This window comes from Plantactinospora endophytica, from assembly GCF_016862915.1.
Lineage (GTDB): Bacteria > Actinomycetota > Actinomycetes > Mycobacteriales > Micromonosporaceae > Plantactinospora > Plantactinospora endophytica.
Map to the genome: position 1 here is coordinate 57672 of NZ_BONW01000016.1, position 57671 is coordinate 115342.

At 71.3% G+C, this 57671-nt stretch carries 45 protein-coding genes (2 of these 45 cut by a window edge); 27 read left to right on the forward strand and 18 right to left on the reverse strand.

Features of this window, described 5'->3' with window-relative positions; translation table 11 throughout:
- Positions 1-418, forward strand: the 3' end of a protein-coding gene (locus Pen02_RS16335) for a thiamine pyrophosphate-dependent enzyme (protein WP_203866908.1). Its footprint begins 1349 nt before the window's first position; 418 of the gene's 1767 nt are visible here — the last part of the coding sequence; the start codon falls outside the window, past its left edge; its stop codon occupies positions 416-418.
- Positions 419-796: 378 nt separating this feature from the next.
- Here the strand turns inward: Pen02_RS16335 and Pen02_RS16340 are convergent, their stop codons facing one another.
- Together Pen02_RS16340 and Pen02_RS16345 are read right to left on the reverse strand one after the other, a co-directional pair.
- On the reverse strand, positions 797-3178 hold the full coding sequence (locus Pen02_RS16340) for an ATP-binding protein (protein ID WP_203866909.1): 2382 nt from the start codon (positions 3176-3178) through the stop codon (positions 797-799).
- A gap of 127 nt (positions 3179-3305) precedes the next feature.
- Positions 3306-3428: a ribosomal protein bL36 gene (locus Pen02_RS16345; protein ID WP_074317072.1), complete on the reverse strand. Its 123-nt coding sequence runs from the start codon at positions 3426-3428 to the stop codon at positions 3306-3308.
- 304 nt (positions 3429-3732) lie between these two features.
- Here Pen02_RS16345 and nhaA point away from each other — a divergent pair, with 304 nt between their 5' ends.
- Together nhaA and Pen02_RS16355 are read left to right on the forward strand one after the other, a co-directional pair.
- Positions 3733-5640, forward strand: coding sequence for a Na+/H+ antiporter NhaA (gene nhaA / locus Pen02_RS16350; RefSeq protein WP_203866910.1), 1908 nt, complete (start codon positions 3733-3735; stop codon positions 5638-5640).
- A gap of 222 nt (positions 5641-5862) precedes the next feature.
- Positions 5863-8253, forward strand: a complete 2391-nt coding sequence (locus tag Pen02_RS16355) for a discoidin domain-containing protein (RefSeq protein WP_203866911.1) — start codon at positions 5863-5865, stop codon at positions 8251-8253.
- Between the two features lie 26 nt (positions 8254-8279).
- Here the strand turns inward: Pen02_RS16355 and Pen02_RS16360 are convergent, their stop codons facing one another.
- Entirely contained in the window at positions 8280-8855 is a 576-nt protein-coding gene (locus Pen02_RS16360; RefSeq protein ID WP_203866912.1) for a Dps family protein, read from the reverse strand.
- A 180-nt stretch (positions 8856-9035) separates the two neighbouring features.
- Between Pen02_RS16360 and Pen02_RS16365 the strand changes: the two genes are divergently transcribed.
- From Pen02_RS16365 to Pen02_RS16420, 12 genes are all read left to right on the forward strand, one after another.
- Positions 9036-9866: an MEDS domain-containing protein gene (locus tag Pen02_RS16365; RefSeq protein ID WP_203866913.1), complete on the forward strand. Its 831-nt coding sequence runs from the start codon at positions 9036-9038 to the stop codon at positions 9864-9866.
- Complete coding sequence (locus Pen02_RS16370; RefSeq protein ID WP_203866914.1) at positions 9863-10822, forward strand: anti-sigma factor RsbA family regulatory protein; 960 nt, start codon at positions 9863-9865, stop codon at positions 10820-10822. Before Pen02_RS16365 ends, Pen02_RS16370 begins: the two co-directional genes overlap by 4 nt.
- 11 nt (positions 10823-10833) lie before the next feature.
- Positions 10834-12138, forward strand: coding sequence for an MFS transporter (locus Pen02_RS16375; protein ID WP_203866915.1), 1305 nt, complete (start codon positions 10834-10836; stop codon positions 12136-12138).
- Between the two features lie 162 nt (positions 12139-12300).
- Complete coding sequence (locus Pen02_RS16380; protein ID WP_203866916.1) at positions 12301-12756, forward strand: formate dehydrogenase subunit gamma; 456 nt, start codon at positions 12301-12303, stop codon at positions 12754-12756.
- Positions 12753-14336 (forward strand): formate dehydrogenase beta subunit, encoded by a 1584-nt coding sequence (locus Pen02_RS16385; RefSeq protein ID WP_203866917.1) that lies wholly within the window; start codon positions 12753-12755, stop codon positions 14334-14336. The genes Pen02_RS16380 and Pen02_RS16385 overlap by 4 nt, the downstream gene beginning before the upstream one ends.
- 76 nt (positions 14337-14412) lie before the next feature.
- Positions 14413-17226, forward strand: a complete 2814-nt coding sequence (gene fdhF / locus Pen02_RS16390; protein ID WP_203866918.1) for a formate dehydrogenase subunit alpha — start codon at positions 14413-14415, stop codon at positions 17224-17226.
- Between the two features lies 1 nt (position 17227).
- Positions 17228-17449 (forward strand): formate dehydrogenase subunit delta, encoded by a 222-nt coding sequence (locus tag Pen02_RS16395; RefSeq protein ID WP_203866919.1) that lies wholly within the window; start codon positions 17228-17230, stop codon positions 17447-17449.
- Between the two features lie 264 nt (positions 17450-17713).
- On the forward strand, positions 17714-18499 hold the full coding sequence (locus Pen02_RS16400) for a helix-turn-helix domain-containing protein (RefSeq protein WP_203866920.1): 786 nt from the start codon (positions 17714-17716) through the stop codon (positions 18497-18499).
- Positions 18490-18687: a DUF397 domain-containing protein gene (locus Pen02_RS16405; RefSeq protein WP_203866921.1), complete on the forward strand. Its 198-nt coding sequence runs from the start codon at positions 18490-18492 to the stop codon at positions 18685-18687. The genes Pen02_RS16400 and Pen02_RS16405 overlap by 10 nt, the downstream gene beginning before the upstream one ends.
- Before the next feature lie 491 nt (positions 18688-19178).
- Entirely contained in the window at positions 19179-20054 is an 876-nt protein-coding gene (locus tag Pen02_RS16410; protein ID WP_203866922.1) for a hydroxypyruvate isomerase family protein, read from the forward strand.
- A 1-nt stretch (position 20055) separates the two neighbouring features.
- Entirely contained in the window at positions 20056-20940 is an 885-nt protein-coding gene (locus tag Pen02_RS16415; protein WP_203866923.1) for a 2-hydroxy-3-oxopropionate reductase, read from the forward strand.
- A 29-nt stretch (positions 20941-20969) separates the two neighbouring features.
- Positions 20970-22142, forward strand: a complete 1173-nt coding sequence (locus Pen02_RS16420; protein ID WP_203866924.1) for a glycerate kinase — start codon at positions 20970-20972, stop codon at positions 22140-22142.
- Between the two features lie 75 nt (positions 22143-22217).
- On the opposite strand, the gene Pen02_RS16425 is transcribed toward Pen02_RS16420, so the two are convergent.
- From Pen02_RS16425 to Pen02_RS16435, 3 genes are all read right to left on the reverse strand, one after another.
- Complete coding sequence (locus Pen02_RS16425) at positions 22218-23354, reverse strand: hypothetical protein (protein ID WP_203866925.1); 1137 nt, start codon at positions 23352-23354, stop codon at positions 22218-22220.
- A 118-nt stretch (positions 23355-23472) separates the two neighbouring features.
- Positions 23473-24735: a molybdopterin molybdotransferase MoeA gene (locus tag Pen02_RS16430; RefSeq protein WP_203866926.1), complete on the reverse strand. Its 1263-nt coding sequence runs from the start codon at positions 24733-24735 to the stop codon at positions 23473-23475.
- On the reverse strand, positions 24732-24977 hold the full coding sequence (locus Pen02_RS16435; protein WP_203866927.1) for a DUF6457 domain-containing protein: 246 nt from the start codon (positions 24975-24977) through the stop codon (positions 24732-24734). Before Pen02_RS16435 ends, Pen02_RS16430 begins: the two co-directional genes overlap by 4 nt.
- 152 nt (positions 24978-25129) lie before the next feature.
- Here Pen02_RS16435 and Pen02_RS16440 point away from each other — a divergent pair, with 152 nt between their 5' ends.
- Together Pen02_RS16440 and fdhD are read left to right on the forward strand one after the other, a co-directional pair.
- Positions 25130-26503, forward strand: a complete 1374-nt coding sequence (locus Pen02_RS16440) for an OFA family MFS transporter (protein WP_203866928.1) — start codon at positions 25130-25132, stop codon at positions 26501-26503.
- Between the two features lie 124 nt (positions 26504-26627).
- Positions 26628-27476, forward strand: a complete 849-nt coding sequence (fdhD, locus tag Pen02_RS16445) for a formate dehydrogenase accessory sulfurtransferase FdhD (RefSeq protein ID WP_203867281.1) — start codon at positions 26628-26630, stop codon at positions 27474-27476.
- 388 nt (positions 27477-27864) lie between these two features.
- On the opposite strand, the gene sucD is transcribed toward fdhD, so the two are convergent.
- Together sucD and sucC are read right to left on the reverse strand one after the other, a co-directional pair.
- Complete coding sequence (gene sucD / locus Pen02_RS16450) at positions 27865-28740, reverse strand: succinate--CoA ligase subunit alpha (RefSeq protein ID WP_203867282.1); 876 nt, start codon at positions 28738-28740, stop codon at positions 27865-27867.
- A 5-nt stretch (positions 28741-28745) separates the two neighbouring features.
- Positions 28746-29924: an ADP-forming succinate--CoA ligase subunit beta gene (gene sucC, locus Pen02_RS16455; protein WP_203866929.1), complete on the reverse strand. Its 1179-nt coding sequence runs from the start codon at positions 29922-29924 to the stop codon at positions 28746-28748.
- A gap of 394 nt (positions 29925-30318) precedes the next feature.
- Between sucC and frc the strand changes: the two genes are divergently transcribed.
- The 5 genes from frc to Pen02_RS16480 all read left to right on the forward strand — a co-directional run bounded on the left by frc (position 30319) and on the right by Pen02_RS16480 (position 37197).
- Positions 30319-31548, forward strand: a complete 1230-nt coding sequence (gene frc, locus Pen02_RS16460) for a formyl-CoA transferase (protein ID WP_203866930.1) — start codon at positions 30319-30321, stop codon at positions 31546-31548.
- 127 nt (positions 31549-31675) lie between these two features.
- Complete coding sequence (locus Pen02_RS16465) at positions 31676-33826, forward strand: acetate--CoA ligase family protein (RefSeq protein ID WP_203866931.1); 2151 nt, start codon at positions 31676-31678, stop codon at positions 33824-33826.
- 167 nt (positions 33827-33993) lie between these two features.
- Positions 33994-35550, forward strand: a complete 1557-nt coding sequence (locus tag Pen02_RS16470) for an Nramp family divalent metal transporter (protein WP_203866932.1) — start codon at positions 33994-33996, stop codon at positions 35548-35550.
- Between the two features lie 46 nt (positions 35551-35596).
- Positions 35597-36175: a hypothetical protein gene (locus Pen02_RS16475; RefSeq protein WP_203866933.1), complete on the forward strand. Its 579-nt coding sequence runs from the start codon at positions 35597-35599 to the stop codon at positions 36173-36175.
- Positions 36172-37197 carry a TerC family protein gene (locus Pen02_RS16480; RefSeq protein WP_203866934.1) on the forward strand — a complete coding sequence of 342 codons (1026 nt, stop codon included), beginning with the start codon at positions 36172-36174 and terminating at the stop codon, positions 37195-37197. Before Pen02_RS16475 ends, Pen02_RS16480 begins: the two co-directional genes overlap by 4 nt.
- A 7-nt stretch (positions 37198-37204) precedes the next feature.
- Here Pen02_RS16480 and Pen02_RS16485 read toward each other — a convergent pair whose 3' ends face one another.
- A complete protein-coding gene (locus Pen02_RS16485; RefSeq protein ID WP_203866935.1) occupies positions 37205-37414 on the reverse strand; it encodes a hypothetical protein in 210 nt (69 codons plus the stop codon).
- Between the two features lie 718 nt (positions 37415-38132).
- Between Pen02_RS16485 and oxc the strand changes: the two genes are divergently transcribed.
- Both oxc and Pen02_RS16495 read left to right on the forward strand, forming a co-directional pair.
- On the forward strand, positions 38133-39866 hold the full coding sequence (oxc, locus tag Pen02_RS16490; RefSeq protein WP_203866936.1) for an oxalyl-CoA decarboxylase: 1734 nt from the start codon (positions 38133-38135) through the stop codon (positions 39864-39866).
- A gap of 380 nt (positions 39867-40246) precedes the next feature.
- Entirely contained in the window at positions 40247-41608 is a 1362-nt protein-coding gene (locus Pen02_RS16495; protein ID WP_239140846.1) for an NAD-dependent succinate-semialdehyde dehydrogenase, read from the forward strand.
- 372 nt (positions 41609-41980) lie between these two features.
- Here Pen02_RS16495 and Pen02_RS16500 read toward each other — a convergent pair whose 3' ends face one another.
- The 9 genes from Pen02_RS16500 to Pen02_RS16540 all read right to left on the reverse strand — a co-directional run bounded on the left by Pen02_RS16500 (position 41981) and on the right by Pen02_RS16540 (position 53706).
- A complete protein-coding gene (locus Pen02_RS16500; RefSeq protein ID WP_203866937.1) occupies positions 41981-42742 on the reverse strand; it encodes a GntR family transcriptional regulator in 762 nt (253 codons plus the stop codon).
- A 246-nt stretch (positions 42743-42988) separates the two neighbouring features.
- Positions 42989-44713, reverse strand: a complete 1725-nt coding sequence (gene gcl / locus Pen02_RS16505; protein ID WP_203866938.1) for a glyoxylate carboligase — start codon at positions 44711-44713, stop codon at positions 42989-42991.
- A 316-nt stretch (positions 44714-45029) separates the two neighbouring features.
- Positions 45030-46031: a 2-dehydropantoate 2-reductase gene (locus tag Pen02_RS16510; protein WP_203866939.1), complete on the reverse strand. Its 1002-nt coding sequence runs from the start codon at positions 46029-46031 to the stop codon at positions 45030-45032.
- Positions 46032-46281: 250 nt separating this feature from the next.
- A complete protein-coding gene (locus tag Pen02_RS16515) occupies positions 46282-47475 on the reverse strand; it encodes a cupin domain-containing protein (RefSeq protein ID WP_203866940.1) in 1194 nt (397 codons plus the stop codon).
- A 198-nt stretch (positions 47476-47673) separates the two neighbouring features.
- Complete coding sequence (locus Pen02_RS16520; protein ID WP_372445615.1) at positions 47674-48879, reverse strand: hypothetical protein; 1206 nt, start codon at positions 48877-48879, stop codon at positions 47674-47676.
- Positions 48880-49004: 125 nt separating this feature from the next.
- Entirely contained in the window at positions 49005-49820 is an 816-nt protein-coding gene (locus Pen02_RS16525) for an SAM-dependent methyltransferase (RefSeq protein ID WP_203866941.1), read from the reverse strand.
- A 248-nt stretch (positions 49821-50068) separates the two neighbouring features.
- Positions 50069-51010 (reverse strand): ROK family protein, encoded by a 942-nt coding sequence (locus Pen02_RS16530; RefSeq protein WP_275413583.1) that lies wholly within the window; start codon positions 51008-51010, stop codon positions 50069-50071.
- Positions 51011-51075: 65 nt separating this feature from the next.
- Complete coding sequence (locus Pen02_RS16535; protein WP_203866942.1) at positions 51076-52545, reverse strand: M81 family metallopeptidase; 1470 nt, start codon at positions 52543-52545, stop codon at positions 51076-51078.
- Positions 52546-52557: 12 nt separating this feature from the next.
- A complete protein-coding gene (locus Pen02_RS16540) occupies positions 52558-53706 on the reverse strand; it encodes an ROK family transcriptional regulator (RefSeq protein WP_203866943.1) in 1149 nt (382 codons plus the stop codon).
- A gap of 293 nt (positions 53707-53999) precedes the next feature.
- On the opposite strand from Pen02_RS16540, the gene Pen02_RS16545 reads away from it, so the two are divergent.
- The 3 genes from Pen02_RS16545 to Pen02_RS16555 all read left to right on the forward strand — a co-directional run.
- A complete protein-coding gene (locus Pen02_RS16545) occupies positions 54000-55805 on the forward strand; it encodes a peptide ABC transporter substrate-binding protein (RefSeq protein ID WP_203866944.1) in 1806 nt (601 codons plus the stop codon).
- Positions 55806-55885: 80 nt separating this feature from the next.
- Positions 55886-56845, forward strand: coding sequence for an ABC transporter permease (locus Pen02_RS16550; protein ID WP_203866945.1), 960 nt, complete (start codon positions 55886-55888; stop codon positions 56843-56845).
- Positions 56842-57671: the 5' portion of an ABC transporter permease gene (locus tag Pen02_RS16555; protein ID WP_203866946.1), read on the forward strand. Its footprint extends 94 nt past the window's final position; only the first 830 of its 924 coding nucleotides appear in the window; its start codon is at positions 56842-56844; its stop codon lies beyond the right edge, outside the window. The genes Pen02_RS16550 and Pen02_RS16555 overlap by 4 nt, the downstream gene beginning before the upstream one ends.

Sequence of the window (57671 nt, forward strand, 5' to 3'; positions counted from 1 at the left end):
GCTGATGGCCGAGTTCCTCACCGCCGTCCGACACGACCTGCCGATCAAGGTGATGGTGAACAACAACAACTCGTACGGGCAGATCCTCTGGGAACAGATCCTGCTCGGCTATCCCGAGTACGCCGTCCGGCACCGGGAGCCGGAGCCCGACTTCTCCGCGTGGGCCCGCAGTTGCGGCGGGTACGGCGTGAAGGTGACCGAGCCGGGCCAGGTGTCGGACGCGGTCCGGGCGGCGCTGGCACACCCGGGCCCGGCGTTGGTCGACTGCACCGTCAACCCGAACGAGCCGCCGATGCCCGGCCGAATCCGCTACGAGCAGGCGAAGGAGTTCACCGAGGCGTTCCTGCGTGGGCAGCCGCACCGGATGGCCACCCTGGCCACGGTCGCCCGGGACAAGATCCGGCAACTCCGGTCGTGAGCGGGTCACGAACGAGGACCGTGGACCGCTCTTCCGACGCGACCCCTCGCACCGGTGTTCCGGGTACCGCCGCCGGTCCCGGGGTCCGGGTCGCTGTCGCGGGTCAGTCGCCGACCCGGACTACCCAGGTGACGGCGGTCGACACCGGGCCTCCCGCCCGCGCTCCCTCGGCCGGCGCCGGGCGAGCCGGATGGTACGGGCACGGTGTGCGTGTCCAACGGTGTCCAACCCGGTCCAGGTTCGGGGCAGCACCGTCCCGCCGGCCGGCCGGCAGTCGGAGTCGGAGTCGGAGTCGGAGTCGGAGTCCAGGACTGTGTCCGCTCCCGGGTCCAGGTCCGGGTCTGAATTCAGGTCTCCCCGTGCGGATGTGGATGCGGGTCAGCGGCTCGGTGTCCGGCCGACCCGGTCCAGCCGTGCCTTCACCTGCTCGGCGTCCGGGTGGTCGAGGTCGTCCAGGATGTCGAGCGCCCGGTGCCAGGTGTCCGAGGCGGCCTCCAGGTCGCCGACCGCCGACTGGGTGTCGCCGAGCCGGGCCAGCAGGTCCGCCTCCTGGTACCGGTGGCCGAGTTCCCGCCACAGCGCGTACGAGTGCTGGTACGACTCGGCTGCCTCCCGGTACCGGCCGAGCTTGTGCTGGGCGTGCCCGAGGCTGTCCCAGGCGTCGGCCGCGCCGAACCGGTCGTCGAGGTCCAGCAGCACGTCGAGGGCCCGTCGGCAGTACTCGATGCCCTCCTCGTGCTGCCCGAGCCAGCTCACGCACCAGCCGATGTTGTTCAGCGCCCGGCCCTGGCCGGAGCGGCTGCCGGCGGCGGTGAACAGGTCGAGTGCCTCGCGGCTGTGCCGCAGCGCGTCCGGGTAGCGGTTCTGCCGGACCGCGATCCAGCTCAGGTCGAACTGGATCCGGCCCTGGCCGAGCCGGTCGGCGGCGAGTTGGTAGAGCCGGCGTGCCGCGTCGAGGTGGGCGAGGGCGGCGTCCGTGCGCCCGAGGTGGGTCTGGGCCCGGCCGAGACTCCGCCGGGCGTGCGCCTCCTCGGCCGGATCGGCGAGCCGCTGGGCCGCCGCGACGGCGAGTTCCTGTACGGCCGCCCACCGCTGCCAGTGCCCACGGCGTTCCAGGGCGTGCGCCATGGTGCGGGTCAGTCGGCACAGGTGCCGGTCGAGTCCGGCGTCGGCGGCCTCCGTCGCGGTCGCCAGCAGTGCCGGCAGTTCGACGTCGAACCACGCCAGCGCGGCGCCGTGGTCGGGAACCTGTCCGGGGGTGACCCCCGGCGAGGCCGCCAGCAGCGGGATCGGGTCGCGGTGCGGGTCGAGCCGGCGATCTGCGGCGTGCGCCGTGTGCAGGTAGTGGTCGAGTGTCCGTCGGCTCGCGGCCCGCCGGTCGGGTTCCGGGTCCACCGCCGTGCTCAGCTCGGCGGCGTACGCGGTCAGCAGGTCGTGGCAGGCGTACCGGCCGGGGCCGTGCTCGGCGAGCAGGTTGGCGGCGGTCAGCTCGGTGAGCAGCGGCCGGACCTCGGGCGGTGGCAGTCCGGCGAGGCTGGCCACCGCCGGCCCGCCGACGCCGGCCCCCGGATGCAGGGCGAGCAGCCGGAACAGCCTGGCCGCGCCGGAACTGAGCGCCCGGTACGACCAGGAGAAGACCGCGCGCACGTCGGAGGCCGGATCAGCACCGGTGAACGCCGCCAGCCCGCCCCGCGCGTCACGTAGTTCGTCGGCGAGTGCGGCGAGTGGGAACTCGGGGTGCAGGGCGGCCCGGGCCGCCACGATGGCCAGGCCCAGCGGCAGTCGGCTGCACGCGGCGACGATGTCGTCGACCGCCCGTGGCTCGGCGGTCATCCGGGCGGCACCGATCCGGGCGGCCAGCAACTGTCGGGCCTCGGTACCGGTGAGCAGGTCCAGCGGGATCGGCCGGGCGCCTCCGGTGCTGACCAGTCCGGCGAGCTGGTTGCGGCTGGTCACGAGTACCCGACAGGCCGGGCCGCCGGGCAGCAGCGGGCGTACCTGGTCGGCGTCGCGGGCGTTGTCGAGCACCACCAGCACCTGCCGGTCGGCGAGCAGCCCACGATAGAGCGCCGCCTGGGCGTCCAGGGTCGCCGGAATCCGCTGTGGCGGTACGCCGAGCGCGTCGAGCAGCGTACGGATCGCCTCGGCCGGCGCCGCCGGTGGTCCGGTCGGGTCGAAGCCACGCAGGTTGAGGTAGAGCTGCCCGTCGGCGAACCGGTCGGCGGCCCGGTGCGCCCAGTGCAGTGCCAGCGCGGTCTTGCCGACCCCGGCCGTGCCGGAGACGGCGGTGATCAGGGCCACCGGTGCTGCCGCCGGGTCGGTCTCCAGCAGCCGGTCGAGTTCGGCGAGCTGGGCGGTCCGGCCGGCGAAGTTGGGCACGGTCGGTGGAAGCTGGCGCGGCGAGGGCACCGTGGGGGCGGCGGGGCCGGCCGTGGCCGTGGCGCGGCGTAGTTCCTCGACCCGGTCCCGGGCGGTGGCCAGCGCGCCCTGCTCCGTCGGCGTGGCGCCGAGCAGCCGGATCAGGATGTCGAACCGGTCGGTCGGCGGCAACACCCGGCCGGCGAAGTACTCGCCGAGGATTCCCCGGGACCAGCCGGTCTTGGCCGCCAGTTCGCGGTAGGTGAGCGGGCTGGCCCCCTCCAGCCGGGCCTCCCGGCGGCGGAGCTGGCGGAGCAGTGCGGCCAGTTCGGCGACGCTCTCCACCCGGGTCACGGCCTGTGCCGGCAGTTCCGGTGGTCGCTCGCCCGACCAGTCGGTCACCCGTCCTCCATGCCTCGCGGACATCGACGCGCAGTGTGGTGGAACGGTGACAATATATCTATCTAGGTCACTGGCCGGGGGTGACCTCCCGTCGGGGGCCCGGCCCCCGGCGGGACGTGCGTACGGGTCAGCCCTGGCGGCTCTTCCACTGCGGGTTGGCGCGGTTGACCACCAGTACCCGGCCGTGCCGGCGTACGACCACCGAGCCCGGCTTCTGCTTCAGGGCCCGGAGCGAGGTGCGGACCTTCATGACTGGCTCCTCTCGGCCTCGCGGCGGCGGCTCTTCCGCCGTCGTCCGAGCATGTCAACGCCCGGCCCGGGGTGCGGATTCCCCGGCGAGGTTTGCTCGACCGGCCCAGTCGACCAGGTGGGACGTGGTAAATCTCGGAAGGTCGACTCCGGCGCGACCTTCGGGCTGGAGCCGGGGATCACACTGCGACAACCCGGCACCTCCGCGACGATCCGTCGCCGGACGACGGCGGGTTCGTCGGCCGACACCTGGTATGTCGGGTTCATGCCCGGGGTGGAGGTAGCCAACCGGACGGGGGATACCGGTGACCGAGCCGTCTTCGTCCCGGTTATCCGGCCGGACGGCCTGGGCGCAGGACATCGCGGCGCCGTTGCGCCGCTTCGCGCGTACCGAGTCGGGCAGCGCCGGGGTGCTGGTGCTGGCCATCGTCGCGGCACTGGTCTGGGCGAACGTCTCGGAGCACTCGTACGAGGCGGTGTGGGGCACCGAGCTGTCCATCCGGATCGACGACGTCGGTGTCGCGTACGACCTGCGTACCTGGGTGAACAGCGGCCTGATGACGCTGTTCTTCCTGGTGGTGGGCTTGGAGGCGCGTCGGGAGTTCGATCTCGGTGACCTGCGGGACCGGCGCCGGTTCGCGCTGCCGCTGGCGGCGGGCGTGTTCGGCATGGCGGTTCCGGTCGCCATCTACCTGCTGGTGAACCGTGGCGGCTCCGGCGCGCACGGCTGGGGTGTGGCGATGTCGACCGACACCGCGCTCGCGCTCGGCCTGATCACCCTGCTCGGCCGGAACGTACCCGACCAGGTGCGGATCTTCCTGCTCACCGTCTTCGTGGTGGACGACCTAGTGGCGCTGGTGGTGATCGCGGTCGTCTACACCGAGCACGTCGACACGGTGCCGCTGCTGGTGGCGATCGGACTCTTCGCGGTACTGCTCGGGCTGCGCGCGCTGGGGGTGCGGCGCGGCCTGGTCTACCTCCCGTTCTGTGTCGCCCTCTGGGCCGCGCTGCTGGCCAGCGGCGTGGAACCGGTGGTGGCCGGGCTCGCCATCGGGCTCACCGCGACCGCGTACTCGCCGGCCCGGGGCGCCCTGGAGACCGCCAGTGGACTGTTCAAGCTGTTCCGGGAGCAGCCCACCGCCGAGCTGGCCCGCAGCGCCACCCTCGGGCTGTCCCGGAGCCTGTCGCCGAACGACCGGCTCCAGCGGATGTACCACCCCTGGTCGAGTTATCTGATCGTCCCGCTGTTCGGCCTGGCCAACGCCGGTATCGCCCTCGACGCCGCGTTCCTGGCCAGGGCGTTCACCACCCCGGTGACCCTCGGCATCCTGCTCGGCTACGTCGTCGGCAAGCCGGTCGCGGTGCTCGGCGTCTCGTGGCTGGTGGAGCGGGCCAGCGGCGGGCGGATCCGCCCCTCGGTCGGCTGGGCGGGTGTACTGGCGAGCGGCACCATCTCCGGCATCGGGTTCACCCTGTCGCTGCTGATCGCCACCCTCGCCTTCCAGGGCGACCAGCTCGCCGAGGCGAAGGTCGGGGTACTGGCCGCCGGGCTGGTCGCCTCCCTGCTCACCTGGACCGTCTTCCGGATCACCCAGGCGCTGCCGAAGCCGCAGCGGACCCGAGCGCTGCTGGGCGACGCCGACCAGCTCGTCGACCTCGTCCCGCCGGTGGACCATCGCCGGGACCACGTCCGTGGCCCGGCCGACGCCTCGGTGACAGTGGTCGAGTACGGCGACTTCCAGTGCCCGTACTGCGGGCAGGCCGAGCCCGTGGTGCGGGAACTGCTCACCGATGCCGACCTGCGTTACGTCTGGCGGCACCTGCCGCTCACCGACGTCCATCCGCAGGCGCAGCTCGCGGCGGAGGCGGCCGAGGCGGCAGCCGCCCAGGGTGCCTTCTGGGAGATGCACGACCTGCTGCTCGACCACCAGGACGGGCTGCGCACCGAGGACCTGGTCGGGTACGCCGGCGAACTCGGCCTCGACCAGGAGCAGTTCCAGGAGGATCTGGCGACGCACGACCACGCCGCCCGCGTCGCGCACGACGTCGAGTCGGCCGACGTCAGCGGGGTCTCCGGCACCCCGACCTTCTTCATCAACGACCGCCGGCACTACGGCGCGTACGACATCGAGACGCTGACCCGGGCGATCAAGGTGGCCCGGGCCCGGGCCCGGCTGGAACCCCGGCGGAACCGGCGGGCGGACCGGCGCTGAGCGGAACCGGCGGCCGGAGCCGGCGCTGAGCGGCTGTCGGCGTTCGCCGGCCCAGTCTTCGGTCCAGATCGGGGCAACCTGGACCACGATCGGCGAGGGTTCGCTTCTTCCTGTCGCTCGACTCAAATCTTTCAGGGATGTGTCGAAGTATTGCGAGAATGTGTCGAGTGCTGGCAGGCTAAGGCATCGATCCGCATCCCTTCCCCCCGAGGAGCGGCAGCCATGGCGGTTCCACGCCGACGGTTACTGATGTCCGCAGCGGCCGGCTCAGCCCTGGCCGCGGTCTCCACCACCGAACTGCTCGCCGCGATGACCGGCCCGGCCCGCGCGGCCAGTCCGCCCGGCGACGTGGTCGGCAAGATCTCCATCGGCTACCAGGGCTGGTTCGCCTGCCCCGGCGACGGCGCGCCGATCGGTGGCTGGTGGCACTGGAGCCGTGACCGGTTCCAGCCGCCGTCGCCGAGCAACACCACGATCGTCTCCTGGCCGGACATGCGCGAGCTGAGCCGGGGCTATCCCACGGCGTACCCGAACCTCGGCAACGGCGCCCGGGCGGAACTGTTCTCCTCGTACGACCAGCAGACCGTGGACACGCACTTCAGGTGGATGCGGGACTACAACTGCGACACCGCCGCGCTGCAACGCTTCAACCCGATGGGCGACGAGGGACCGACCCGGGACGCGATGGCGGCCAAGGTCCGCGACGCCGCCGAGCGGTTCGGCCGCAAGTACTACATCATGTACGACGTCACGAGCTGGACGAACTTCCAGTCGGAGATCAAGACGGACTGGTCGACGAAGATGTCGGCGCACACCGCCTCCCCGGCGTACGCGCGGCAGAACGGCAAGCCGGTCGTCTGCATCTGGGGCTTCGGCTTCAACGACGACGGCCGACCGTTCCCGCCGGCGCCCTGCCTCGACGTGGTCAACTGGTTCAAGGCACAGGGCTGCTACGTCATCGGCGGGGTGCCGACGTACTGGCGGCAGGGGATCAACGACTTCCGGCCCGGCTTCCTCGACGTCTACCACGCGTTCAACATGATCTCGCCGTGGATGGTCGGCCGCACCGGCACCCTCGACGGGCTGGACTGGTTTTACACCAACGTCAACCAGCCCGACCAGGCCGACTGCAACGCCCGGGGCATCGACTACCAGCCGTGCGTGATGCCGGGCGACCTGTCGTCCGGGGCCCGCCGGCACGGCGACTTCTACTGGCGGCACCTCTACAACATGATCCGGCTGGGCGCACAGGGCCTCTACGTCTCGATGTTCGACGAGTTCAACGAGGGCAACCAGATCGCCAAGACCAGCGAGACCCAGGCGACCACCCCGGCCGGGGCCGGCATCCGGGCGCTGGACGAGGACGGCACGTTCTGCTCGTCCGACTACTACCTGCGGATCACCGCCGACGGCGGCCGGATGCTCAAGGGGCAACTCGCGCTGACCCCGGTCCGCCCGACCCCGCCGACCACCGGCGGGCCCGACCCCGAGCCGGGCGGCAACCTGGCCGCCGGCAGGCCGACGTCGGCGAGCAGCCAGAACGCCGGGTTCGGCGCCGGCAACGCGGTCGACGCCGACCCGAACAGCTACTGGGAGAGCGCCAACAACGCGTTCCCGCAGTGGTTCCAGGTCGACCTCGGCGCCAGCCACGACGTACGCCGGGTCGTGCTGCGGCTGCCGGCCGGCTGGGGCGCCCGGACCCAGACACTGTCCGTGCAGGGCAGCACCAACGGGTCCACCTTCGGCACGCTGCGGGCGTCGGCCGGCCACCAGTTCAGTCCGGCGGCCGGGAACACCGTCACCCTCGACCTGTCGCCGACCCCGGCCAGGTACGTCCGGATCACCGTCACCGGCAACACCGGCTGGCCGGCGGCACAGCTATCCCAGGTCGAGGTGTACGCCGGCACCGGTGGCACCGACACCCCGCCCACCGCACCCGGCAGCCTGACGGTGACCGGGAAGACCGCCGGGAGTGTCTCGCTGTCCTGGACGGCGTCGACCGACGACGCCGGGGTGACCGGCTACCAGGTCCGACAGGGTACGACGGTGCTCGGCTCGCCCACCGGCACGTCGTACCAGGCGACCGGGCTCAGCCCGGCGACCAGCTACACCTTCACGGTCGTCGCCCGGGACACCGCCGGCAACCTCTCCGCGCCGTCGAACGCGGTGACCGTGACCACCGACCCGGCCCCGACCACCGACCTGGCGCGCGGCCGGCCGACCGCCGAGAGCGGGCACGTGCAGAACTACGGCTCGGGCAACGTCGTCGACGGCAACCCGGACAGCTACTGGGAGAGCCCGAACAACAGTTTCCCGCAGTGGGTGCAGGTCGACCTCGGCGCTGCCGTACCGGTCGGGCGGGTGGTGCTGAAGCTGCCGCCGTCGCCCGCCTGGGGTGCCCGTACCCAGACCGTGGCGGTACGCGGCAGCACCGACGGTGTCTCGTTCGGCACCCTCTCGGCGGCGGCCGGGCGGTCGTTCAACCCGACCGGCGGCAACACGGTCACCGTGACGTTCTCGGCCACCCCGACCCGGTACGTCCGGCTCGACTTCACCGCCAACACCGGCTGGCCCGCCGGCCAACTCTCCGAGCTGGAGGTCTACCGGAGCTGACCACTCATCGACGCTGGTGTCGCTGGTCAGCTCCGGGCCAGCGGCATCTCGACCAGGTGCTCGGCGAGGAACCACGCCTGGAGTTCGCCGGTGCGCAGCACGTTCGACACCAGCAGGTCGTTGCTGCCGTCGTCGCCCGCCTCGGCCACCCGCCCGGCGGCGTCGCGTACGTCGATCAGGATCGTCTCGTGCGCCTCCAGCAGCCGGGACAGCATCACCGGCACCTGCTCGGCGCCGTCCGGCGGGCGGGGGATGCGGGTGATCTCGGCGACGTGCCGGGGATCGCCGACCGCCACCCCGCCGAGCGTCTGCACCCGTTCGGCGATCATGTCGACCAGTGCCAACTGCTCGCCGGCGTGCTTGTCCAGCAGCAGGTGGAGCTGGTAGAAGGTGGGCCCGCGCATCAGCCAGTGGTGCTTCTTGTAGAGGGCGTACAGGATCTGGGTGTCGGCGAGTACCCGGTTGAGCCGTTCGCAGGAGTACATCCGGGCGTTCGACGAGAGCCCGAGCGGAAACTGCCGGACGGTGCCGAACTCCTGAACTCGTCCGTCCTGCTGGTGCAGCCACGGCTGACTTCCCACGGCCTGTCCCGGACCGCTCATCGCACGCCCCTTCCGACCGGTGACGGTGCTGGCAGACAGGCGGCTACCCGGGTGGGGTGTCTTCAAACCCGGTGGGCCGCCGTGCCGGCCGTACCAGCGGAAGGGCGGCGGCGGCCGGTCACCTGGCGGATGACGGTCGTGGCGCGGCGGCCTAGACTCTTCGGATGTGGGACGTCCAGCATGATCAGTGATCTTGATACGGCGGCGTCGTACGGTCATGTCTGCTGGTCCTACGACGACCCGGCGGCGTTCGACCGCCGCGCCCGGCAGTTCCTCGCCGAAGGGCTGGCCGCCGGCGAGCGGGTCAGGTATGTGACGGCGGAGCAGCCCGAGCGGGTCACCGAGCGGCTGCGCGGCCTCGCCGAGTTCTCCGACGCGCTGCGGCGGGGCGCCGCGCAGGTCGTATCGCTCGACTCGACCTATCCGGGCGACAGCGTCGACCCGACGGCCCAGGTCCGCAGGTACGCGGCTGCGACCGAGGAGGCGCTGGCCGACGGCTACACCGGGCTGCGGGTGGTCGCCGACGTGACGTCCCTGGTGCGTACTCCGGACCAGCTCGCGGCGTTCGCCCGCTACGAGCACTCGATCGACCGGTACATGCGGGTCCGGCCGCTCTCGGCGATGTGCGGCTACCAGCGGACGGCGCTCGGCGAGCGGACCGTCGCGGAGCTGGCCTGCCTGCACCCGGAGAGCAACGTCGACGGGGTGCTGTTCCGGCTCTACGCCTGCCCGCCCGGCGACGGCGCGGCGGCACTGGCGGGGGAGCTGGACACCTTCAACCACGAGCTGTTCGCCACCGCGCTGGAGCGCGCCGACCTGTGCCCGGTCGACGGCGAGCTGGTGATGCGGGCCGGCGATCTCCGGTTCATCGACCACCACTGCCTGACCCGGCTGCGCGACTACGCCGGAGGTCGGGACGCCACCGCCGTGCTGCGGACCCCACGGACCGCCGCCGCCCGCCTCGTCGAGCTGCTGGGCCTGTCCGGCGTCCGGGTCGAGGCGGCGCGATGAGGACGGGTGCCGCCGCCGGACACGAGGGCTACTACCACGAGGCCGTCCCGTACCACTCCGACGACGAACTCCTCGCCGTCGTGGTGCCGTTCCTGCTCGGCGGGGTCGAGGCGGGGGAGCCGACGGTGGTCTCCCTCGGCGAGCGCACCGGCGGGCTGGTCCGGGCCGCGCTGCCTGCCGACTCCGGCGTCACGTTCCTGCCCGGCGGCGACCTGTACGCCCGCCCGGCCGTGGCGATCCGGTCGTACCAGCGGATGCTGGCCGGGTACGTCGCCGACGGGGCGACCCAGATCCGGATCATCGGCGAGGTGCCCCGGGCCGCCCTCGGCCCGACCTGGGACTGGTGGGCCCGCTACGAATCCGCGATCAACCACGCGTACGACACCTTCCCGCTCTGGAGCATGTGCGCGTACGACACCCGGATCACTCCGGCGCCGGTGCTCGACGACGTCCTCCGGACCCATCCACGGGTGGTCACGGCGGACGGCCGGCGGCCGAGCGAGGCGTACACCGAGCCGAAGGCGTACCTGAGCGAGGACCGTGCGCCGCTGCCCGATCCGCTCCAGCGCGCGGCGCCGGTCGTCGAACTCGTGGACCCGTCGCCGACCCGGGCCCGGCAGGCGGTCGACGGGGTCGCCGACGGCCGGCTGCCCGCCGACGACGTCGAGGACCTGGTCGTCGCGGTGAGCGAGGCGGTGACCAACGCGCTGCGGCACGGCCGCCCGCCGGTCCGGTTCCGGCTCTGGGTCGGCGCCGACCGGATCGTCGTCGAGGTCGCCGACGGCGGCGGCGGACCGGCGGATCCGTTCGCGGGGCTGCTGCCGGCGGCCGACGGTGGTGCCGGCGGTCTGGGACTGTGGATCACCTACCAGTCCTGCAACCACGTGGCGCTGCACCGGGCTCCGGACGCCTTCACGCTCCGGCTGACCGCCGGCAACCCGCACTTCACGGGCTGAATCCGGGCCCTATGACCGCGGCCGTGCCGTCCGGCGGTCGCTGGTACCGGTTCCCCGGCTGGCGGATCGTCGCGGCGCTGGCGGTCACCCAGATGTTCGGGTACGGCATTCTCTACTACGCCTTCGCCGTCCTGCTCCAGCCGATGGCCGCGTCGTTGGACGCCTCCACTGCCGTGCTGACCGGTGCCCTCACCACCGCGCTGCTCGCCTGGGCGGGGCTGGCGGTGCCGGTGGGCCGGTGGCTGGACCGGCACGGTGGCCGGGCGCTGATGACCACCGGCTCGGTACTGGCCACCGGCCTGCTCGTGGCCTGGTCCCAGGTACGCACCGTCGTCCAGCTCTACCTGGTGCTGACCGGTCTCGGACTGGCCATGGCGATGGTGCTCTACGAGGCGGCCACCGCCGTGCTCGTCTCCTGGTTCGAGCCGGCCCGCCGGTCCCGGGCACTGCTCGGCATGGTCGTCGTGGGTGGCTTCGCCAGCACCGTCTTCCTGCCGCTGACCGGCCAGTTGGTCGCCCGGTACGACTGGCGGACCGCGCTGCTCGTGCTCGCCTGCGGCTACGGGCTGGTGGCCGTACCGCTGCACGCGATCGTGCTGCGGCGGCCTCCCCGTTCGGCGGCGAGCGCGCCGCGCGACGACCCGGCGGTCCGGGCGGCGGTGGTCCGGGCGGCGCTGCGGGACGGCCGGTTCTGGTGCCTCGCGGTCGCCTTCGTCGCGCACAGCGGGGCGATGAGCACGATGACCGTGCACCTGGTCGGGTTTCTCGTCCACCGGGGCCATCCGGCCACCTTCGCCGCGACCGTCGCCGGCCTGCTCGGGGTGATGTCGGTGACCGGGCGGCTGCTGCTGGCCGCCGCCCAGCGGGGTGTCCGGCTGACCACGCTGGTGGCGACGATCTTCGGGATCCAGGCCGTCGCCGCATTCTGCCTGCCGCTGGTCGCCGCCGGTCGGGTCGGTGCCGGTCTCGCGGTGACCGCCTTCGGGCTCGGGTTCGGCGTGGCCGGTCTCGCCGCCCCGGCGCTGCTCGCCGACCGGTACGGCACGGCCGCCTTCGGCAGCGTCGCCGGGCTGCTCGCCACCCCGGTCACCCTGGTCAGGGCGGTGGCGCCGCTCGGCGCGGCGGGGCTGCTCCAGATCGCCGGAGGTTACCCGCCGGTGCTGGCCGCCGTCGGCGGTGCCTGCTGTGTCGCCGCCGTCGGAATTCTGGCCCGATCCGGTACGCCGGGACCACCGTCCCTGGTGGAACGCCCCTTGTCGGAACGCCCCCCTGTCGGAACGCCTTTCCGCAGGCGATACTGGAAATTGATCATCTGACGCCCTGCTCGTCGGCGATCACCGGAGGCAGTACCCCGTCGCTGCCGGCCAGCGCTCGGCTCGGCCCGGCGATATTGCATACGGTATCCAGAGCGACGTATGGTGGAGGTCCAGTCGGCGTCGAGTGGAGGTGGGATCGCCGTGGCCAGTCCGGATCCCTCGGTGACGGATCGGGTGCGGGCGCTGGTCGCCGCGCACCGTGGTGACCGGGGTGCGCTCTTGCCCATCCTGCACCGGATCCAGGCCGAGTTCGGTTACGTCGACTCCGACGTCGTGCCGGTGCTGGCGACCGAGCTGAACATCTCCCGTGCCGACGTGCACGGCGTGGTCACCTTCTACACCGACTTCCGGGCCGAACCGGCCGGCCGGACGGTGGTCAAGCTCTGCCGGGCCGAAGCCTGCCAGTCGGTCGGCGCCGAACAGCTCGTCGCGTACGCCGAGCGGACCCTGGGGGTCAAGGTCGGGCAGACCACACCGGACGGTTCGGTGACCCTGGAGCAGGTGTTCTGCCTGGGCAACTGCGCACTCGGCCCGGCCGGTCAGATCGACGAGCGGGTGCACGGGCGGCTCACCCCCGCCCGGTTGGACGCCCTGGTGACGAAGGCGGTGGACGCATGACGACGCCGGTGACGGTCTACGTACCCCGGGACTCGGCCGCGCTCTCGGTCGGCGCGGACCTGGTCGCCGCCGAGATCGAGCGGGCGGCGGCCGAGGCGGGCCGGTCGGTCCGGGTGGTCCGGAACGGCTCGCACGGCATGCTCTGGCTGGAACCGCTCGTCGAGGTGGTCACCGAGCGCGGCCGGATCGGGTACGGGCCGGTCGCGCCGGAGGAGGTCGGCGACCTCGTCGCCGCCGGGCTGCTCGACGGCGCCGACCACGAACTGTGCCAGGGCGTGGTGGCGGAACTGCCCTGGCTGCGCGACCAGACCCGGCTCTGCTTCGCCCGGGTCGGGATCACCGACCCGCTCTCCGCGGAGGACTACGTCGCGCACGGCGGGTTGACCGGGCTGCGCCGGGCCCTGGAGCTGACCCCCGCCGAGGTGGTCGCCCAGGTCACCGAGTCCGGGCTGCGCGGCCGGGGCGGCGCCGGTTTCCCGGCCGGCATCAAGTGGAAGACCGTGCTGGACACCCCCGGCGAGCTGAAGTTCGTCTGCTGCAACGCCGACGAGGGCGACAGCGGCACCTTCGCCGACCGGATGCTGATGGAGGGCGACCCGTTCACCCTCATCGAGGGCATGACCATCGCCGCGTACGCCGTCGGCGCCACCGAGGGCTACGTCTACATCCGCTCCGAATATCCGGACGCGGTCCGGACGATGCGCCAGGCCATCGCGGTGGCCCGCGAGCAGGGCTGGCTCGGCGGCGACATCCTCGGCTCCGGCCTGCGCTTCGACCTGTTCGTCCGGGTCGGCGCGGGCGCCTACATCTGCGGCGAGGAGACCGCGATGCTGGAGAGCCTGGAGGGCAAGCGCGGCATGGTCCGGGCCAAGCCGCCGATCCCGGCGATCACCGGCCTGTTCAACAAGCCGACCGTGGTGAACAACGTGCTGACCCTCGCCTCGGTGCCGACCATCCTGGCCGACGGGGCGGCGGCGTACCAGGCGCTCGGGATGGAGCGGTCCCGGGGCACCCAGGTGTTCCAACTGGCCGGCAACGTCGCCCGGGGCGGCATCTTCGAGACCGCGTTCGGGATGACGCTCGGCGAGCTGATCCACACCTACGGCGGCGGCACCCGCACCGGCCGCCCGGTCCGCGCCGTCCAGGTCGGCGGGCCGCTCGGGGCGTACCTGCCGGCGAACGGCCTCGATCTGCCGATGGAGTACGAAGCCTTCGCCTCGGCTGGCGCGATGCTCGGCCACGGTGGCATCGTGGTCTTCGACGACACCGTCGACATGGCGGCGATGGCGAGATTCGCGATGGAGTTCTGCGCCGAGGAGTCCTGCGGCAAGTGCACCCCGTGCCGGGTGGGCGCGGTCCGTGGCGTCGAGGTGATCGACAAGATCACTGCCGGCCAGGACCCGGACGGCAACCTGGCCCTGCTGGGTGACCTGTGCGAGCTGATGACCGAGGGGTCGCTGTGCGCGATGGGCGGCCTGACACCGATGCCGGTACGCAGCGCACTGCTGCACTTCCCGGACGACTTCACCGCGCGGGGTAAGCCGTCCACCGGCCGATACGAGGAGGCCAAGACATCGTGAGCGAGCGTAGCGAGCGAACCAGCCAGTTCAGTGCCGATGTGTCTCATGGCGGCACGGAGCGCAGCGGAGTGGCGTCATGAGTCTGCTGAAGGAACCCGACCTCGGCACCCCGGCCAAGCCCGGCCCGGCGACCGTCACCGTCGAAGTGGACGGACATCCCGTCGCCGTACCCGAGGGCACCTCGGTGATGCGGGCGGCGGCGCTGAGCGGCATCGACATCCCGAAACTCTGCGCCACCGACAGCCTGGAGGCGTTCGGCTCCTGCCGACTCTGCCTGGTGGAGATCGACGGCCGGCGCGGCACCCCGGCGTCCTGCACCACCCCGGTCACCCAGGGCATGAAGGTGACCACCCAGTCACCGAAGCTGGAGAAGCTCCGCCAGGGCGTGATGGAGCTGTACATCTCCGACCACCCGCTGGACTGCCTGACCTGCTCGGCCAACGGCGACTGCGAATTGCAGGACATGTCCGGTGTGGTCGGCCTGCGCCAGGTCCGGTACGGCTACGACGGCGAGAACCACCTCGACGAGAAGACCGACTCCAGCAACCCGTACTTCGACTTCGAGGCGTCGAAGTGCATCGCCTGCTCCCGCTGTGTCCGGGCCTGTGGTGAGGTGCAGGGGACGTTCGCGCTGACCATCGAGGGGCGCGGCTTCGGCTCCAAGGTGTCGGCCGGCGGCACCGACTTCATGTCCTCCGAGTGCGTCTCCTGCGGCGCCTGCGTGCAGGCGTGCCCGACGGCGACGTTGCAGGAGAAGTCGGTGGTGCAGCTCGGCATGCCGACCCGGAGCGTCGTCACCACCTGCGCGTACTGCGGCGTCGGCTGCTCCTTCAAGGCCGAGTTGCGCGGTGCCGAGCTGGTCCGGATGGTGCCGTACAAGGACGGCGGGGCCAACGAGGGGCACTCCTGCGTCAAGGGCCGGTTCGCGTTCGGCTACGCCACCCACCCGGACCGGGTGCTCACCCCGATGGTCCGGGAGAGCATCACCGACGAGTGGCGCCCGGTCGACTGGGAGACCGCGATCTCCTACACGGCCAGCAAGCTCAAGGACATCCAGACCCGGCACGGGGTCGGGGCGATCGGCGGCATCACCTCCTCGCGTACCACGAACGAGGAGGTCTACGTGGTGCAGAAGATGATCCGAGCCGCGTTCGGCAACAACAACGTGGACACCTGCGCCCGGGTCTGCCACTCGCCGACCGGGTACGGCCTGAAGCAGACCTTTGGCACCTCCGCCGGTACCCAGGACTTCCGCTCGGTGGCGAAGTCCGACGTGATCATGGTGATCGGGGCGAACCCCACCGACGGGCACCCGGTCTTCGCCTCCCGGATGAAGCGCCGGCTGCGCGAGGGCGCCAAGCTGATCGTGGTCGACCCACGCCGGATCGACCTGGTCCGCTCGCCGCACATCGAGGCGGCCCACCACCTGCAACTCGCCCCCGGCACCAACGTGGCGGTGGTGAACGCGATGGCGCACGTGGTGCTGACCGAGGGACTGGTCGACCGGTCCTTCGTCGACGAGCGCTGCGAGGACTTCGACGCCTGGGCCGAGTTCATCGCCCGGCCGGAGAACAGCCCGGAGGCGGTCGAGGAACTCACCGGCGTACCCGCCGAGGAACTGCGGGCGGCGGCCCGGCTCTACGCCACCGGCGGCAACGGCGCGATCTACTACGGTCTCGGCGTCACCGAGCACAGCCAGGGCTCGACCATGGTGATGGGGATGGCCAACCTGGCGATGGCGACCGGCAACATCGGCCGGGACGGTGTCGGGGTCAACCCGTTGCGCGGGCAGAACAACGTGCAGGGCTCCTGCGACATGGGCTCGTTCCCGCACGAGCTGCCCGGCTACCGGCACGTCTCCGACGACGTCGTACGCGGCGTCTTCGAGAACATGTGGGGGAGCACCCTGCTGCCCGAGCCCGGGCTGCGGATCCCGAACATGTTCGACGCGGCGATCGAGGGCACCTTCCGGGCGATCTTCGTCCAGGGTGAGGACATCGCGCAGTCCGACCCGAACACCAAGCACGTACACGCCGCGCTGGCGGCGATGGAGCTGGTCGTGGTGCAGGACCTGTTCCTCAACGAGACGGCGAAGTTCGCGCACGTCTTCCTGCCCGGCACCTCCTTCCTGGAGAAGGACGGCACGTTCACCAACGCCGAGCGCCGGATCAACCGGGTACGCCCGGTGATGGCGCCGAAGACCGGCAAGCACGAGTGGGAGATCGTCGCCGAGATCGCCCAGGCGATGGGCTACCCGATGCGGTACGACCAGCCGAGCCAGATCATGGACGAGATCGCGGCGCTCACCCCGACCTTCGCCGGGGTGTCGTTCGACAAGCTCGACAAGTTGGGCAGTGTGCAGTGGCCCTGCAACGACAACGCGCCCGAGGGCACCCCGATCATGCACATGGACGGCTTCGTCCGAGGCAAGGGCCGGTTCGTGCAGACGCCGTTCGTGCCAACCCGGGAGCGGAGTACCCGCAAGTTCCCGCTGATCCTGACCACCGGCCGGATCCTCAGCCAGTACAACGTCGGGGCGCAGACCCGGCGGACCGGGAACGTGGCGTGGCACCCGGAGGACGTACTCGAAATTCATCCGCACGACGCGGAGGTCCGGGGCATCAACGACGGTGACGAGGTCACCCTGGCCAGCCGGGTCGGTGCCACCTCGCTGCGGGCGGTCTTCTCCGACCGGATGCCGGTCGGGGTGGTCTACACGACCTTCCACCACCCGGTGACCGGCGCGAACGTGGTCACCACGGAGAACTCCGACTGGGCGACGAACTGTCCGGAATACAAGGTCACGGCAGTCCAGGTGGGGTTGAAGAATCCGCCGGCCACGGCGGACGTCGCCTCCTCGGAGCACCGACTGCCGGCGATGGCAGACTGAGATGACCACGCACACCGGGATGTCTCCGCAGGTCAGGCTCGCCAACGAGATCGCCGTGCACTTCCACCACCAGCCGCCGGAGCAGGCCGCAACGGCGATCGCCGAACACATCCGGGCGTTCTGGGATCCACGGATGCGGACCGAGCTGTTGCAGCGGGCCGAGTCCGAGCCGGACGCGCTCGACCCGCGGGCCCTGGCCGCCGCCCGGCTGCTCACCGGCTGACGGCCCCGCCCTCCGACCGTTCACATCGTGGCCCCGCGCGACGCGCGGGGCCACGACCTGTTGGAGTCCACTCTTATCAAATCTCTTTCAACCTGAACCGTTCCATCGTTATATCGACGGGCGGCATAGGGATTCCTCCGTCGAATCTACCCTGGACCGTCGTCCCCGCTTGACGGAAGATGCTGGATGGTCACGGAACAGCCGATGACAGACCGACGGAAAATGACCATCAGGATGGAAGAGATCTGGGGGACGTGAAAGCCTATGTCTGCAAGCCAATATCTGGTAGATGACCTTCGCCGGACCCGGGAACTCCTCGGCCTGACCCAAGAGGCGTGGGGAGACCGGATCCACTTCTCGGCAAAGCACGTCGGTGCCGTGGAGCGAGGCGAGCGGCCAGCCCTTCCGGACTACCTGGCAGCCGTCGACAGCGCCTTCGGGACTGCCTTCGTGAAGTTCTACCGGATGTTTGTGAAGAGGGAACTCGTCCCAGTCTGGTATCGACCCTTCATCGAGCACGAGGGCAGGGCAAGCCTGCTTAGGGTATTTCACCCGCTGGTAGTGCCCGGCATCCTCCAGACCGAGGCGTACGCCCGGGCCGTCCTGACGGGGCGCCGGTGCCAAGCCGACTCCGTCGACGCCATGCTGGCGACGCGGCTCGGACGACAGGAGATCCTGCATTGTCGGCCCAATCCCTGCCAATTGGTCGCGGTGGTCGACGAAGGGGTCCTGCACCGTCAGGTTGGCGACGCGGACGTCATGCGCGAGCAGTTGACAGCCCTGATGGCGGCGTGTGACCACCCCAATGTGCGGGTGCAGGTCGTTCCCTTCGAGGCCGGCGCCTATGTAGGACTGGACGGCCCGTTGGCCATCGCGACCGTGGACGGCCGGTCGGTGGGCTTTCTGGAAGGGCACCTGGAGGGTCGCGTCGTCGAGAGTCCGGACGCTACGAAGGATCTTGAAGGCGCATGGGAGGCCATCCGGGACTACGCTCTACCCAGTAACCAGAGCCTGGATTTGATCAGGAGGACGGTCGAGAAATGGATGTGAACAGCGCCCCGAGCTGGCACAAGTCGACGCGTAGCGACAGTACGAACTGCATCGAGGTGGCCTACAACCTTTCCGGGCGAGTGTTGGTGCGGGACAGTAAGGACCGGGACGGGGGCACGTTGGTCTTCGGGACGTCGGGCTGGCTGGCGTTCCTCGACCTCGCCAAGCGGCCCGGCCAGGCGGGCTGAGCCACCCCCGCGCCGGCAGCGACTGAAGTGGGCTACGGCCTTGAGGTTGAGGTTGAGGTCGGGAGACCGATCGCGCGAGGGTGGCGGTTGATCGTGTGATTCGCCGGTGCCCGGTCGGGGTAGTTGCCCGAGAGACTGTCGAGCTGCCCCGCTTGTGCGCCCACTGATCCCGGAGCCTTTCCGGGCCCCGATCTCCACCGATCGGTCGACCCCGACTACAGCCCACCAAGCGCCGTCCCGGCAACCCGGCGCTGCGTGCCCCGTTTGTGCACCCAGCTCGACAGTCCGCGCACCGGCTACTTCCCGCAGCCGTCGGGGCCGCTCATCCTGGTCGGCCGGGCCGCACACAAAGCGCTGCCGCTGGCGACGCCCCGCGTCCGGGTGTGGCCGATGAACACCCTGCGGCAGTCGACTGCGCCTTGACTCGCTTCCATACTGCATACAGAATTCTGTAGGTAATAGCAGTGTCGCCGAGCCGCCAGGGAGGGCCTGTGCCCGGACACCAGCTCCGCTACGACGTGAACTGCTCGATCCTCTTCACCGAGCTGCCCCTGCTGGAGCGGCCGGCAGCGGCCAAGGCGGCCGGCTTCGACGCCGTCGAGTTCTGGTGGCCGTTCGCCGAGGCGGTGCCCCGGGCGTCCGAGGTGGAGGCGTTCCTCGCCGCCATCCACGACGCGGACGTGCAACTGGTGGGGCTCAACTTCTTCGCCGGAGACATGCCCGGCGGCGACCGGGGCGTGGTCTCCTGGCCGGCCCGGTCCGCCGAGTTCCGGGAGAACGTCGAGCTGGTCGCGATGATCGGCGCCGCCACCGGCTGCCGGTCGTTCAACGCCCTCTACGGCAACCGGATCGACGACGTGCACCCGACCACCCAGGAGGAGACCGCGGTGGCCAACCTGGCCTTCGCCGCCTCCGCGCTGGCCCGGATCGGCGGCACCGTACTCGTCGAGGCGGTCAGCGGCCCCCAGCCCTACCCGCTGCGTACCGGCGCCGACGTCGTCGCCGTACTCGACCAACTGCTGGTCGAACGCGACGCCCGCAACCTGGCCTTCCTCGCCGACCTCTATCACCTCACCGTCAACGGCGACGACGTGCCCAAGGTGCTCGCCGAACACGCCGACCGGATCGGGCACGTGCAGATCGCCGACGCCCCCGGCCGGCACGCCCCGGGCACCGGCGAGATCGACATCGACGGCCAGCTCAGCCAGCTCGAACAGCGCGGCTATCGAGGCTGGGTCGGCCTGGAGTACCTGCCCGACGGGCCGACCGAGGACAGCTTCGAATGGCTGCCCCGACACCGCCGGGGCAGCACCGAGGCCCGGACGAACGAGGGCGCCGCCGACCGGACGAACGAAGGAGACCGCTGACATGACCAGCATCGGGATGATCGGCCTCGGCATCATGGGCGGCCCGATGGCCGTCAACCTGATCAAGGCCGGCCACGACGTCGTCGGGTACGACGTCAGTCCGGCCCGCAACGTCGCCCTCGAACAGGCCGGGGGCAAGGTCGCCGCCGGCATCGGCGAGCTGGTGCAACAGGTGGACGTGGTGATCACCATGGTCCGCGACTCGGCCGACGTCGAGGCGGTCGCCCTCGGCGACTCCGGCATCCTGGCCAACGCCCGCCCCGGCCAGCTCTACGTCGACATGAGCAGCATCTCGCCCGGTACCTCCCGCCAGGTCGCCGAGGCGGCCCGGATCCTCTCGGTCCGGGTACTCGACGCGCCGGTCAGCGGCGGTGAGGCCGGCGCGATCGAGGGCACCCTCTCCATCATGGTCGGCGGCGAGTCGGAGGACTTCGCGGCGGCACTGCCGATCCTGGAGGTGCTCGGCGGCACCGTCGTACACGTCGGCCCGGCCGGCGCCGGCCAGACCGTGAAGGCGGCCAACCAGCTCATCGTGGCCGGCACCATCGAACTGGTCGCCGAGGCGATCGTCTTCCTCGAAGCGTACGAGGTGGACACCGAGGCGGCGGTGAAGGTGCTGGCTGGCGGCCTGGCCGGCAACCGGATCCTGGACCGCAAGGCGGCCGGGATGCTGGCCCGGCAGTTCCAGCCCGGCTTCCGGATCGACCTGCACCACAAGGACATGGGCATCGTCACCTCGGCGGCCCGGGACGCCGGGGTGGTGATCCCGCTCGGCGCGGCGGTCGCCCAGCTCATCGCCGCGCTCAAGGCGCAGGGCGATGGCGGTCTCGACCACAGCGCCCTGCTCAAGCTGGTCGAGCAGCTCTCCGGCCGGTCGGCCGGCTGACCGGCCGGGCCGTCGCGCGGATGGGGCATGTGCTGCTGGCACCGGACAAGTTCAAGGGCTCGCTGACCGCCGTCGAGGTCGTCCGGCACCTGACCGCCGGGCTGCGCCGGGCCGCACCCGACATCGAGGTACGCGGCTTCCCCGTCGCCGACGGCGGCGACGGCACCCTCGACGCGGCGGTCTCGGCCGGCTTTCGACGGGTACCGGTCACCGTCGCCGGCCCGACCGGTGCACCCGTGAAGACCGCGTTCGGGTACGCCGACGGGGTGGCGGTGGTCGAGTTGGCGGACGCCTGCGGCCTGCGCCGGCTGCCGTCCGGGGTACCGGCCCCGCTGCGCGCCAGCAGCCACGGTGCCGGTGAGGTGATCCGGGCGGCTCTCGAACACGGCTGCCCGGAGGTGGTGCTCGGGCTCGGCGGCAGCGCCAGTACCGACGGCGGGGCGGGGCTGGTCGCCGCGCTCGGCGTACGCCTGCTCGACGAGCGGGGCGCCGAGCTGCCGCCGGGCGGTGCGGCACTGCGTCGGCTGCGCCGGGTGGACCTGGCCGGGCTGCATCCGGCGGTCCGGCGTACCCGGTTCGTGGTGGCCGGTGACGTGGACAGCCCCCTGCTCGGCCCGACCGGGGCAGCCGCCGTGTACGGGCCGCAGAAGGGCGCGACCGACGACGACGTACTGCTGCTGGAGGCCGGCCTGACCCGCTGGGCCGACCTCGCCGAGACGGCGGTACGGGACGCGGACCTGCTCGGCCCGGACGGGTCCGGGCCGGGTCGACCGGTCAGCGTCTGGCCGGGCGCCGGCGCGGCCGGCGGGGTCGGGTTCGCCGCGCTCGCCTTCCTCGGGGCGCGGTTCCGGCCCGGTATCGAGCTGCTGCTCGACCTGCTGGGCTTTCCGCAGGCGGTGGCCGGAGCCGACCTGGTGGTCACCGGCGAGGGTTCACTGGACGCGCAGAGCCTGCGTGGCAAGGCGCCGGTCGGGGTGGCCGGGGCGGCGGCCCGGGCCGGGGTGCCGACCGTGGCGGTCGCCGGTCAGGTCGGCGTCGGCCCGGACGAACTCCGGCACGCCGGTATTCGGGCGGCGTATCCGCTCACCGATCTCGAACCCGATCCGGTGGCCTGCCAGGAGCGCGCCGCCGAGCTGGTCGAGAAGGTCGCCCAGACGCTGGCCGCCGACTGGCTCGATCCGGCCGGCGACAGTTCACGGTAGGCAGCGGTTTCGAGGGCCAGGTCGACGCCGGACAAGGGGACCTCGCCAGGGAGATCCTCGACGGTGGCGGGTGCGTCAGGTCGGATTCTCGCGTTCGATTCCGGCGGACCGGAGTCGCTCCTGAGCCTCCGCCGCAGCCCTTTCGAGCTGTTCGGCGGCGTTGCCGGTGAGGCCGCGTTCGGCGGCGGTCCAGGAGATCCAGGCACCGGCCACGTCCGGCAGGATCCGGGCCACCTCCGGGCCACCGATCGCGTCGGGAGCCAGGATGGGCAGGCCGAGGACGGCCTGGATCCGCCGGGGGCCGAGCTGGACGGGGTGGCAGGCGGCCTGTTCGACGAAGTGTGTGACGAGCAGGTCGACGGCCCGGCTCGTCGCGTCGGCGCGGGGGAGTCCGGCAGCGGAACCGGAGGCGAGAAAGGTCTGCTTCATCAGCTCGATCTCGACGGTACTGGGCAGGGGCTCGGGCGCCGTGGCGACCTCGCTCAGCGCGCGGGCGCGGGCCAGGGTCAGCGCGCGCATCTTCCGGTACGCCGCCGGCACCGGCTTGACCTCGTACTCCCGGTACTCGGTCACCTCGTCCGAGGTGGCCACCGCGTCTTCGAGCAGCCGTCGGGCGTACGCCGGGTCGAGTTGCTCGCTGACGAAGCCGTCGACGCCGCCGTCGGCCCGGTGCAGGGCTTGCAGCAGCGGATCCACCTCGGTGCCGAGGGTCAGCTCCCGGATCAGTCCACCGCCGACGGTGCGGTCGATCAGGGCCAGGATGGCGTGTTCGTCGGCTCCGTCGTAGGAGAACGCACAGAGCAGGATCGCGGTCTCGTCGAGCTGGTCGTGCGCCCACCAGCAGCCGTCGACCCGTACCCGGCCGAGCCGGGAGCCCCAGGGCGGCTCCGGCAGTCCGTGCTCGACGAGCCGGTCGGCGTTCATCCGGGCGAGTTCGCGCTGGGTGTCGATCGTGCACATGGCCTGGAAGGCGCGCAGTGCGGCGAGGGCGGTCGGGGTACGCCGCCGGCCCAGTTCGTGGATCACCCTGGCGTCGTCCTGCACCGCGTCGGCCAGGGGCGGCCCGAAGCCCTCCGCGCTCTGGTGGGCGAGGAGTTGCGTCATCCCCTGCTCGACCGACCACGGCGAACTGTTCGCCATGATCGAGAAGTTCCACTCCACGAAGTCCGCGCTCGCGGAGGTCCGACTCGCGCTGTGATCGCTGCCATCCATCCTGTGATGGTCGCAGCCGATCGCTCCGGATGCGACCACCCGTCGATCTGCGGTCGGCCCGGCGCGTCGGCGACCGGGTCGGCGCCGAGTCGGGTCGGTCGGCCGGCCGGCGCCGCTGCTACGGTGCCGCCGACACCCTGGGTATGTCGCCGGCCTGCGCGGTCGGTCGGGTCGGTGCGGAGGCGACGGTCGGCCGCCAGGGGACGATGGCCGGCAGCGGAAGCGCCGTCTCGGCGGCCGGCAGCGAGAGCAGTTCGACCTCGTCGCCGTTCCAGCCCGGCGGCACCACCGCGAGGGCGTCCGCCCCGGCGGCGCCCCACAGCGAACCCGGCCGGTCGTGCCCGACGGGCAGCGCCGCCGACCCGACCCGGGCCACCGGGACCAGCCGGGTGTCCCGGTCGTGCGGGGTCACCGGCCCGGCCAGCGTCGCGGTCTGGGTGGCCGGTTCGGTACGCCCGGAGAGCCGGCCGAGCAGCGGAGAGAGCAGGGTCAGCGCGGCGACCAGAGCCGCGTACGGGTTGCCGGGCAGTCCGACCACGTACCGGCCGTGCGGCAGGGCGGCGAACAGTTGCGGGTGCCCCGGCCGACAGGCGACGCCGCGTACCGGGACCTCGGCGGCGAGCGTGTCCAGGGCTCGGCGCAGGTGGTCGGCGGCCCCGGCCGAGGTCGCTCCGCAGACCACCAGCACGTCGGCGTCGCACCGCAGCAACGCGGCGACCAGCGCGGACGCGTCGTCGGCGATCCGGCTGCCCCAGGCCAGTTCGGCACCGGCCGCCCGGACCAGCCCCGGCAGCATCGGCCCGATGGCGTCCCGGACCTGCCCCGGCAACGGCAGTCCGGCGGTACGCAGCTCGGAGCCGGTGACCACCATGCCGACCCGGGGACGGCGGTGCACGGTCAGCGTGTCGTGTCCGAGGCTGGCGGCCAGGCCGAGCACGATCGGGTTGACGACGGTACCGGCGGGCAGCACCTCGCGGCCGACCGGGCAGTCCTCGCCGCGTCGGCGTACGTGCCGGCCGGGTGCGATCCCGCCGCTGACCGTCCGACCCGTCCGGCCGGCCCGCTCGTACGGCAGCACCGCGTCGGCGCCGTTCGGCACCATGGCACCGGTGCCGATCTCGACGGCGTGCCCGGGGGAGAGCGCGGCCGGGGTGCCCGGGTCTCCGGCGAGTACCCGCCCGACGAGCTGCCACGGGCCGGGGCCGGCGACCGCGTACCCGTCCATCGCGGCCGAGTCGTACGCGGGCAGTGGGGAGAGCGCGACCAGCGGTACTGCCAGGGCGGAGCCGACCGCCTCGGGCAGTGGCCGCTGGACCGGGCCGAGCGGGCGGCCCACCTCCCGGGCGTACCGCCGGGCCTCGTGCCAGGTGACGGCGCTCATCGCCCGGTGTCCCGCCTCGACCACTCCTCGGCGAGCCGGGTCAGCCGGGCCGCCGCCTCCGGCGGGGTCGCGCCTCGGCCGACCACCACGCCGAGCAGGAAGGTGCCCAGCGGCGCCGCCGGCCGGGTGACGCCGTGCGCGACGTCCCGGGCGACGTCCAGGACCAGCCGCTGGTCCAGCACCGCCGGGTCGAGGCCGAGTTCCTCGATGGCCTGTCGGGTCCACTCGTCCAGCACGCTCATGCCCATCTCCTCGCTGCGCCCGTCGACGTTCTGACCTCGGAACCTGGCCGGCCGATCCGCTCGCCCAAGGGATCGACCTGGACAGTCGCCCGTTGGTGGTAGAGAATAGTGCACTCAACATACAGTATACAGTGGCCAGTTGGAGGCACCAGATGACGGACTCCAGCAACGACACGGCGGTGCGCGAGATCAGCGACCTCTACGGCCGCCGCTACCGGATCGGCGAGACCGACCGCGCCCTACTGGGCCGGTCCCGGGCGTGGATGCTGCTGCTGCCCTGGGCCGCCATGCTGGCGATCAGCCTGTTCCAGTACGGCTACGGCGCCGCCCTGCCCACCCTGGTCGAGTCGAACGGCTGGAGCCTGTGGCAGGCGCTCGCCGTACTCGGACTCTGGGTGGTCTGCCAGGCGGCCAGCTCACCCCTGGCCGGATGGTGGTACCAGCGGCTGCGCGGACGGCTGGCCGTACCGATGCTGGTCGGCGCCGCCTGCTGCCTGACCGCCCTGCTCACCCTGGCCCACCGTGCCGACCTGGGCACCGTGCTGCTCGGTTACTCGGTGCTCGGCGGCGTCGGTGCCGGGCTGGTCTACATGACCTGCATCGCCTGCGTCACCGAGTGGTTCCCGGAGCGGATCGCCGGCCGGGTGGCGGTGGTCAGCGCCGCGTTCGGCTACGGCTCGCTCCCGTTCGTCGTGCTCGCCGGCTACGGCCTCGACCCGGGCAACCGGGCGACCGTGCTGACCGGGACCGCCCTCGTCGTCTTCGCGGTGGTGGCCGTCTGCGGCGTACTGATGCGCAAGCCGCCCCGCAACTGGTGGCCGGGGCACATCGATCCGCAGCGCTGGGCGGTCGACCGGCGGCTCAACCGGAGCATCCCGCACAACCGCCCGGCCGCCCGCCCCTACCCGCCCCGGGCGGCGGTACGCAGCGGCATGCTGCCGCTGATGTTCGTGGTGGTGGTACTCACCGCGACGATGGCGCTGTTCGACATCGCGTACCTGGCCGGTGCGGCGTACACCCAGGGGCTGCCGGCGCTGACCCTGGTGGCCGGGATCGGCGCGCTGGCCGCGTCGAACGGCATCGGGCGGGCGGTGACCAGTTCGCTCTCCGACCGGATCGGCCGGCGCGGCACCCTGGGCCTGTCCCTGCTGGTCGGCGGGATCGCCCAGTTCGGTCTGCTCGCGGCAGCGGCCAACGACAACCACCCGGCCGCCGTGGTGGGCTTCGCCGCGCTGGCCGGCGCCGGCACCGGGGCCGGCTACTCGCTGCTGGTCAGCCTGGTCCGGGACTGGTTCGGCGACGCCGCCACGGTGCCGAACTACGGCATCGTCTACACCGGCAAGGCGGTCGGCGGGCTGCTCGGCATCGTGCTCGCCGGGCTGGTGGTGACCACTCCGGACTCGGTGGTTCCGTTCCTGGTGGCCGGCTCGCTGGGGCTGTTCGGCGCGGCGCTGACCCGCTGGATGCGCCAGCCCGGCCTGGCCGTGGTACGACTCCCCTCGCCGCTCGGCGTCGACCGCCTCTAGGTCGGGCCGACCGCCGGGCGAAACCGGCGGGCATGTCCGGTACGGATTACGTCCGTTCGGCCCTACCGTGGAGGGGGAGGCCGGCCGCGCGGGGCAGAGCGAGCAAGGATCGGTGGTGGGTGCGATGGGACGGGTGACGAGTCGACGTCGACTGGTGCGGATCGTCGACGGGGTTGTCAGCGAGCCGGTGGACACGCTGGCCGCCGAGGAGCCGCTGGAGATCCGGGTGAACGGGCGTTCCCTGGTGGTGACCATGCGGACGCCGGGCGACGACTTCGACCTGGCGGCCGGGTTCCTGGTCAGCGAGGGCGTGGTGCGGGCCGCCGGTGACATCGCCGGGATCCGCTACTGCGCGGGCGCCACGGCGGACGGGGTCAACACCTACAACGTGCTGGACGTGGTGCTGGCGGCCGGGGTGGCGCCGCCGGACCCGTCGTTGGAGCGCAACTTCTACACCACCTCGTCCTGCGGGCTCTGTGGCAAGGCGAGCCTGGACGCGGTGCGTACCATCGCGGCCTGGTCGGTGCGGGACGACCCGGTGCGGCTCGACCCCGAGGTGGTCAGCACGCTGCCGGACACCCTGCGGGCCGCGCAGCGGGTCTTCGACCGGACCGGTGGGCTGCACGCGGCGGCGCTGTTCTCCGCCGACGGGCGGCTGCACTGCCTGCGTGAGGACGTCGGCCGGCACAACGCGGTGGACAAGGTCGTCGGCTGGGCGCTGCGCAACGGGCGGGTGCCGCTGCGCGGCACCGTGCTGATGGTCAGCGGCCGGGCCTCGTTCGAGCTGGTGCAGAAGGCGGTGATGGCCGGCATCCCGGCGCTGACCGCGGTCTCCGCGCCGTCCTCGCTCGCCGCCGACCTGGCCGAGGACGCCGGGCTCACCCTGGTCGGCTTCCTCCGTGGCACCTCGATGAACGTCTACGCCGGAGCGCACCGGCTGACCCAGCGCACCCCGACCAGCCTCTCCGCCTGACCGATCCCGACCAGCCCGCCGCCGCCGTCCGGCCGCGGCGGGTTCGTCGTCTCCGGACGTCGGCGGAGGGGCGCCGACCGCCCGGCGGTGTGAGCGGCACTGCCGGTGCTCACCGTTGATCCTGGGAACGAAGCGCCAGGCCGGGAGCGGCAGGCTGCCGAGTGACTGTGCGGACCGCCCCGGTGGTCGTGGACGGCGCGGCCGGGGCCGGACGCGCGAGAGGTCCGGGCGGAGGTGTCGGACTCCGCCCGGACCGGCGCCGACCTTCGGGTACGGCGGTCGCCGGGCACCGGTCGCGTCCGCCCGACCTGGCACCCGGCGCTTCCCGCCGTCGGTCAGCGCGCCAGTAACGTCTCGCGGCTCGGCGCGCCGCCGGCAGCTACCCGGATCAGCGCGCCAGCAACGTCTCGCGCATCAGTGCGGCGGTCTCGGACGGCGTGCGGCCGACCCGGACCCCGACCGCCTCCAGCGCCTCCTGCTTGGCCAGTGCGGTGCCGGACGAACCGGAGACGATCGCCCCGGCGTGCCCCATCGTCTTGCCCTCGGGCGCGGTGAACCCGGCGACGTAGCCGACCACCGGCTTGCTGACGTGCTCGGCGATGTACGCCGCCGCCCGCTCCTCCGCGTCCCCGCCGATCTCGCCGATCATCACGATCGCCTCGGTCTCGGGATCGTTCTCGAACGCCTGGAGGCAGTCGATGTGCGTGGTGCCGACGATCGGGTCGCCGCCGATGCCGACGCAGGTGGAGAAGCCGAAGTCGCGCAGCTCGTACATCATCTGGTAGGTGAGGGTGCCGGACTTGCTGACCAGGCCGATCCGGCCCCGCTTGGTGATGTCGGCCGGGATGATGCCGGCGTTCGACTGTCCGGGACTGATCAGTCCGGGGCAGTTCGGCCCGATGATCCGGGTCCGGTTGCCGGTGCCCCGGGCGTACGCCCAGAACTCGGCGGTGTCGTGCACCGGGATGCCCTCGGTGAGCACCACGGCCAGGCCGAGTCCGGCGTCGACCGCCTCCACGACAGCCGCCTTGGCGAACCGGGGCGGTACGAAGACCACCGTCACGTCGGCACCGGTCGCCTTGACCGCGTCGGCGCAGTTGTCGAAGACCGGGATGCCGTCCACGTCCCGGCCGCCCTTGCCCGGGGTGACCCCGGCGACGATGTTGGTGCCGGCGGCGACCATCCGGCGGGTGTGTCTGGTGCCCTCGGTACCGGTGATGCCCTGGACCAGCACCCTGCTCTTCTCGGTGAGGAAGATTGCCATGGCTGTCACGCCCCCTTGCCGGCGAGTTCGGCGGCGAGCCGCGCCGCGCCGTCCATCGTGTCCACGAGCCGTACGCCGGGCAGCGCCGCCTCGGTGAGGATCTGCCGCCCCTGCGCGGCGTTGTTGCCGTCCAGCCGGACGACCAGCGGTTTGGTGATCGTCTCGCCCCGGTCGGTGAGCAGCGCGAACGCCGCGACGATGCCGTCGGCGACCGCGTCGCAGGCGGTGATCCCGCCGAAGACGTTGACGAAGACGCTGCGTACGTCGGGGTCGCCGAGGATGATCTCCAGACCGTTCGCCATCACCTCGGCCGAGGCCCCGCCGCCGATGTCGAGGAAGTTGGCCGGCTTGACCCCGCCGTACTGCTCGCCGGCGTAGGCGACCACGTCGAGAGTGCTCATCACCAGACCGGCGCCGTTGCCGATCACTCCGACCGAGCCGTCGAGCTTGACGTAGTTGAGGTCCTTCTCGGCCGCCCTGACCTCCAGCGGGTCGGTGGCGCTGACGTCCACGTACTGCGGGTGGCCGGGTTGGCGGTACCGGGCGTTGTCGTCCAGCGTCACCTTGCCGTCCAGGGCGCGTACGCTGCCGTCGGCCAGTCGGGCCAGCGGGTTGATCTCGACCAGGGTGGCGTCCTCGGACCGGAACACGTTCCAGAGCCGGACGAGTACCCGGGCCACGTCCTCGCGTACGTCGTCGGGCAGGCCGGCGGCGGCGGCCAGCCGGCGTGCCGCGTCCAGGTCGAAGCCGTCCGCCGGGTCGACCCAGAGCCGGGCCAGCGCCTCCGGGTTCTCGGCCGCCACCTGTTCGATCTCGACGCCGCCCTGTGCGGAGACGAGGGCGAGGAACGACCGGTTGGACCGGTCGAGCAGGAACGACACGTAGTACTCGTCGGCGATCTCGCTCGCCTCGGTGACCAGCACCCGGTGCACGGTGTGGCCTCTGATGTCCATGCCCAGGATCCGGCTGGCGACGTCCTGGGCGGCGTCCGGTCCGTCGGCCAGTTTCACCCCGCCGGCCTTGCCCCGGCCGCCGGTCTTGACCTGGGCCTTGACCACCACACGTCCACCGATCTCGGCGGCGGCGGCGTGCGCCTCGTCGGGGGTGCTGGCGACGCGGTTCCGGCTGACCGGTACGCCGTGCTTGGCGAAGAGTTCCTGTGCCTGGTGCTCCAACAGGTCCACCGGGCCTCCCTTCTTCTCGACCTTCGGTGGGTTGGCTCCGCCCGCCCGTGGGCGGTCCCCGGACGGGCGGGCGGAGAGACGGGGGAGTGGGGATCGGACCGGATGTGGAGATCGGACCGGGGTGGGGTGCTGGGCAGCGAATCCGGGCTCTGGCCCGTGCCGACGAGCGGGGGGTCGCACCGCCGGGGCCTCGCTGGCTTCGGCGGAAAACGTCCCTGCTACCCCCTAGACACTCCGCTGTTACATGCGCCACGATATTGCCTACCCCATACGGTATGCAATCCCGAGAAGGGGCGGGCCGGGCGACCGGTCCACGGCAACCGAGACGACGACGGCAACCGAGGTTCAGCTCCACGGCAGGCAGTGCACGGCGGGGCGCGCACAGGAGGTTGGCATGGGTAAGGCACTGGAGGGCGTACGGGTCCTCGACATGACGCACGTACAGTCAGGCCCCTCGTCCACGCAGATCCTGGCGTGGCTGGGCGCGGACGTGATCAAGTTGGAGGCGCCGGGCCAGGGCGACATCACCCGCACCCAGTTGCGCGACATTCCCGACGTGGACAGCCTCTACTTCACCATGTTGAACGCCAACAAGCGCAGCATCACCCTGAACATGAAGAACGAGCAGGGCAAGGAGGTCTTCACCCGGCTGGTGGCCGGGGTGGACATCCTGGTGGAGAACTTCGGCCCCGGCGTGGTGGAGCGGTTCGGCTTCCCCTGGGAGAAGCTCCAGGAAATCAACCCCGGCCTGGTCTACGCCTCCATCAAGGGCTTCGGTCCCGGCCGCTACGCCAACTTCAAGGCGTACGAGGTGATCGCCCAGGCGATGGGCGGGGCGATGAGCACCACCGGCTTCGAGGACGGGCCGCCGACCGCGACCGGCGCGCAGATCGGCGACTCCGGCACCGGCATCCACCTGGTCGCCGGCATCCTGGCCGCGCTGTACCAGCGCACCAACACCGGGCGGGGCCAGCGGGTCCAGGTCGCCATGCAGGACGCGGTACTCAACCTGTGCCGGGTCAAGCTGCGTGACCAGCAGCGGCTGACGCACGGCCCGCTGGGGGAGTACCCCAACGAGAGCTTCGGCGACGAGGTGCCGCGCTCCGGCAACGCCTCCGGCGGCGGCCAGCCCGGCTGGGCGGTGCGGTGCGCCCCCGGCGGACCGAACGACTACATCTACGTGATCATCCAGCCGGTGGGCTGGAAGCCGATCTGCGAGCTGATCGGCAAGCCCGAGCTGGCCGACGACCCCGCCTGGAGCACCCCGCAGGTGCGCCTGAACAAGCTCGACAAGGCGTTCGCGCTGATCGAGGAGTGGACCGAGCGGCACTCCAAGCAGGAGGTCATGGAGAAGCTCAACGCGTACAACATCCCGTGCGGGCCGATCCTGTCGACCAAGGAGCTGATCGAGGACGAGACCCTCGCCCAGCTCGGCTCGGTGGTCGAGGTCGCCCACCCGGACCGGGGGGCCTACAAGACCGTCGGCAACCCGATCAAGCTCTCCGACTCGCACGTGGACGTCGAGCGCTCGCCGCTGCTCGGCGAGCACACCGCCCAGGTGCTCGGCGAGCTGGGTTACTCCGAGGAGCAGGTCGGCGCACTGCGCGCCGCCGGCGCCGTCTGACCCGGCCGGGCGCCGCCTCGGCGGCGCCCGGCACCGCACCGCCACCACCGGTCCCGTCCCACCAGAACCCGCACGTTCCCCGGCCGCCGGCCCCACCGGCGCCGGCGTTCCTAAAGGAGACGACGTAATGCCATCCAACGACAGCAGCTACGACCGCGAAGCCGTACGGCGGGTGCTGGAGCAGGCCGCTGCGGAGGGCCGGAGTTCGCTGACCGCCCCCGAGGGGCGGCTGGTGGTCGAGGCGTACGGGATCGCCACCCCGGGTGAGGGGCTGGCCGGCAGCGCCGACGAGGCGGTGGCGCTGGCCGAGCGGATCGGCCTGCCGGTGGTACTGAAGATCGTTTCGCCGGACATCCTGCACAAGACCGAGGCCGGCGGCGTACTGGTCGGGCTGCGCACCGCCACGGACGTGGCCGCCGGGTACGACACCATCCTCGCCAACGCCCGGGCGTACAAGGCGGACGCCAAGATCGTCGGGGTGCAGGTGCAGCAGCAGCTCGACTCCGGCCACGAGGTCATCGTCGGTACGGTCACCGACCCGACCTTCGGCAAGGTGGTCGCGTTCGGCCTCGGCGGCGTACTCGTCGAGGTGCTCAAGGACGTCACCTTCCGGCTCGCCCCGACCGACACCGGCACCGCGTTCTCGATGCTCGACGGGATCGCCTCGGCCGAGATCCTGCGCGGCGTACGCGGCGCCGAGCCGGCCAACCGCGAGGTGCTGGCCGACCTGATCGTCCGACTGTCGGACCTGGTCACCGACTTCCCGGAGCTGGCCGAGGTGGACCTCAACCCGGTGCTGGCCACCGCCGCCGGCGCGACCGCGGTGGACGTGCGGATCCTGGTCGACCCGGCCGCCGCCGCCCAGCCGGAGCGGTTCACCGACGAGGAGATCCTGGCCAGCATGAACCGGATCATGCGGCCCGCCTCGGTCGCCGTGATCGGCGCCTCCGCCGAGACCGGCAAGATCGGCAACTCGGTGATGAAAAACCTGGTCAACGGCGGCTACCAGGGCGAGATCTACCCGATCAACCCGAAGGCCAGCGAGATCCTGGACCGCAAGGCGTTCAAGAGCATCTCCGACGTGCCCGGCCCGGTCGACGTGGCGGTCTTCGCCATCCCGGCGAAGTTCGTGCCGCAGGCGCTGGCCGAGGTCGGTGCCAAGGGGGTCGCCGGGGCGATCCTGATCCCGTCCGGTTTCGGCGAGACCGGCAACCACGAGTTGCAGGCCGAGGTCGTCAGGGTCGCCCGCGAGCACGGCGTACGCATCCTCGGGCCGAACATCTACGGCTACTACTACACCCCGGAGAACCTGTCGGCGACGTTCTGCACCCCGTACGACGTCAAGGGCGGGGTGGCGCTCTCCTCGCAGAGCGGCGGCATCGGGATGGCGATCCTCGGCTTCAGCCGGGCCGCCCGGATGGGCGTCTCGGCGATCGTCGGCGTCGGCAACAAGGCCGACATCGACGAGGACGACCTGCTGACCTTCTTCGAGAGCGACCCGAACACCCAGCTCATCGCGATGCACCTGGAGGACCTCAAGGACGGCCGGTCGTTCGCCGACACCGCCCGCCGGGTCTCGAAGACCAAGCCGGTGGTGGTGCTCAAGGCGGGCCGTACCGACCAGGGCGCCAAGGCGGCCAGCTCGCACACCGGCGCGCTGGCCGGCAACGACAAGGTCTACGACGACATCCTGCGCTCCAACGGCGTGATCCGGGCCCCCGGCCTCAACGACCTGCTGGAGTACGCCCGGGGCATCCCGCTGCTGCCCACCCCGCAGGGCGAGAACGTCGTCATCATCACCGGCGCCGGCGGGTCCGGAGTGCTGCTCTCCGACGCCTGCGTCGACAACAAGCTCACCCTGATGGAGATCCCGCCGGACCTGGACGAGGCGTTCCGCAAGTTCATCCCGCCGTTCGGCGCGGCCGGCAACCCGGTGGACATCACCGGCGGCGAGCCGCCGTCCACCTACCGCAACACCATTGCCCTGGGCCTGTCCGACCCCCGCATCCACTCGCTGATCCTCGGTTACTGGCACACCATCGTCACCCCGCCGATGGTCTTCGCCGAGCTGGTCGTCGACGTGGTCGAGGAGTTCCGGGCCAAGGGCATCCACAAGCCGGTGGTCGCCTCGCTCGCCGGGGACGTCGAGGTCGAGGAGGCCAGCGAGCACCTGTACCGGAACGGGATCGTCGCCTATCCGTACACCACGGAGAAGCCGGTCGCGGTGCTCGGCGCCAAGTACCGGTGGGCACGTTCCGCCGGTCTGCTCGGCGGCTGACCGGACGGTCGCCGAGCGATGCACGACAGTTCCACCCGACCAGGCAGTTGGAGGGGCCACTAGCCACACGGCGACCCGCTCCGCGGCCAAGGGTCAACGGACACAAGCGTCGGAACCGGCCCGTCCTCCGGCTCCGTACGACGTCACAGTCCCCCAGGAGGTCCAGCGTGGACGCTTCGAACAGCCCTTACCCGACCCAGCCGACAAGTACCACCCCGGCGGCCGGTACCACTGCGATGCCCGAGCAGCGTGGCGGTACCGCCCCGCCGGCCCCGCCCACCGAGGAACGGGTGTGGCGGGCCGGAAAACTCGAACCGATGCCGATCCGGGAGCTGCCGAAGGCCCCGCCGTCGGTACACCTGCTCGGCCCGACCGTCTTCCTCGTCGCACTCGGCGTGGGCATGGGCGAGTCGTACATGTGGCCCCGTCTGGTCCTGATCTTCGGGCCGGAGATCCGGTGGCTCTTCCTGATCGGTGTCACCCTGCAGGCCTTCGTGATGCTGGAAATGGCCCGGTACGCGATGGCGACCGGGGAGAGCATCTTCTTCGGGGCCGCCCGGGTGTTCAAACCACTGATGTGGTTCTTCTTCAGCGTGGCGATCCTGGTCTACATCTGGCCGGGACACCTCTCGACCGGCGCCGCCGCCTTCGAGGAGGTGACCGGGATACCCTGGACGGTCAGCGCCTGTGTCGGGCTGATCCTCGTCGGCGTGGTGTTCAGCCTGGCCAAGGTGATCTATCCGCTGCTGGAGAGCCTGCTCGGTCTGCTGATCGGCGTACTCGTGGTCGGCACCTCGGTGGTGGCCTCGATCGTCGGCCAGTGGAGCGACGTCACCTCGACCCTCGCCGGCATGTTCCACTTCGGCTACCTGCCCAGCGAGGCGATGTCGGCGGCCTGGTTCCCGGTGATCGTCGGTGCGATCGCCTTCGCCGGCCCGTCCGGTATGCAGCAGATGTGGTACACGCTGCACCTGCGGGATTCCGGTGCCGGCATGGGCGCGCACATCCCCAAGATCCGCGGCCTGCGGCACGCGGGTGAGCAGGAGGAGATGCCGTCCCGCGGGTTCATGTTCGACACCGACAGCCCGGAGGAGATGAAGAAGTGGAAGGGCTGGCGGCGGTGGGTGACCTTCGACGCCCTGCTGCTCTTCTGGGGTGTCACGATGCTGGTCACCATCTCGTTCACGGTGCTGGCCCAGACCGCCGTCCGGGAGAACCCCGGCGTCGGTGACGTGATCCGGGACGGCGAGCGGGAGGCGGCGTTGACCGCGATGGCCGACGCGTTCGCCTCGGCGGGTGCGCCGGTGCTGCACGGGGTCTTCCTCGGCTTCATCGCGCTGATCGGTCTCAACGCCACGCTCGGCCTCTTCGACTCGTTCTCCCGGGGCCAGGCGGACATGACCTACCACTTCGTACCCGGGGCCAAGCGGTTCAGCATGTCGAAGCTGTACGCCGGCTTCCTCTGGGGCGTCATCGCGTTCGGCATCCTGATCCTGAACTTCGGTCCGGCGGACGGCCCCGGCGCGATCCTCGACGTACTGGCCTTCCTGTCCACCTTCGCGATGGGCGCGTACTGCGTCGTGCTGCTGCTGGTGAACAACCGGATGCTGCCCAAGCCGATCCGGCCGGGCATCGTGCAGAACGCCGTGATCGGGTTCGGCGCCGTGTTCTACCTCGGCATGCTGGCCTACAGCCTGATCCGGTTCGGCGTGGTCATCGACTGAGCCGGACGGAAGGAGTTGTCATGACGAAGCGGGATGAGGTAACGCCGTGACCGGCAACAAAGTACGCCACCTCGGCGAGCTCGCCCTGCCGGGAGCCGGCATCGGGGCGACCGCCGGGGTGGCGGCCGGCGCGCTCGCCGTGCTCGCCGGCCAGCCGATCGGCTGGGCGCTCGCCACCGGCCTGGGGCTGGGTCTGCCGCTGGTGCTGCTCGGCGGCGGGTTCGGGCTGCTGCTGGGCTCCGGCATCGCCTCGCCGGGGGTGTTCGCCCCGGCGGCGCTGTACTGGTTCATCGGCTTCCCGGTCGCCCGGGTGGTCCACGAGATGCTGGTCGGCCTGATGGTGGTCGGTCGGCCGGCGCTGCCGCCGGACCTGCCAGGCTTCCTCGCCTACCAGGCGATCGTCAGCCTCGGCTTCGCGATCGGGTTCAGTTGGCTGCACGAGCGGATCGCACCGGGCTGGCTGCGCCGGATCCGGCACAGCAACCCGGCCGCCGACCGGCTGTACGCCTTCTACCTCCAGCACGCCGAGGCGCAGTGGAAGGCGCGGGAGAGTCGTCGGCGGGCCCGGGCCGCCGGTCGGGGTAACGGCCGACCGGCTCTGTTCCGAGCAAAGGGAGAGCTATGAACCTGCCGGTCTGGGTATGGGCCGTGACGATCGTCGGCTTCCTCGGGATGATCGCCTTCGACTTCTACCTGGTCGCCCGCAATCCACGCGAGCCGGCCTTCCGGGAGTGCGTGGCCTGGGTGAGCTTCTACGTCCTGGCCGCGATCGCCTTCGGGTTCGTCCTGATGGCGACGGCCGGGGTTTCGTACGGCGGCCAGTTCTTCGCCGGCTGGCTCACCGAGTACTCGCTCAGCGTCGACAACCTGTTCGTCTTCATCATCATCATGAGTCGGTTCGCGGTGCCGTTGAAGTATCGCCAGAAGGTGCTGCTCATCGGCATCGTGCTGGCGCTGCTGATGCGGGGCATCTTCATCGCGGCCGGCGCGCAGGCGATCACCCGGTTCGACTGGCTGTTCTACCTCTTCGGCGCCTTCCTGATCTACACCGCGGTCAAGCTCGTCGGGCCGCAGCAGGAGGACGAGTTCTCGGAGAACATCGCACTGCGTACGGCGAAGCGGATCCTGCCGACCACCGAGTCGTACCGGGGTGCCTCGGTGCTGACCCGGGTGGACGGTCGGCTGATGGTGACGCCGATGTTGATCGTGATGGTCGCCATCGGCACCACCGACCTGCTGTTCGCGCTGGACTCCATTCCGGCGATCTTCGGCCTGACCCAGGAGCCGTACCTGGTCTTCACCGCGAACACCTTCGCGTTGATGGGCCTGCGGCAGCTCTACTTCCTGATCGGCGGGTTGCTGGACCGGCTGGTGTACCTCAGCAAGGGCCTGGCGTTCATCCTGGCCTTCATCGGGGTCAAGCTGGTGCTGGAGGCCCTGCATCACGACGGGTTCTCCTGGGCGCCGGCGGTGCCGATCGCCGTCTCGCTCGGGGTCATCGTCGGAACGTTGGTGGTCACCACCGTCGCCAGCCTGGCGAAGTCCCGGCGGGACCAGCGCGAACGGCCGTCCGCCGCCACGGAGGGGTTGGAGGCCGGAGCCCCCGGTACCCACGACTCCGTGACGGCGGACCGGGACGCGGTCTGACCGCTCGTCAGACCTTGATCAGGTTTTCGTCCGTGGCGGAGCCACGGAGGAAGTCCTCGATCTCCCTGTCGCTCGGCCGGGCGGCCCGACGCTGGTTCTCCAGCGCGGCCGCCAGGCCGAGCCCGAGGGACCGGCCGTCGGCCGGGAACCCGGTCGGCAGGGCCAGCCGGTCGGTAAGGCGGGTCAGGGAACGTGCGAACGTTCGCCAGGTGGTCATGACAACATCACTCCTGCTTGTCGGTCTTCCCGGGAAACGACGCTTCCCGGGACCGTGCGCACCGGACCGGACGAGAGAAGACCGTCCGGGCCGGTGGTCCGGCAGGACACCCGGGATGTGCCTGGTGGGGCCGGGCACACCCCGGGTCGCCGGATCTTCGCCGTCACGCCTCGTCGCGTGGCGGCCGGATCTATGTCTGTCGCCGCATCGACGACCGGCGGGGGTCGGCCCGCAGCGGCCGCGCGGAGCCGTGGCCTCGTGGCCCGGACCGCGGTGTGAACGGTACGCAGGCGGTTCCTCTGTGGAGCTACCCGGTGCCGTGCCACCACAAACCCTCGCGCTCGTCCCGTCCGGCGACAGGTCCTTGTTCGACGGTCCCAGGATACCGCCTTCGGTATACAAAAAACCGAACCAGTGACCAAAGCCACCGTGCCGCCGACCCGAGCCGTGACCACCGGTTCGGCGCCGGTACGCGCCGGCCTGCCCGGAAAACGTCCCTGCTACCCCCTAGACACCCCGCTGTTACGTGGTCCACGATTATTGCCTACCCCATACGGTATGCACTTCTAGGGACAGCGAGGGGGAAGGGCGTCGCTTCCCGTGCGCGCTCGCGCGCAGTGCCCGTCGTCGCCGTCGCCGGCCGAGCCAACCTCGACGAGCGGTAGCCGAACTACATACGTACGCAGAAGTCGCACGACGATGATGGAGGACTCTGACCATGACCATCGCTTCCCTCCGGGAGTCAGAAGCTGGCGATCTCGTGGGTGCGAAGAAGCTCACCGACGGGATCCATCTGGTCGTCGACGCGCTCAAGCTCAACGAGGTCGACGCCATCTACGGCGTCGTCGGCATCCCGATCACCGACCTGGCCCGGCTGGCGCAGTCGTCCGGCATCCGCTTCATCGGCTTCCGGCACGAGAGCGCTGCCGGGCACGCGGCGGCGGCGGCCGGGTTCCTGACCAAGAAGCCGGGAATCTGCCTGACGGTCTCCGCCCCGGGATTCCTCAACGGGCTGGTGGCACTGGCCAACGCCACGGTGAACTGCTTCCCGATGGTGCAGATCTCCGGATCCAGCGAGCGGCACCTCGTCGACCTCCAGCGGGGCGACTACGAGGAGATGGACCAGCTCGCGGCGGCCCGACAGTTCGCCAAGGCGGCATACCGGGTGCACCGGGCGGAGGACATCGGTCGGGGCGTGGCCCGCGCGATCCGTACCGCCGTGTCCGGGCGACCCGGAGGGGTCTACCTCGACATCCCGGCGGCGGTTCTCGGCGAGGTCATCGACGCGGAGGCGGGCGCGGCGTCACTGTGGCGGCTCGTCGACCCGGCGCCGCGACAGGTGCCCGAACCCGCGGCCCTGGACCGGGCGATCGAACTGCTCGCGAACGCCCAGCGGCCGCTCGTCGTACTCGGCAAGGGCGCCGCGTACGCGCAGGCGGACGACCAGATCCGCCGGTTCGTCGAACTCACCGGCGTGCCCTACCTGCCCATGTCGATGGCGAAGGGCCTGCTGCCCGACGACCACCCGCAGTCGGTGGCCAGCACCAGGTCGCTGGCCCTACGCCGGGCCGACGTCGTGATGCTCGTCGGTGCGCGCCTGAACTGGCTGCTCGGACACGGCGACGCACCACAGTGGAACTCCGACGCGAAGTTCATCCAGGTGGACATCGCCAGCACCGAGCTGGACAGCAACCAGCCCATCGCGGCGCCGCTCGTCGGTGACGTCGGCTCGGTGATGCAGGCGCTGATCGACCGGACCGAACCGGGCCAGATCACCGTCCCGAGCCAGTGGCGGGACGAGCTGTCGGCCCGCTCCGCGGAGAACGTCGGCAAGATGGCCAAGCGGCTCAAGGCCGCCGAGACCGCACACCCGATGAAGTTCCTGGGCGCGCTCCAGGCCGTCCGCGACGTCCTGCGGGAGAACCCGCGCGCCTATGTCGTCAACGAGGGCGCGAACGCGCTGGACCTGGCCCGCAACACGATCGGCATGCAGGTGCCACGACACCGCCTGGACAGCGGCACCTGGGGCGTGATGGGCATCGGCATGGGGTACGCGATCGCCGCCGCGGTCGAGAGCGGGGACCCGGTCGTCGCCATCGAGGGCGACAGTGCGTTCGGGTTCAGCGGCATGGAGATCGAGACCATCTGCCGCTACAACCTGCCCGTCGTCACGGTCGTGCTGAACAACAGCGGCGTCTACCGAGGCGACGACGCGTCACCGTCCGGGGACCCGGCACCGACCGCCCTCCGGGCCCGGCACGATCTCATGATCGCCGCCTTCGGCGGCAAGGGCTATCGGGCGACGACGCCCGAGGAGGTCACCGCCGCCCTGCGCGAGGCCCTGGCGGCGGGCCGGCCCGCGCTCATCGACTGCGTCATCGACCCCACCGACGGGACGGAGAGCGGCAACATCGCCCACCTCAACCCCAAGGGCATCACCGTGCAGCGGTGAGCGGAAGCGCCGACGGGGTGCCGCCGGTCCGGGTCTGACCGACCCGGACACGACGGCCGTGGCGCTGCTCGCCGCCGTCGACCGGGTCGCGCCGGCCCGGGGCGGCGTCCCGCGCTCCCTGTCGAACGGTTTCGGGATGGTTCCGGGGGCAGGGCGAGGACACCGTCCTCGCCCTGCGTCCGACGTGCGACGGGCGACGAGCGCCCGGTGCCTCGAAGCGGTCGGGGGAGTGCGGCGCACGGTGGAGAGGAATGTCGGCTGTCGGTCGGCGAGCGCCCGACCGGCCTCGCCTTCGCATCCGGCACGTCTGTAGACGGCATGCAGACCAATGACAGAGTGTCCCGGCGCAGCGTTGGTAGAAGACGGAGGCGTGGATCCCTATGTACACAGTTACCGACCCAGCGACAGGCGAGCTGATCGAGAAGATCGAGAACGCGACCGACGCGGAGGTCCGGGAAGCGATCGATCGCGTCCACCGCGGGTACGTGTCGTGGCGGCGCCGGACGGTCGCCGAGCGGGCCGAGATCGTGTCCCGTGCGGCGGACCTGTTCGCCGAGCGCGCCGACGAGCTGGCGGCGATCATGACGCTGGAGATGGGCAAGCGGATCAACGAGGGCCGTGGCGAGGTCGGCGTGGTCGTCGACATCTTTAGGTACTACGCCGACAACGGTCCTGCGCTGCTGGCCGACGAGCCGATGGAGATCAGGGGCGGCAGGGCCGTCATCACCAAGAACCCCATCGGGGCGCTGCTCGGCGTCATGCCGTGGAACTTCCCCTGCTACCAGATCGCCCGGTTCGTGGCGCCGAACCTGGTCCTCGGCAACACGATCCTGCTGAAGCATGCCTCGATCTGTCCCCGGTCGGCGGCGGCGATCGAGCGGATCCTGCACGACGCCGGGGTGCCCGAGGACGCGTACGTGAACATCTTCGCGTCCAGCGCGCAGGTCCCCGGGATGCTCGCGGATCCCCGCATCCAGGGAGTCTCGCTGACCGGCAGCGAGCGGGCGGGCATCTCGGTCGCCGCCGAGGCCGGGAAGAACCTGAAGCGGGTCGTCCTGGAACTGGGCGGTTCCGACCCGCTGATCCTGCTGGACACCGACGACATGGACAAGACCGTCAAGGCCACCGCGACCGCCCGGATGCGCAACTGCGGCCAGTCGTGCAACTCGCCGAAGCGGATGATCGTGCTCGCCGACATCTACGAGGAGTTCGTCGACCGGCTGACCAAGCACGTGGCCGAGACCTTCGTGCCGGGCGACCCGAGCGATCCCGCGACGAAGCTGCCACCGCTGGCGTCGGTCGCGGCGGCCGAGGAGGTGGCCGGTCAGGTCGAGAAGGCGGTCCAGCAGGGCGCGACGCTACGCACCGGTGGGCATCGCATCGACCGGCCCGGCGCCTATCTCGAGGCCACGGTGCTGACCGACGTGACCCCCGAGATGGACGCCTACTACGAGGAGATCTTCGGCCCTGTGGTGCTGGTGTTCCGGGCGGAGACCGAGGAGGAGGCGGTCGCCATCGCGAACGATTCGCCGTTCGGGCTCGGCGCCAGCGTGTGGGGTACCGATCCGGACCGGTTGCGCCGGGTTGCCGGGCAGATCGAGTCCGGCATGGTGTACCTGAACAGCGCCGGTGGATCCCAGGCCGACCTGCCCTTCGGCGGCATCAAGCGCTCCGGGATGGGCAGGGAACTCGGCCCGGCCGGCATCGAGGAGTTCATGAACAAGAAATCCATCCGCCTGTAGCGCGGTGCCGACCGCGTACGACCCGAGCACGGTGCACCAGACCAGGCACAGGTAGTCGTCGCACCCGGGTACGCCCGGCGGGTCGGAACCCGTCCGTCGGACGTAACCCACCGGAGGTGCCCGTACCGCGTGGGGCGGGACACGCTCGTCGTGTCCAGCAGGGACGCTCCCGTGGTACGGGCACCTTCGGCCGTTCGGAGGCGGCAGTACGGGCAGCCGAGGGCAGACCGGCCGGCCCGTCGAGCGCGACGGTGCCGGGAGAACCGGGCCACAAACCGCCGTGCGGGCGCGGAGGCGTTCTGGGCGGCGTACGGCGTCGGAAACACCGCACGTCCCGTCAGTGCCGGCGGGACGTGCGGGTAGGGGCTCTCGTCAGCCCAGGGCTTCCCGTTCAGCGGCCTCCTTGCGGCGCTGGTGGTAGCTCTCCCGGGTGCGCTCGGTGTGCCGGCGCATCATCTCGCCGGCCCGTCGCCCGTTCCGGCCGGCGATCACCTCGATCAGCTCGGCGTGCTCGTCCCAGGCCTCCCGGCCCCGGGAACGGGCGATGGGGGCGTAGTACCAGCGCACCCGCCGGTCGACCATGGCGATCAGTTCGGCGAGGACCTTGTTGCCGGACATCTCGACGACGTACGCGTGCAGGGCGGCGTTCGCGGCGACGAGTTCGACCTGGTCGTCGTCGCGCAGTGCCTTCTCGCCGGCCTCCTGTAGCTCGCGCAGCCGCTCGACCTGCTCCGGCGTGGCCTGCCGGGCCGCCAGTCGGGCCGACTCCGACTCCAGCAGCGTGCGGGTGGCGAGGAGCTGGTCCGCCTCCTCCTCGGTCGGCACGTGCACGAACGCGCCGAGCGCGGGGCGCAGGTCGACCCAGCCCTCGCTCTGCAACCGTTGCAGGGCCTCCCGGACCGGCTGCCGGCTGACGCCGAGCTGGGCAGCGAGTTCGTTCTCCACCAGGTGCTCGCCGGGGCGCAGCTCGCGGTTGATGATCATTTCCGCGATCACGTCGTAGACCGCCTGCCGCAGTGGCGCGGGGCGCTCCAGAGGCTGCCGTGCGGCCCGTGGCTCGCGGCGGGCCGCGGTGAGCCGTCGTCGACCACCATTGGCGCCGCCTGGTGAGGCCGAGCCCCCCCATTCGGTCATGGACTACCTCCGGCTGCGAGAAATCGATCGGGCGCTCGCGCCCTTTTCTGGGCTATAGCATACAGTCGTCTAGATGCAATCGGCCGCCACCACGGGTGGTGGCGGGAAATAGACCGATCGGCCCGGATATCGCGGCGGGACGTCGGCGGTGTCCGGGGTAGCGTCGGCGGGGTGGGCGTCTCGCCGCCCACCCCGCCGCTCGTTAGGCACGCTATTCCCGGCGCCCCTCCGGGGCCGTCGTGGGAATCACCCCGAAACCGCGTCCTTGTACTCGATCTCCGGCACCGGCTCGAACTCGTTGACCTTGGCGATGGAGAGCCCGTGCGCGGTGTTCGCCTCCCGTTCGATCATCACCTCGACCAGTACCGGACGGCTGGTCCGGCGGGCCTCCTTGCTGGCCCAGGCGAGCGCGTCGGCGATCTCGTCCGGCCGCAGCACCCGCCGGCCGGCGCAGCCGTACGCCTCCATCACCTTGACATTGTCGGTGCCGTACTCGTCGTAGTGGATGTCCACCTCGTAGTTCATCTCGTAGCCGATCTCGGCCTGCCGGATCAGCCCGAGATACTCGTTGTTCAACATGATCAACACAAACGGGATGTTGTACTGCGCGGCCACCGCGAGTTCCTCGACCAGGAACTGGAACGAGTAGTCGCCGACCACGCCCACCACCTCGGCGTCGGGTTTGGCGGACTTCACCCCGATCGCCGCCGGAATCTCCCAGCCGAGCGGGCCGGCCTGGCCGCAGACCTGGTAGTGCCGGGGCTTGAAGACCTTCTGGAACTGCCCGGACCAAATCTGGTAGAGACCGATCGCGGTCACGAAGTAGGTGTCCGGGCCGAAGAACTCGTTGATCTCCTTGAACACCCGGGGCGCCTTGACCGGTACCGCGTCGAAGTCGTCCCGGCGGCGCAGCGTCTCGCGGAGCTTGCGGACCAGCGACACCCACTCACCACGGTCCCGCGCGACGCCCCGGCGGCGGGCGGCGTCGAGCAGTGCCGCGAGGAACGCCCCGGTGTCCGAGACCACCCCGAGGTCGGGGCCGAACACCTTGCCGAGCTGGGTCGGCTCGATGTCGACGTGGATGAACTTCCGGTCGCCCCGGTAGGTCTCCAGGTCGCCGGTGTGCCGGTCGCCGAACCGGGCGCCGAGCGCGAGCACCAGGTCGGACTCCAGGAAGGACGCGTTGCCGAAGCGTTGGGTGGTCTGGATGCCGGTCATCCCGGCGAACAGGTCGTGGTCCTCCGGGATCGCGCCCTTGCCCATCAGGGTGACCTGGACCGGGATGTTCAACGTCTCGGCTACCTCGCGGAGCAGGTCGCTGGCCTCGCCGATGATGACGCCGCCGCCGGCCAGGATCAGCGGCCGTTCGGCGGCCAGCAGCATGTCCAGGGCCCGCTCGACCCGGGGCAGGTGCGGCTCGACCCGGGGCACCGGCAGCGGGGCGTCGATCGAGGCGTCCCACTCGATCTCCTGCCGCTGCACGTCGACCGGCAGGTCGATCAGCACCGGGCCGGGCCGCCCGGAGCGGGCGATCCGGAACGCCTCCCGGAAGATCCACGGCGCCTGGGCCGCCTCCTTGACCTGCACCGCCCACTTCGTCACCGGCTTGGCGATCTCGACGATGTCGACCGCCTGGAACGCCTCCTGGTGCAGCTTGTTCGTCGGTGCCTGGCCGGTGATGCAGACCATCGGGATGGAGTCGGCCTGGGCGGTGTACAAGCCGGTGATCATGTTGGTGCCGGCCGGGCCGGAGGTGCCGATCGCGACTCCGACCCGGCCGTTGGTCCGGGCCCAGCCGTCGGCCATGTGGGTGGCACCCTCCTCGTGCCGGACGATCAGGTGCCGGATGTCGCTGCGCCGCAGCGACGCGTAGAGCGGCAGGATCGCCGCGCCGGGACAGCCGAACGCGATGTCCACGCCCTCCGACGCGAGCACCGAGACGACCGCGTCCATGCAGGGAATCTTGGCCATGGGTTCAGACCTCCGGGTGGTGGGCGTGGGTGGGGAAGGTGCGGTACCGGCGCTCGCCGACGTCCCAGGCGGTACCGGGTTTGCGGATCAGGGTCACGGGAGCCTCCGGGGCTTCGGGTGTCCTGTGTGGATGGCGAGATCGCCGGGCCGGGACGGGTCGCTACCTCCGGTGCGTCCCGTCGATGGCTGACCGACACCGGATCCCGGTGCCTGGAAGACCAGCTAGGAGGGTCTGCATACAGTATTCTGTCGGCAGTCCCAGTGCAATACCTCTCGCGACGCCTCGCCGGTACGCCGGTAGCGGTCGGCCGGCCGGTCAGGCCGCCGCCACGCTCGGGGTCGGCGCCGGCCTGGCCATGGTCTTGGCCAGCAGTTCGGTCGCGGCGTAGATGGTGCGCAGGGTCGGTGCCGGCGCCCCGGTGATGTCGGCCATCTCCACCACGGCGGCGACGACGGCGTCGAGTTCCATCTCCTTGCCCGCCTCGAGGTCCTGCAACATCGAGGTCTTGTGGTGGCCGACCCGCCGGGCGCCCTCGACCCGCTTGCCGATCGAGATCTCCGGCGTGCTGCCGACCCGGCCGGCGATGTCTAGGGTCTCCGCCATCATCTGCTCGACCACCCGGCGGGTGCCCGGGCTCTCGCAGATCTCCGCCATGGTCGCCCTGGTCAGGGCGCTTATCGGATTGAGCGAAGCGTTACCCATCAACTTGATCCAGATGTCGTCCCGCAGTCGCGGCTCGACCGGACACTTCAGACCGCCGGCCACCATCGCCGCGCTGAACCGCAGGCACCGGTCCGATACCGTGCCGTCCGGCTCGCCGATGGAGAACCGGGTTCCCTCCAGATGCCGGATCACCCCGGGTGACTCGATCACCGTGGCCGGGTAGACCACGCAACCGATCGCCCGCTCCGGTGCCATCACCGCCGAGGTTGCCCCGCCAGGGTCGACGGCCTCGATCCGGTGACCCTCGTACGGCCCCGCGAGCTTGTGGAAGTACCACCACGGGATGCCGTTCTGCCCCGCGATGAGGGCGGTCTCCGGGCCGAGCAGCGGTTCGAGCAGCGGCCCGGCCGAGGCGTAGGAATGCGCCTTGAGGCCGAGGAACACGTAGTCCACCGGACCGACCTCGGTCGGGTCGTCGGTGGCGTGCGGGTGCGCGGCGAAATCGCCCCGGGGACTGAGCACCCGTACCCCGTTCGCCCGCAGCGCGGCCAGGTGTGCGCCACGGGCGATCAGATGGACTTCCACCCCGGCCCGGCACAGGGACGCACCGACGTACGCGCCGATGGCGCCGGCTCCGAGCACAGCAACTCGCACGGGCTGCTCCCTTCTCGTACGACGTCCGCGCGGCGTCGAGGCGACGCAGCAGCGGCGTGCCCTCCCGTATGCGTTATGCTGACTACAGTATGCAATTTCACTTCGCGCTGACAAGCCTCGAAGTACTCGGAGTGCGGGCGGTGGGCGTGCGGCGACCAACCGACCCGTCGCGGCACGGACCCGTCCCGCCGAAGATTCGTGAGACGGCGCTAGCCCGGCGCGGTCTGGGGGACCACCGGCGCGTCGTCGTTCAGGTCCGGGCCGAAGAACTTGAAGACCACCAGGTCGTCTCCGCCGGTGTTCTCCACCAGGTGCGGGGTCGTGGCGACGTCGTACGAGACGAGCAGCTCGTCCCGGTCGGCGTCGCCGCCGCGTACCTCGTGGCCGCAGTAGCGTCCGCCGCCCGACCAGACGAGGATCGAGTACACGCCGCGCTCGGTCGACTCGCGTGGCGCTGACCGGCCGGCACGACGAGTTTCTTCCCGCTGAACTTGGGCGTGTTGTAGAAGATCCACCACTCCCGGCCGCCGTCCGGGGCGACCGGACGCGGCGCCAGGTGGTTGTTCTCGTAGAAGTACGGGTCACCGTTGAGGTCCCACTCGACGAACCGGAGCGGGAACCGCTCGCCGTGCTCGTGCCGGTCCGCCGGCCGGACGTCCTTGAAGAGCAACTCCTTCGAGATGATCCGGCCGGCGTTGCGCGCCTGGAACATGGCGAAGACGTCGGAGTCCTCCTGCAACTCCACGGTCAGCGCGGTGCCCGGCCCGTGCAGCACCCCGGACGGCACCCCGAACCCGTCGTCGGGCACCTGGAGGTAGGCCCGGGAGTGCCGCAGGATCAGGTCGCTGTCCCAGTCGACCAGATACGGCAGCAGCACGTCGTACGCCCGCTCGCGGAGGATCCACGGATGCACCCCGAAGAACGTCTCCGGGTGCGCGCCGCCGTCCACCCCGGCGGGGAAGTAGTACGCCTCGTCCTTCGACCGCCGCCCGACCAACTCGGCGAAGCGCTGCGGCGGATGGATGTGGTACGGGATCCGCGCCCCGTAGTCGAGCAGCTTGGCGAGCCGGCCCAGGCCCTGCGGGTGGCTGGCCGCGTACGCCGAGCCCATGATCGCGGCCGGATCGGCACGTACCGCGTCGCGCAGGGTCAGCCGGGGCCGCCCGTTCCGGTCGACGACGTGACCGAGCCCCTCGTCCGGCGGACCGATCCGGTTGTCGGCCCGGGTGGTCGAACCCAGCCAGCGCTCGCAGACGAAGCCCCGCTCGCCGAGGTCGTACGCCTCCTCGGCGAGGCCGAGCCGCCGGCCGGGCGGCACCAGGTCACGGGCGACGAACGCGGGGGCGAGGCGCAGCACCCCGCCGCCGTCGTTCAGCAACTCCTCGACCAGCGCCCTGGTCGAGGTGGCCGCCGCCCCGGTCGGCCCGCTGTCGTCCTCGGTCAATCCTCAAGTCCGCTCGTCGATGTGCCCTGGCCGAACCGGTGCCCGGAACGCCAGGAAGGTTACGATCATGGAAAGTGCCGCGACGACCGGACCGGTCGTCGGCACCTTCCAGGATGTCCGATCCGTTACCACGGACGGGGCAGAATCCGAGGGACCGGAACATCTGCCCGGCCCGCCACGACGGGGGTCGACCACCAGCTAGTCGAGCGTCGAGCCGGTCACCGTCGGGTTCCGGGCGCCGAGGAAGAAGATGCCGGGGAAACCCCGGGTCTCGAAGCCGTCGCTGGGATTGCGCCGCAGCGTCGAACTCTCGATCCGCATCGTCCCGGTCCGGTCGTTGCTGACGAAGAAGACCGCCCCGCCACCCTCGTTGGCCCGGTTGTCCTGTACGACGCTGCCGGCGATCGTCACCGTGAACCGGTTGCCGTCGGTGTAGACGGCACCGCCGCTGCCGCCGCCGGGGGTACCGCCCCGGGCCGGGTTGGCGCCCCGGCCGACCGCCCGGTTGTGGCTCAGCACGCTGTTCAGCACCACCCAGGAGACTCCGATGCTGCTCAGCGCGCCACCGTTGGCGCAGACACCGCCCTGCCCGGCGGCGCCGCCGAAGGTGCTGTTGACGACGTACACCGGAAGCCCCCGGTACTGGCTGAGCACCCGGATCGCCGCGCCACCGAGGTCCGGGCCGGTCTGGTCGCAGCGGTTGCGGACGAACCGCGAGTTGACCACCTTGAACCGGCCGCCCCGGACGAAGATCGCCCCGCCACCGCCGCCCTCGGCCTCGTCACCTGTGGAGTTGCCGTCGGCGAAGGTCAGGTTCTGCACGGTGAGCTGCGGATGGTCCTGGTCCTGGCAGTGCGAGGTGGTCCAGCCCTGGGCCTGGTCACAGGTGTTCATGTAGAGGATCCGACGCTTGCCGCCGCCGCTGAGCGTGACCCTGCCGCCGCCGTCGAGCACGATCCGGGGACCGGTCGAGTTCCGGATCTTCGCGGTCGCCTGCATCGTGATGGTGACCGGGGCGGGGCCGCAGGAGAAGGTGATGATCCCGCCCTTGGCGACCGCCGCGACGACCGCCGCCGAGGTGCAGCTCGCCGGCGTACCGTTGCCGACCACCCGGGTCGGCCTGGCCGTGTCCACCGCACGGGCCTCGGCCGGGACGCTGGCCCGGCCCTTCGGGTTGCCCGGTCGGGGCAGCGCCGGCACCGGCCTGGTCGAGGCGGACGGCTTAGCGGTCGGCGACGGTCTGGCCGGAGCGGTCGGCGACCCGCTCGCCGCACCGCTGGCGTCGGCCGCCGGAGCCCACTGCGGCCCCGCCGACGGGTCGGCCGGCGGAGAGCCGCAACCCGCCAGGCCGGCGGCGGCCACCAGCACCGTCGCGATCAACCCGGCCGTGATCCTGGTATGCACCGGCAGATCGTAGGTCCCGGGACCTGGCCGGCCAGGGGCGGACCGGCCGGCTTAAGGAACTCTTCAGGCCGGCGGTGACCAGGGCGGCGCCGACCGTTCCGGCCCCGCGTAGGGTGGCCGGCCGCTCAGGGGATCCGGGCGACCGCGCCGTACATGCAGATGTCGATCGGGTCGGGCGGGGTGCTGCCGGGCTCCGGGCGCCAGTCGCCGATCGGCAGTACGCCCGGATCGACCAGGTCGAGACCGGTGAAGAAGCGGGCGAACTCGTCCCGGCTCCGGGGTCGGCTCAGGCCGCCGGTCGCGGCGTTCGCCTCCTCCAGCTTCGCCACCGTCTCCGCCGGCAACCCGTCGTACGTGCCGTGCGACAGCACGACGAAACTGCCCGACGGCAGCGCGGCGACGAGCCGGCCGACGGCCCCGTACGGGTCCTCGAAGTCGCGTACGAAGTGCAGGATGGCCACCAGCGTCAACCCGACCGGCCGGCCGAGGTCGAGGGTGGCGTGCAGTTCCGGAGCGTCCAGGATCGACTGCGGGTCCCGCAGGTCCCGCTCGATGTAGGCGCTCTTCCCCTCCGGCGAGGAGGTCAACAGGGCGCGGGCGTGCGCCATCACCAGCGGGTCGTTGTCCACGTAGACGACGCGGGACTCCGGCGCGATCCGCTGGGCGACCTCGTGGGTGTTGTCGGCGGTGGGCAACCCGGTGCCGACGTCGAGGAACTGCCGGATGCCGGCCTCACCGGCCAGGAACCCGACCGCGCGACGCAGGAACCGGCGGTTCTCCTGTGCGGCCCGCTTCACCGTCGGGAAGACGGCGGCCACCTGGTCGCCGGAGAGGCGGTCGGCGGCGAAGTTGTCCTTGCCGCCCAGCCAGTAGTTGTACCGGCGGGCGGGATGCGCCACGTTGGTGTCCAGCTTCGCGGCCGGACTGGTCGTGTCGCTCACGGCACCTCCGAGAAGTCGGTTCACCGGCCGGGTCTGCGGGTGGGGCCAGCCGAGACGGGCGACCCGGGCCGGACAGGGTGCCTTCGTACGGCACCGCACCGATTATGGGCCACGGTGCGGATCTCATCGATCTTGCCCCCTGATGACGGGCTTTCCGCTGGCGGGACCTGTCACGGTGACCCTGGTTGCCGCCGAGGAAGGCCGGCACGGCGGTGGGCGGGACAGGCGGGGCGGGCCGGCGACCCGGATCAGGAGCCGACGGAGGCGGGGACCGGCGCCGCCCAGCCGTCCGGTACGGCCAGCCCGGCCGCCCGACGGGCAAGGATCGCGGCGCCCACCCGGGCGGCCTGGGCACCGAACGCGGACGGCACCACCTCGGGCGCGGTCCGCCAGGCCAGCGCCGCACGCAGCGCGTCGCGTACCGGGTCGAAGAGCTGGGCGCCGGCCTCGGCCAGACCACCGCCGAGCACGATCCGGGCCGGGTCCAGGGTCAGGGTCAGGGTGGCCAGGGCGATGCCCAGCGCCTGCGTCGCGGTGTCCCAGACCTCGCCGGCCAGCGGGTCGGTCGCAGCGGCGGCGGCGATGGCCCGGCTGTCCAGCCCCGGATCGCCGCCGAGCCGGGCGTAGCGCCGGGCCAGACCACCGGCCGAGGCGTACACCTCCAGACAGCCGCGCTGGCCGCAGGTGCACGGCTCGCCGCCGGGGTACACCGGCATGTGTCCGACCTCCCCGGCCGACCAGGCCGTGCCCGGCACCGGCTGGCCGTCCAGCACCACCGTGGCGGCGATCCCGGTGCCGAGCGGCAGCAGCAGGAAGTTGGCCAGCCCCCGGCCGGCCCCGGCCACCGCCTCGGCCACGCCGGCCGCCCGCGCGTCGTGTCCGATCACGACGGGCAGGCCGAGGTCGTCGTGCACGAGCGCACGCAGCGGTACGTCCCGGAACCGGATGTTCGAGGCGTACCGGACCAGGCCGGCGGCCTCGTCGACGATGCCCGGTGTCACCACCCCGATCCCGGCCGGTGCGGCACCCCCGGCAACCGCCTCGGCGTGCAGCCGCCGGCACAGCTCCCGGAGTGCGCCGACCGGATCGCCGTCGGCCCGGGACGGCACCACGACCGAGTGGCGGACCCCGCCGTCCTCGCCGAACACCGCCCCCTTCATCGTGGTCGCGCCGACGTCGACCGCGAGCACGCAGCGACCGGTGGGCGGTTCTCCGGCAGACGAGCCGGCGGACCGGGTGCCGGAAACGGGCGGAGTCACCGGGTCGCCACGGTCAGGTCCGCGACGAAGTCGCGGTCCAGCGGGAACACCGGCCGGAGCAGGTTCTGGTACGGCAGCCGCTCGATGTCCTGGTCCACCCCGCCCGGAGTCAGCGCGAGCAGCCAGTCGCCGGCCGCCTCGAACAGTTCGGGTTCGAGGTAGCCGATCTTCACCACCACCAGGTCGACGGCGTCCACCGGCACGCCCAGCCGCTCGTACGAGGCGAGTTGGCGGTACTGCATCCGGCGCGAGGTGACGAAGACGCTCAGCCCACCTACCCGTACGCTCACGCACCGCCCGCCGTCCGGGTCCTCGGCGACCGCCTCGAGTACGCCGTCCAGGCGTACCGGACCGGGGTCCCGGGCGTCGATCCGGCCACCGACCGACACGCTTACCGGGCTGCCGGTCGGCAGGTCGGCGACCTGCGCCACGGCGTCCCGGTCGACAAGCGAGGCGAACACGGCGCGCACGGCGCCGTCCCGGATCTCCGGCCGGGCCAGCATCCTGGCCAGCGCGTAGGTGACGTCGTCGGCGCCGCCGGCCCCGGGGTTGTCGCCGGAGTCGCTGACGAAGAACGGCCGCCGTTCCGGCTCCTTCACCGCGACCAGTGCCGTGTCGAGGCATTCGTCCATGCTGCCGGTCGGTGCGACGAAGGCGAACTCGTCGCGGGCCGCCCAGAAGTGCTCGCCGAGTTCCCGCGCCGCCCCGGTCGTGGCGTCGGCGTCGGTGCCGGTGACCACCACCGCGCCCCGGCAGCGGGGCTGGTCGGCCCAGGCGAAGCCGATCCAGATCGCGGCGTCGACGATGCCGTCCCGGGCCTCGATCTCGGGGATCCGGGCGTAGAGCCCGCGCGCCGGCTCGACCCGGGTGCTGGTCATCTCGCCGGGCAGCAGGATCGGCACGTGCACCAGGGCCTTGTGCGGGCGTTCACCCCGGCGCAGCGCCTCGACCAGGTTGCGGGCCGCCCGCTCGCGGGTCTCCCAGACGTCGACGTGCGGCGCGGTGCGGTAGCAGGTGAGCAGGTCGCAGCCGGCGAAGAGCACCGGCGAGACGTTGCCGTGCAGGTCCATCGCGGCCGAGACGTACGGCTGCGGCCCGATCACCGAGCGGACGGCGGTGACCAGGTCGCCCTCGGCGTCGGACCGACCGACCACACTCATCGCGCCGTGGATGTCCAGCAGTACGCCGTCGACCGGGCCGAGCCGGGCGAGCCCGTCGACGATCTCGGCGGCCCAGGCGTCGTAGCTGGCGGCGTCGACGGCACCACCGGGCAGCGCCCGGGCGTGCACCAGGGGTAGCCACTCGACGTCGGCGGCCCACGGCTGGGCGGGGGAGAGCCAGGCGTAGCGGGCCAGCAGTGCGTCGCCCCGGGTGACCTCGAAGTCGTCGGCGGTGCTCAGGTGCGGCGAGAAGGTGCTGGACTCGATGTGGATGCCGCCGACGGCGATCCGCAGGGGACGGTGCACGGGTGGTACTCCTCAGGCGGGGCGGGCGTCGGCCACGGCGCGGACCAGATGCCCGAGGCCGACCAGGGCGGCATCCGGGCCGGCGGCGCTGGCCTCGATGGAAAGGGACTGGGTCATCGACGGCAGGCACCGCTCGTAGAGCATCCCCCGGGCCGCCGCCACGTAGACGTCGAGACTCGACAGGGCTCCGCCGATGACAACGGCGTCCGGGTTGAGGAAGTTGACCAGGCCGGAGAGGGCCACGCCGAGCAGACCGCCGGCCCGCCGGACCAGGGTCACCGCCGCCGGTTCGGCGTCGACGACCGCGCCGATGACGTCCCGGGTGGTGGCGATCGGCTGGCCCTGCTCGGTCAACTGGGCGGCCAGGGCGGCACCGCTGGCGACGGTCTCCAGACAGCCGCGACTGCCGCAGGAGCACTGCCGCTCGCCGCTGTCCGCCACCCGTACGTGCGTGACGTCGCCGCTGAGTCCACGGCCGCCCCGGTAGATCTGCCCGCCGCTGACCAGGCAGCCGCCGATGCCGGTACCGGCCTTGACGTAGATCATGTCGCCGCCGTCCCGGCCCCGGGTGACGTACTCGCCGATCGCCGCGGCCTTGGCGTCGTTGTCGACCACGACCGGTACGTCGAACCGCGCGCCGAGTTCGGCCTGGGCGTCGACGCCGCTCCAGCCGGGCATCCGGGCCGGACCGATCAGCCGGCCCCGGGGGAACTCGACCGGGCCGGGCATGGCCGCGCCGATGCCGAGCAGTGCCTGTCCGGGCGCGGTCGCCGTGCGGATCCTGGTGAAGGCGGTGCCGACCACCTCGAAGACCTCGGCGGGGCCGGCGGCGATGTCGATGCCGACCTCCTCGGCCGCGAGCAGTCGCCCGTCCGGGGTGCAGAGGCCGACCCGGGCGTGCCGGGCGCCGAGTTCGGCGACGGCGAAGACGCCCTCCGGCTCGCGCAGGCGCAGGATCCGGGGTCGCCGCCCGCCGGTGGAGCGACCGACGCCCTCCTCGGAGATGGCGCCCTCTTCGAGCAGGCGCCGCACCACCCCGGTGACGGTCGAGGGTGCCACCCGGAGTGCCTCGACGAGGTCGGCCCGGGAGGTGGCCTCGCCGGTGGCCAGCAGGTTGAGCGTCTGGTCGCGCAGGGTGGCGGAGATCGACGGGTCCGACATACCTCTCCTTCTTCCAGCCGGGTTCGTCCGGGTGCCCTGTGCGGTCACCGGGTTACGGGACGGGGGGATCACCGCGAAGGGTATCGGACGATGTTCGGCGGCTTTGATCCTAGCCTGACGGAAGTCCCCGAAGGAAGTACGTTAATTTCGTTGACGCGAAACTTCATTGCCTATACATTCTCCGCATTGATCGCTCGGGAAGCACCAGGTGGCTCGGGCAGCACCAGGTGGCTGGACGCGACGCCCCTCGCGCCCGGCGACGCGGGGCACGTGCACATCGATCGAGGAGACTCATGAGGAGCAGATTCCACCGGGGCGCACTCCGCGGCACCGTCGCCGTCGCCAGTGCACTCGCCCTCGGTTTGGGCCTCGCCGCCTGTAGCGGCGACAGCAGTTCGTCCGGCAAGGGCGGGAGCGAGGGCAAGGACACCGCGACCGTCGCGTTCCGCACCCCGAACTGGATCCTGCCCATCTCGGCCCCGGGCTTCACCCAGGGCGAGAACGCCATCTTCGGCAACGCCCAGTACCGCCCGCTCTACCAGTACAGGCTCGACGGCTCGGCGAAGTACAACATCGACGCGGAGCGCTCGCTGGCCAACCCGCCCGAGGTGAGCGACGGCGGCAAGACGCTGACCATCACGCTCAAGGACAACACCTGGTCCGACGGCAAGCCGATCACCACCCGGGACATCGACTTCTGGTGGAACGTCGTCACGGCGAACAAGGACAAGTGGGCGTCGTACCGCAAGGGCGGCTTCCCGGACAACATCGCCGCCTGGACGATCAAGGACGCGAAGACCTTCTCGGTGACGACGACCGAGGTCTACAACACCGCCTGGTTCGTCGGGAACCAGCTCAACCGGATCACCCCGATGCCGCAGCACGTCTGGGACAGGGACTCCGCCACCGCGGGCGTCAGCGACCTGGACAAGACCCCGGACGGGGCGAAGAAGGTCTTCGACTTCCTGATCGCGGCCTCGAAGGACCCCAAGACGTACGCCACGAACGACCTCTGGAAGGTCAACAGCGGCCCCTGGAAGCTGGAGAAGTACGTCCCGAACGGCGAGGTCGTGCTCGCCGCCCAGCCGAACTACTCCGGCACCGACAAGCCCAAACTGGCCAAGGTCGTGCTGCGCCCGTTCACCAGCGACGACGCCGAGTTCAACGTGCTCCGGGCCGGTGAGATCGACTACGGCTACGTGCCGGCGGCCAACCTGTCGCAGAAGTCGTACCTGGAGTCCAAGGACTACAAGGTCGCGCCCTGGTACGGCTGGTCCGTCACCTACCTCCAGCTCAACTTCAACAACCCGAAGACGGGTGTGCTGTTCAAGCAGGACTACCTGCGTCAGGCCATGCAGATGCTGATCGACCAGCCGACCATCAACAAGGTCATCTGGTCCGGCATGGCCGAGCCGACCTGTGGCCCGGTGCCGCTCAAGCCGGGTACCGCCGGCTCCGCCGAGAACGGCTGCGTCTACTCGTTCGACCCGGCCAAAGCGAAAGAACTATTGGAGACCCACGGTTGGAAGGTGACCCCGGACGGGAAGACCACCTGCCAGACGCCGGGCACCGGGGCGAACCAGTGCGGCGAGGGGATCGCCGCCGGTACGCCGCTGACCTTCACGGTCACCAGCCAGAGCGGGTTCGCCGCCACCACCAAGATGTTCGCCGAGATCAAGTCGCAGATGGCCAAGCTCGGCATCGAGCTGACCATCAAGGAGGTGCCGGACTCGGTCGCGGTCACCCCGGCCTGCAAGCCGACCGAGGCGACCTGCTCGTGGGACATGTCCTTCTTCGGCTCCCAGGGAAGCTGGTACTACCCGGCCTTCGCGTCCGGCGAGCGGCTCTTCGCCACCGACGCGCCGGTCAACCTTGGCAGCTACAGCAACCCGCAGGCCGACCAGCTCATCGAGGCGACGCAGTTCAGCGGGGACGACAGCGCGCTGAAGGCGTACAACGAGTTCCTGGCCAAGGACCTGCCGGTGCTGTGGATGCCGAACCCGGTGTTCCAGATCTCGGCGTACAAGTCCGGGCTTCAGGGCGTCGAGCCGCAGGACCCGATGAACAACATGTACTTCCAGGACTGGTCCTGGAAGTAGTCGGCAGTCACTGACCGTCCGGCTCCGGCGGTGCCCCCAGCGGGTGCCGTCGGAGCCCCCGACCGAGGAGGGATCAGCGAGTGGTCCGGTACCTCGTCACCCGCCTGGGCCAGGCGCTCGTCGTCGTCGTGCTCGTCACCGTGATCGCGTTCCTGATCCTGCACCTCCTGCCCGGAGGTGCGGCCCGGGCGACCCTGGGCAAGGAGGCGACGCTGGAGCAGTTGGCGGCGTTCAACCACGAGATGGGCTACGACCGGCCCTGGATCCAGCAGTACGGCATGTACGTGCAGCGCCTGCTGCACGGCGACCTCGGCTACTCGTTCCAGCTCAACCAGTCGGTCACCGAGGCGATCACCCAACGGCTGCCCAAGACCATGGTGCTGTCGCTGCTCTCCACCCTGCTGGCGATCGTGGTGGCGATCCCGCTCGGGGTGATCCAGGCGGTACGCCGCAACCGCTGGCCGGACTACACCATCACCTCGCTGTCGCTGCTGGCGTACGCCACCCCCATCTTCTTCATGGGGTTGATGCTGATCATCCTCTTCTCGCAGGTCTGGCCGATCCTGCCGCCGGAGGCGCCGCAGGGCTTCACCGTCGGCGAGGTGCTGGCCGATCCGGCCGGGCTGGTGCTGCCCACCGTCACGCTGGCGATCGTCACCATCGCGGTCTACTCCCGTTACGTCCGCTCCTCGATGGTCGACAACCTGAACGAGAACTACGTCCGGACCGCCCGCAGCAAGGGCCTCTCCGAGCGCCGGGTGGTGGTCCGGCACACCCTGCGCAACGGCCTCTTCCCGGTGATCACCCTGCTCGGGATGTACCTGCCGGCGCTGTTCAGCGGTGCCCTGGTGGTCGAGTCGCTGTTCAACTTCCCGGGCATGGGGCAGCTCTTCTGGCAGGCGGCGCTCAAACGCGACTTCCCGATCCTGCTCGGGGTCACGCTGATCATCTCGGTGGCGACGGTGCTCGGCGCACTCCTCGCCGACCTGCTCTACGCCGCGGTCGACCCGCGGGTACGACTCCGGGGGAGTACGTCGTGACCACCCTCTCCGAACTGGCCCCCACCCCACCGGTCGGCGCACCCCAGCCGACCACCCCCGACGAGGCGCCGGTACGCGGCCTGTGGCGGCAGGGGCTCGCGGTCTTCTGCGAGAACCGGCTGGCCCTGGTCGGCCTGGGCCTGTTCGTACTGCTGGCCGGGGTCTGCTTCCTCGGCCCGCTCTTCTACCACACCGACCAGGTGCACACCGACCTCGCCAGGGTGCACCTGGCACCCGGCGCCGGGCAGCCGCTCGGCACCGACGGGGTCGGCTACGACCAGCTCGGCCGGATGATGCTCGGCGGGCAGACCTCGATCGTCGTCGGGCTGGCGGCCGGCATCCTCGCCACCTTCCTCGGCACCGTCTGGGGCGCCGTCGCCGGGTTCGCCGGCGGCTGGGTGGACGCCGCGATGATGCGGGTGGTCGACGCGATGATGTCGATCCCGTCGCTGTTCCTCTTCATGCTGCTGGCCGCGATCGTCACGCCGAGCGTACCGATGCTGATCGTCATCATCGGTGCCTTCGCCTGGCTCGGCCCGGCCCGGCTGGTCCGGGGCGAGGCGCTGACCCTGCGCTCCCGGGAGTACGTCCAGGCGATGCGCGGGATGGGCGGCACCGGCGGCCGGGCGGTACGCAAGCACATCGTGCCGAACGCCATCGGCACGGTGATCGTGAACGCCACCTTCCAGGTCGCCGACGCGATCCTCTACGTCGCCTACCTGTCCTTCCTCGGCCTCGGCGTGCCGCCACCGGCCGCGAACTGGGGCGGGATGCTCTCCGACGGTCTCGCGGACACCTACAGCGGCCACTGGTGGCTGCTGTACCC

Coding starts and splice junctions, on each gene's coding strand:
- Pen02_RS16345 (WP_074317072.1), bottom strand. CDS start 3,428: ATGAAGGTCCGCACCTCGCTCCGGGCCCTGAAGCAGAAGCCGGGCTCG.
- Pen02_RS16355 (WP_203866911.1), top strand. CDS start 5,863: ATGGCGGTTCCACGCCGACGGTTACTGATGTCCGCAGCGGCCGGCTCA.
- Pen02_RS16360 (WP_203866912.1), bottom strand. CDS start 8,855: ATGAGCGGTCCGGGACAGGCCGTGGGAAGTCAGCCGTGGCTGCACCAG.
- Pen02_RS16365 (WP_203866913.1), top strand. CDS start 9,036: ATGATCAGTGATCTTGATACGGCGGCGTCGTACGGTCATGTCTGCTGG.
- Pen02_RS16370 (WP_203866914.1), top strand. CDS start 9,863: ATGAGGACGGGTGCCGCCGCCGGACACGAGGGCTACTACCACGAGGCC.
- Pen02_RS16375 (WP_203866915.1), top strand. CDS start 10,834: ATGACCGCGGCCGTGCCGTCCGGCGGTCGCTGGTACCGGTTCCCCGGC.
- Pen02_RS16385 (WP_203866917.1), top strand. CDS start 12,753: ATGACGACGCCGGTGACGGTCTACGTACCCCGGGACTCGGCCGCGCTC.
- fdhF (WP_203866918.1), top strand. CDS start 14,413: ATGAGTCTGCTGAAGGAACCCGACCTCGGCACCCCGGCCAAGCCCGGC.
- Pen02_RS16395 (WP_203866919.1), top strand. CDS start 17,228: ATGACCACGCACACCGGGATGTCTCCGCAGGTCAGGCTCGCCAACGAG.
- Pen02_RS16400 (WP_203866920.1), top strand. CDS start 17,714: ATGTCTGCAAGCCAATATCTGGTAGATGACCTTCGCCGGACCCGGGAA.
- Pen02_RS16405 (WP_203866921.1), top strand. CDS start 18,490: ATGGATGTGAACAGCGCCCCGAGCTGGCACAAGTCGACGCGTAGCGAC.
- Pen02_RS16415 (WP_203866923.1), top strand. CDS start 20,056: ATGACCAGCATCGGGATGATCGGCCTCGGCATCATGGGCGGCCCGATG.
- Pen02_RS16425 (WP_203866925.1), bottom strand. CDS start 23,354: ATGGATGGCAGCGATCACAGCGCGAGTCGGACCTCCGCGAGCGCGGAC.
- Pen02_RS16430 (WP_203866926.1), bottom strand. CDS start 24,735: ATGAGCGCCGTCACCTGGCACGAGGCCCGGCGGTACGCCCGGGAGGTG.
- Pen02_RS16435 (WP_203866927.1), bottom strand. CDS start 24,977: ATGAGCGTGCTGGACGAGTGGACCCGACAGGCCATCGAGGAACTCGGC.
- Pen02_RS16440 (WP_203866928.1), top strand. CDS start 25,130: ATGACGGACTCCAGCAACGACACGGCGGTGCGCGAGATCAGCGACCTC.
- fdhD (WP_203867281.1), top strand. CDS start 26,628: ATGGGACGGGTGACGAGTCGACGTCGACTGGTGCGGATCGTCGACGGG.
- sucD (WP_203867282.1), bottom strand. CDS start 28,740: ATGGCAATCTTCCTCACCGAGAAGAGCAGGGTGCTGGTCCAGGGCATC.
- frc (WP_203866930.1), top strand. CDS start 30,319: ATGGGTAAGGCACTGGAGGGCGTACGGGTCCTCGACATGACGCACGTA.
- Pen02_RS16465 (WP_203866931.1), top strand. CDS start 31,676: ATGCCATCCAACGACAGCAGCTACGACCGCGAAGCCGTACGGCGGGTG.
- Pen02_RS16480 (WP_203866934.1), top strand. CDS start 36,172: ATGAACCTGCCGGTCTGGGTATGGGCCGTGACGATCGTCGGCTTCCTC.
- Pen02_RS16485 (WP_203866935.1), bottom strand. CDS start 37,414: ATGACCACCTGGCGAACGTTCGCACGTTCCCTGACCCGCCTTACCGAC.
- oxc (WP_203866936.1), top strand. CDS start 38,133: ATGACCATCGCTTCCCTCCGGGAGTCAGAAGCTGGCGATCTCGTGGGT.
- Pen02_RS16495 (WP_239140846.1), top strand. CDS start 40,247: ATGTACACAGTTACCGACCCAGCGACAGGCGAGCTGATCGAGAAGATC.
- Pen02_RS16500 (WP_203866937.1), bottom strand. CDS start 42,742: ATGACCGAATGGGGGGGCTCGGCCTCACCAGGCGGCGCCAATGGTGGT.
- gcl (WP_203866938.1), bottom strand. CDS start 44,713: ATGGCCAAGATTCCCTGCATGGACGCGGTCGTCTCGGTGCTCGCGTCG.
- Pen02_RS16540 (WP_203866943.1), bottom strand. CDS start 53,706: ATGTCGGACCCGTCGATCTCCGCCACCCTGCGCGACCAGACGCTCAAC.
- Pen02_RS16545 (WP_203866944.1), top strand. CDS start 54,000: ATGAGGAGCAGATTCCACCGGGGCGCACTCCGCGGCACCGTCGCCGTC.